This is a genomic window from Micromonospora sp. NPDC053740, from assembly GCF_040677775.1.
GTDB lineage: Bacteria > Actinomycetota > Actinomycetes > Mycobacteriales > Micromonosporaceae > Micromonospora > Micromonospora alfalfae.
Genome location: NZ_JBFASO010000007.1, coordinates 209,647 through 267,317, shown reverse-complemented (window position 1 = coordinate 267,317; position 57,671 = coordinate 209,647). Strand labels below are relative to the sequence as shown.

The following is a 57,671-nucleotide window of genomic DNA, read 5'->3' as shown; positions in this document are numbered from 1 at the left end:
AGCCCGAAGTGGGCGCGGGCGGCGTTACGCAGCGCGTACCGGTCGAGACCGGCGATGCTGCGGCGCAGCGGCACACCGACGACTGTGGCGTCCCGCAGCGACTCGGCCTGGCTCGGCTGGTTCGGGAAGCCGACGGCAACGTTCTTGGTGAACTTCATGCCCAGCTTGTTGGCCACGCCCGGTGGCACGTTCACCTCGTGGATCACCATGGGCAGTTCGCGGCGCCACGCGGCCAGGTAGGCCGGCACCGAGACGTACCCGCCGAAGCCGACGACCACGTCGGCGCGCACCTCGTCGATCACCTTGCCCGCGGCGCGCGCCGCGGTCCACATCCGGCCCGGTGTGCGGACCAGGTTCATGTTGACCGACCGGGGCAGCTGGTACGCCGGGATCTGCCGCAGGTCGTAGCCCTGCGGCGGGATCAGGTCGTTCTCCATGCCCCGTGGTGTGCCGAGGCAGGTGATCCGGACGCCCGGGTCGTGTCGGCGAAGGCAGTCGGCGAAGGCGAGCAGCGGGTAGACGTGCCCCCCGGTGCCACCTCCCGCGAGCACCACCGAACGCAGCGGACCCATCAGCGTCTCCTCTCGCTCGCCGTACCACCGCGGCTCCGGTCCTGTCGGACCCCGCGCGGCGCGGCCTGATCGTCATGGCGCCGCTCGCGGGACCGGGGTACGGACCCTCGGCCAGCGGGCGGCGTCGCCGGTCGGCGACGCCGGCCGGGAAGCGGCGGCAACGGGGCCCAGAGTAGTCGGACCCACCGGGCCGGCGGACGGGCATGCAGTGCTCTGGCCGCATCGGGTTCGGCGCGGGCGAAGGACGCCAGCATGCCGATGCCGGCCAACGTCACCACCAGGGCACTTCCGCCGTCGGAGATGAACGGCAGCGGCAGACCGGTGATCGGCAGCAGCCCCACCACCCCACCGATGTTGATCACGGCCTGGCTGACCAGCCAGGTGGTCACGGCGGTGGCGGCGAGCCGACGGAACGGGTCGTCGACCCGCCGGGCGATCCGAAAACCGGTGTACGCGAGGACCGCGAAGAGGCTGAGCACCACGACGCACCCGATCACGCCCAGCTCCTCGGCGATGATCGCGAAGATGAAGTCGTTGTGCGCCTCGGGGAGCCAGTCCCACTTCAGACTGCCCTTACCCAGCCCGACACCGAACCAGCCGCCGTGCTCGATGGCCAGCCGCCCCTGGTAGAACTGCAGACAGCCGTCAAGTTTGCAGGTCTCCGGGTCCGGTGGATTGAAGAACATGTCCAGCCGGGCGAAGCGGTAGTTGTCCTCGCCGCGCTCGCCGGAACCGGCGCCCAGCGAGGCCACCGCTACCAGCAGGCCGATCCCGACCAGCCCGGCCGCCGCCAGGGCGCCGAAGACCCTTATCCGCACCCCGGCGGCCCAGAGCAGACCCACGATCAGGGCCAGCAGGCAGAGCATCGTGCCGGTGTCGTTGTAGCCGACCAGGACGAAGAGCAGGCCGACCACCGGGAAGAGCGGGGTGGCCAGTTCGCGCCACCACCCGAGCGCGGCGCCCTTGCGGGCGACGATGTGCGCACCCCAGAGCACCATCGCGAACTTGGCCAGCTCGGATGGCTGAAGCTGGATCCCGCCGACGAAGAGCCAGTTGAGCCGCGCCTCGATCGGGCCGATCTGCCCTGTCTTCTGGTTCGTCAGCCGGGCGTAGGCGACCAGCAGGTTGAGCACCACCAGCAGGACGACCGAGGTGAAGAGCAGCGGGCGGCCCAGCGACCGGTAGGTGCTGGCCGGCAGGCGCTGGCAGACCCAGAACGCGCCGATGCCGATCACCGCGAAGATGGCCTGCTTGGTCACCGAGGCCGAGGCGTTGCCGTCCTCGGCGTAGTCCTTCACGCTGGTCGCCGAGAAGACCATCGTCAGCCCGATCAGCAGCAGCAGGCCGGAACAGGACAGCAGCAGGTAGTAGGAGGTCAGCGGCCGGTCCAGCAGGCCGCGCAGCGCGGCGAGCCCGCCGGCCGCGTCGATACCGCGCAGCGGTGCGGTGGACACCGCCTCCGGCTCGCGTCCCGCCGGCCCGGCCTCCCGCGCCGGCGGCCCGGGTTCGCGGGCCCCCGCGCCGGGCTCCGGGCCGCGCGCCCCGCCGGCCGACGGCGTACGCGTCGCGCTCGGCGACCGTCGCGGCCGTCCGACAGTCCCATCCTCGGTGCCGATTTCCTCCCCCACCCCGACATCATCACCGCTGACGGGCCCCCGCGCCCCACAACGCCCCACCGGGCGTGTCGAACCCTCCCCACCCCCGCCGCCGACACGCGTCGATCTTGCACTTTGAGTGGCGACCAAACGCCCACAAGTGGACGTTGCGCCAACCGAAAGTGCAAGATCGACGGGGCGAGGGGGCGGGGGGCGAGGCGGGGATCAGGTCATGTTGGCGAGGAACTCGCTGTAGAACAGGCCCAGGGCGATGGCCACGCCGATGCCGGCGATGATCCAGAAGCGCACCACGATGTTGACCTCGCTCCAGCCCGCCAACTCGAAGTGGTGCTGGAGCGGAGACATTCGGAACACCCGTTTACCGGTGGTCTTGAAGGAGATGATCTGGATCACCACGGACATCGTGATGATCACGAAGAGCCCGCCGATGATCGGCAGTAGCAGGATGGTGCGGGTGGACATCGCCATGCCGGCGATCAGACCGCCCAGCCCCAACGCACCGGTGTCGCCCATGAAGATCCGCGCCGGGGAGGTGTTCCACCAGAGGAAGCCCACACAGGCACCGGCCGCAGCCCCGGCGATCAGCGCGATCTCCAATGGGTCGCGGACCTCGTAGCAGTACGGCTGGGTGTAGTTCGGGTCGGCGCACCAGTGCCGGTACTGCCAGAACGCGATCAGCGCGTACGCGGCGAGCACCATCACCGACGCGCCGGTGGCCAGACCGTCCAGACCGTCGGTGAGGTTGACGCCGTTCGTCGCGGCCATCACCACGAAGATGAAGATGATCACCGCGCCGACCTTGCTGACCTCCAGGAAGTCGATGTCCCGGATGAAGCTCAGCGTGGTGCTGCCCACCGTCTCGGTGTTGGTCGCCAGGCCCGAACCGTTTGTCATCGTGCTCGGGAACCACAGCGCGATCACCCCGAAGACCGCACCGACCAGGATCTGCCCGAGCAACTTGCCGCGCTTGTTCAGCCCGGCGCTGTTGCGCTTGCGCACCTTCAGGAAGTCGTCGAGGAAACCCACAGCGCCGGAGAAGACCATCAGGCCCAGCAGCACCAGCGCGGTGATGGTCGGCTCCACCTGGGCGATCTGCTGGTCCGGCAGGGTGGTCAGGGCGAGGTGCCCGGCCACGTACGCGATCACAGTGGCCAGGATGAAGACCACGCCACCCATGGTGGGCGTGCCCTTCTTGCCCTGGTGCATGGCGGGGCCGTCGGACCGGATCGGCTGACCGGCCTTGAGCCGGGTGAAGACCTTGATCGCGATCGGGGTGCAGAAGAGCGAGACGAGGAACGCCACCCCGATGGCGACGATGACCGCCCTCATCGGGTCGACTCCCCACCGGCGTCGGCGCGCAGGGCGTCGGCCACTTCCCAGGTCCGGTACCGGGAGCCCTTGACCAGGACGACGTCACCCGGTCGTAGCTCGCTCCGCAGCACCTCGACGGCCGCCGCCTGATCGGTGAGCAGCACCGACTCTCCTCCCCAGTTTGCTACAGCTGTCGCGCCTTCGTGGATCGGCGCGGCCGGCTCGCCCACCACGAGCAGCCGGTCGACACCCAGCTCGGCCGCGAGTTGGCCGACCTCGGCGTGGCCGTCGTACTCGAACGGGCCCAGCTCGGCCATGTAACCAAGCACCGCGACGGTACGCCGCCCCTGGCCCATGCTGGCGAGCGCCCGCACCGCGACCGCCATCGAGGCCGGGTTGGCGTTGTACGAGTCGTCGATCACTGTCACCCCGTCGGGGCGGTCGAAGACGTCCATCCGTCGGGTCGAGACCAGCCCCAGCTCGCCGAGGGCCGTGGCCAGCTCGGCCAGCGGCATGCCCAGCTCCCGGGCGACCGCCGCCGCCGCGAGGGTGTTCCCGACCTGGTGGCGGCCGGCCAGCCGGAGCCGCACCGGGGCGCGACCCTCCGGGGTGACCAGTGTGTACGACGGGTGACCCCGCTCGTCGAGCGTGACGTCCTCGGCGCGCACGTCGGCGTCGGGCGCCTCGCCGTAGCGGACCACCCGGGCCTGTGTGCGGCCCGCCATCGCGTCCACCCGGGGGTCGTCGGCGTTCAGCACGGCCAGCCCGTCCGGCGGCAGCGCCTCGACCAGCTCGCCCTTGGCCAGGGCGATGGCGTCCTGCGAGCCGAACTCGCCGATGTGCGACGTGCCGACGTTGAGCACCACGGAGATCCGGGGCGGCACCAGCTCGCACAGGTACCGCACGTGCCCGACCCCGCGCGCGCCCTTCTCCATCACCAGGTAGCGGGTGTCCGAGTCAGCCCTCAGGGCGGTGTACGGGTGCCCCAGCTCGTTGTTGAACGAGCCGGGTGGTGCCACAGTGGCCCCGAGACGGGCGGTGAGCTGACCGATCAGGTCCTTCGTGGTGGTCTTGCCGGACGAGCCGGTCACACCGATCACGGTCAGCCCGGTCAGCCGGTCCACCGCCGCGCGGGCCAGTCGGCCCATCGCGGTCAGGGCGTCGTCGACAAGCACCATCGGCACCCCGGGCACCTCTCGGCTGCCGAGCACCGCCACCGCGCCGGCCTGGATCGCCGTCGCCGCGTAGTCGTGCCCGTCGACCTTCTCCCCCGGGAAGGCCACGAAGAGCGAACCGGGTCCCACCTTGCGCGAGTCGAACTCCACCGACCCGGTGACTGTGGCGGCCGGGTCGGCGGCCACCAGCCGCCCGTCGACCGCCGCGGCCACCTCGGCCAGGCTCAGCGTGATCACCGCTGACCCGCCAGGTCCCCGAAGCGGGCTCGCAACGCCTCGGCCAACTCGATGCTGTCGTCGAACGGAAGCACCTGACCCGCCACCTCCTGGCCGCGCTCATGGCCCTTGCCGAGCAGCGCGATCACGTCGCCCGGCTCGGCCAGCCGCACCGCCTCGTCGATCGCTGCGCGGCGGCCCGCCACCTCGATGATCCGAGCGGCAGTGCCGGCCCGGTACGCCCCGGCCAGCACCTCGGCGCGAATCTCCCCCGGATCCTCGGTGCGCGGGTTGTCGTCGGTCACCAGCACCACGTCGGCTCCCTCCGCCGCGGCGGCGCCCATCACCGGCCGCTTGCCCCGGTCCCGGTCCCCACCGGCGCCGATCACACAGATCAGTCGGCCGGCGCTCAGCTCGCGCAGCGCGGCGAGCGCGGCCACTATCGCGTCCGACTTGTGGGCGTAGTCGACCACCCCGCGCACCGGCGCGGCCACGTCGACCAGTTCCAGCCGGCCCGGGACGCCCCCGCAGGCAGCCACACCGGTCGCCGCGGTCACCGGGTCCACCCCGGCACCGACCAGTGCGGCGATGGCCAGCAGCGCGTTGGCCACGTTGTGCCGGCCGGGCAGCGCGACACCGGCGGACACCGTCACGCCGTTCGGGCCGTGCGCGGTGAACCGCTGCGCGTACCCCTCGCCGCCCACACCGTCGGCCCACCAGGTCGCGCCCTGCTCACCGGCCGCCGAGTAGGTGACAGTGGTCGGCTTGAGCAGCGGCGTCAACGCCGGGTCGTCGTGGTTGAGCACCTCGACCGCGCAGCGCCCGTCGAAGAGCTGGGCCTTCGCGGCGAAGTAGTCGTCGCTGTCGGCGTGGAAGTCGAGGTGGTCGGAGCCGAAGTTGGTGTAACCGCCGACGGCGAACCGCACACCGCCCACCCGGCCCATGGCCAGCGCGTGGCTGGAGACCTCCATGACCACTGCGGTGACCCCACGCTCGCGGGCGGTGGCCAACATGGCGTGCAGGTCGGTCGCCTCGGGGGTGGTGCGGACACTGTCGATCACCAGATCACCGAGCCGGGTCTCCACCGTCCCGACCAGCCCGGTGGTGTGCCCGGCGGCCCGCAGCCCCGACTCGATCAGGTACGCGGTGGACGTCTTACCCGCGGTGCCGGTCACTCCGATCACCGTGAGATCGGCTGTCGGATCGCCGTACACGGCCGAGGCCAGCTCGCCGAGCACGGCGCGCGGGTCGGGCACCACCAGGGCGGGCAGACCGGTTCCCGCCGCCAACTCCGCACCGGCCCTGTCGGTCAGCAGCGCCACGGCACCCGCCTCGACGGCGCCGGCGGCGAACTCCGCGCCGTGCCGACGGGCACCGGGCAGCGCCGCGTACAGGTCGCCGGGGCGAACCTCCTGGCTGGCATGGGTGACCCCGGTGACGACCACCGCGGCGGCGTCCGCCGGAAGGTCGACGGCGAGCCGGACGGCGAGATCACCGAGCCGGACTCCGGTCACGGTACGTGGACGTGGATTGCCGGGCACGGCGTCAGACCCTACCCGGTCGTCCGGTTCCGGCCGCACAGCCGCCCCGGTGGTTCGTCGGCACTCACCGATGATGTCCCGCCATTGCTGCTCAGCGCGGATAGACCACGAACTTGGGCGCGGATCCGCCGGTTGAGGGCGGCACCCGGTAGTGACGCAGAGTGAACTGCATCATGTCCCGGAACGCCGGATTGGCGATCGCCGCGCCTCCGCCGTTGGGCGCGTAGACGAAGACGGCGATCACGTAGCGCGGGTTCTCGGCGGGGGCCATCCCGATGAACGAGGACACCTCACCGGGCTGCTTCTTGCCGTTCACCAGCCGCCACCCGGTGCCGGTCTTGCCGGCGACCCGGTAACCGGGGACCGCGGCGGTCAGGCCGGTGGCGTGGTCGACGGTGGTGACCGCCTCCAGCATGGTGCGCAGGGCCGCGGCGTTCTGCGGGCTGAGCACCGACCGGGTCACCGGGGCCGCCGCGGGGGTGCGCTTGCCGTCCGGCCCGATCACCTCCTTGACCAGGTGCGGCTGCACGTACGTGCCGTTGTTGGCGATGGCGGCGTACGCGGCGGCCATCTGCAACGGGGTGGCGTCGACGCTGTGCCCGATGGGCACCGACCCCTGCGACGATTCGCTCCACTCGTCGGCCGGCAGCAGTCGCCCGCTGGCCTCCCCGGGCATCCCCTCGCCGGTGGGCTTGCCCAGCCCGAATCGCTTCTGGTAGTCGATCAGCCGGTCCGGCCCGAGTTTGTCGGCGATCGTGATCGTGCCGACGTTCGACGAGTAGGCGAGCATTCCCGGCACGCTCATCCGTTTGCCGTCGGCGGGGTGCGTGTCGGAGAACCAGGTGTCGCCCTTCTTGATGCTGTTGGCGATGGGCAGCGTGGTGTCCGGGGTGATCACCCCTTCCTGCAACGCCGCGCCGTAGGTGATGGCCTTGTGCACCGAGCCCGGGTCGACGACGAAGCTGGTCGCGGCGTCCTCCCGGGCGACCGGGTCGCTGGGCGTCGGCTTCGCCGCGTTGTAGGTGGGGTTGCTGGCCTGGGCCAGCACCGCGCCGGAGGGAATCTCGATGATCACGGCCGCGCCGGTGCCACCCGGCGCCTGGGCCATTCCGGCGCTGAGGATCTGCTGCGTCCGGAACTGCAGGTCGCCGTTGATGGTGAGGGCGAGCGAGCTGCCCGGCTTGGCGACAGTGGTCCGGCTGTAACCGCCCGGGATCGGTGCGTCGAGGTCGCCGAGGCCGGCCTCGTACACCCGCTTTCCGTCCTGACCGGCGAGCACGTCGTCGTAGCGGGCCTCCAGCCCTTCCAGCCCGTCCATGTCCTGGCTGGTGAAGCCGAGCAGGTTGGCCGCCAGGTCACCGCCGGGCACCTCGCGGCGCTCGTCGCGGTGCACGCCGACACCGGGCAGCTCCAGCGCCTGCACCCGCTTGGCGGTCGGGATCTCCACGCCCCGGGCGAGGTAGGCGAACGTGGAGTCCTTGCCGTTCTCCAACTTGCGGGGCTTCATCAACTCCATGAGCTTCGACACCGGAATGCCGAGCAGCGGGGAGAGCGCCTTGGCGATGCCGGGCGGGTCCTCCACCTTGGTCGGATCGGCGAACACGTACCGTGCCTCGACACTGCGGGCCAGCGGCGCGCCGGTGCTGTCGTAGATAGCACCCCGTGGCGCCGGCAGCTCGACGATGCGGAGACGGTCGGCGGTGCCGCCCCCGGCGTACGCCGGAGCGTCGACCGCCTGGAGGAAGATCAGCCGGATCCCGATGACAGCGAACAGGGTCAGCGCGAGCACGGTGCCCAGCCGCAGCCGCAGCCGCGAGTCGGCAAGCTTCGGTGGGCGTCGTGGCTTGCGGATCGGCCGCCGGGCCACCGGTCGGTCGGTGCGCCGCGGCGCGCGAGGCGTGGTGGTCCGGCGACGCGGCGGCGGCTCGTCGCCGGCCAGGCCACGGGGGGTACGCGACGCGACGGTGCGCACCACCTGACCGCGTCCGGCGGCCGGAGCGTCGCGCCGGCCGGCCCGGGCGGCGGCCCGGCCCCCGTCGAGCACCTGCAACGCCGGCCGGAAAGGGTCACCGGACCGGGTGCTGCTTCGCGGTGTACGCCGTTGCTCCGCACCCTGCCCGCGCGCCGGAGTGGCGCGTTCCTCGCGGACCGTCCGACCCCTCGGGGTGTACGCGCGGGCGCCGGAGATGCCCCCGACGCCTGGGTCGCCGGTGCGGGGCTCGCTGTCGGCGGGTCGAGGGTCACGTGCAGAACCGCGCCGGGACCCCGTAGGGTCCCGGCGCGGCTCGTCCGACCTTGGTGGCACCGGTCAGCCTCCCGCACCCTGGCTGGTCACCGACGGCTCGCCGGTCGCCGGCTGGGGCACGCCGATGGTCTTGCCGTCCGGCAGCCGGATGTAGCCGGGCTCGCCCGCGTCCACCAGGCCCAGCCGGCGCGCCTCGGCGGTCAGGTTGCCCGGCGCCTTGGACTCGGCGATCTGCTTGTCCAGTTGCTGCTTCTCCAGGTCCAGTCGAGCCTGCTGCTGCTGCAACCGCTCAAGCCGGAACGCGTTCTCATTGATCTTGGTGTTGACCGCCAGGATGCCCAGCACCCCGCCGACCACGAGCACCACGATCAGCGCCGCGAACGGAGCACGCGGCACCGAGATCGGCGGCGGCGGCGCCACCCGCAGCCGCGGCGGCCGGGCGCTGGTGGCGCTGGCGGTCTTCTCGACCGGTCGCAGCGCGGCGCTGCCCTGAGTCGGGAACTCGCGCGCCCCCCGGGCGCGAGTCTCCCCCTGCCGATTCGTTCGATCGATGCGTGGCGTACCGTTTCCGAGGCGCGGAGCCCGCTCCGCCGCGATCCGGCCCCCCGACCGCGGTGCGCGCTGCCCGCCGCCGGTGACGTCCCGGCGGTCGCGCTTGTCAATGCTCATGTCCCTCCCCCTCAACGTCCGTCCCTCTAGCCGTCCCGGTGCCCCTGACCCCCCACGGATCAGGCGGACCCCGTGCCCGGTTGGTGCATTCCCTTCACCCGTCGGCGAGACCGTTCGCGGTCGGTCCGCCAGTGCTCTGTCGCGTTCGGGTCGAGTCGCTCCGCGGCCCGCAGCCGCACCGAGGCGGCCCGCGGGTTCGCGGCGACCTCCGCCTCCCCCGGCAGTTCGGCGCCCCGGCTGAGCAGCCGGAACGTCGGACCGGACCCGGGAAGCTCGACCGGGAGGTCAATCGGGCCCTTACTGCGGACCCGGTCCGTGAGGGCCGCCTTGGTGAGCCTGTCCTCCAGCGAGTGGTAGGACAGGACCACCATGCGACCGCCCACTGTCAGTGCGTCGAGTGCGGATGGCAACGCTGTCTCCAGCGCTGCCAGCTCTCTGTTTACCTCGATCCGTAAAGCCTGAAACGTTCTCTTTGCCGGGTGCCCGCCCGTTCGTCGGGCTGGTGCAGGGATGGAGTCCCGAACCAGTTCCGCCAGCAGCGCGGACGAGGTGATCCGGGCCCGCTCCCGCTGCCGGATGATCGCCGAGGCGATCCGACCGGCGAACTTCTCCTCGCCGTAGACCCGCAGCACCCGGGCCAGGTCCGGATGCGCGTACGTGTTGACCACCTCTTCGGCGGTCACCCCCCGGGTCTGATCCATCCGCATGTCCAACGGCGCGTCCTGGGCGTACGCGAACCCTCGGTCGGGCGCGTCCAACTGCAACGACGAGACGCCCAGGTCGAACAGGATGCCGTCGATGGCCGGATAGCCCAGCCGGTCCAGCACGTCCGGCAACTCGTCGTAGACGGCGTGTTCCAGGTGCACCCGATCGGCGAACCGGGCCAGCCGGACCCGCGCGTGAGCGAGCGCCTCGGTGTCCCGGTCGAGCCCGATCAGGACCGTTTCTGGATGCGCCTCGAGCACCGCCTCCGCGTGCCCGGCCAGACCGAGCGTCGCGTCGACGTAGACCGTCCGGCCGCCTCGACCCAGCGCGGGGGCCAGCAGCTCGAGACACCGCTCGAGCAGCACCGGCACGTGCGTGCCGCGCAACTCCCCCATGATGACCCCCACTGGTTGAAACGTCCGTTCTTCTCGTGCGCCTGTCGTCGGACGGCGCTGCCGTCGTACCGCCAGATCCCCATCCGCTCCCGCCTGACACCGGACCGTCGCCCAATGACTGGATCGTGCGCCTGGCACCGGGGAAGTGATGCCAGGAACTCGAAAGCGGCTGGAGATCTCGCAGTACGTCGGGCGCCGTTACCGCCCTACAGACCGCCGGGCAGCACCCCCTCCTCGATGTCGGCGAAGTCGTCTTCGCTCTCGGCGAGGTAGGTCTCCCAGGCGACCTTGTCCCAGATCTCCACCCGCGTGCTCGCGCCGATCACCACCAACTCGCGGTCCAGCGCGGCATAGGCCCGCAGGTGAGCCGGAATGGTCACCCGACCCTGCTTGTCCGGAACCTCGTCGTGCGCGCTGGCGAAGAAGACCCGGCTGTAGGCCCGGGCCGCCTTGTGGGTCATCGGCTGTGCGCGCAACTGCTCCGCGATCCGCTGGAACTCAGGGGTCGGGAAGACGTAGAGGCAGCGCTCCTGCCCTTTAGTGACCACGACACCCCCCGCCAGCTCATCCCGGAACTTGGCCGGAAGGATCAACCGGCCCTTTTCGTCCAGGCGCGGAGTGTGGGTGCCGAGAAACATCGGCCCAACCCCCTCGCCCCTGAGCGGCGTTCGCGGCGCCGCTGACCCCCCGGGCCGGTGAGCCCTCCCGGCCTCACCATTGGTCCCCACTCTACTCCACTTCCCTCCACCCGCAACCAAATTCGCCCGCGTGGCGCGCCTGACCCGGGGACAAAACCGCACGTCACAAGGGGTGGAGCGGAGTGGAGGGCTTCGGCCGCCCCTCGGCGTGGTCCGCTTTCCGACATAGATCGACTCCGTCCGGGGGAGGCCGACCCGGCCGCCCGCGCAGCCACCACTGCCGAACGGTTCCCCGTCGGCGGCGATCTGGTGGGGTCGGCGGTCCGGTAACCTCGCTCGCGTGACGGACGCGAAAATGCCCCTACGGGCCAAGGTGGCCAGCTCCGTGTCACGGACCGCCGCGGCGCTCTCCCGGGCGGCCGGCCGTGGCGACGGTTCAGTGATCGGCGGGTGGATCGGCCTGAAGATCGATCCGGACCTGCTGGCCCACCTGTCGGCCGGGCGCGCGATCGCGCTCGTCTCCGGCACCAACGGCAAGACCACCACCACCCGACTGACCTCCGCCGCTGTCGGCGTGCTCGGCCGGGTCGCCACCAACTCGTTCGGCGCCAACATGCCCAGCGGGCACACCTCGGCGCTGGCCAAGGCCGGCAGCACCCCGTACGCGGTGCTGGAGGTCGACGAGCACTACCTCGCGCAGGTGCTGGAGGCGACCGAGCCGCACGTTGTCGCGCTGCTGAACCTCTCCCGCGACCAGCTCGACCGCGCCAAGGAGGTCGCCATGATGGCGCAGCTCTGGCGCGCGGCGCTGGTCCGGCACACCGACGTACGGGTGGTGGCCAACGCCGACGACCCGCTGGTCGTGTGGGCCGCCACCCCACCGGGTGACCCCGCCCGGGGCATCAACCCGCCGCACGTGACGTGGTTCAGTGCCGGCCAACGCTGGCACGACGACTCCTGGGTCTGCCCGGAGTGCGGCTCCACCATCCAGCGCTCCGGCGAGCAGTGGTGGTGCACCGGCTGCCCGCTACGCCGACCGGAGCCGCACTGGGTCGTCGAGGACGAGGGCGTGCTCGACCCCACCGGCGCCTGGCACAAGGTCTCCCTCCAACTGCCCGGCAAGGTCAACCTCGGCAACGCGGCGACCGCGCTGGCGGTGGCCGCCGAGTTCGGCGTCCGCCCGGTCGACGCGGTGTCCCGCCTCGGCATCGTCACCTCGGTGGCCGGCCGCTACGCACAGGTCGACAAGGACGGGCGCAACATCCGGCTGCTGCTGGCCAAGAACCCGGCCAGTTGGCTGGAGGCGTTCGACATGGCCGACGACGCGCCGACCCTGCTCTCCATCAACGCGCGCGATCCCGACGGTCTGGACACCTCCTGGCTCTACGACGTCGACTTCGCCCCGCTCCGAGGCCGGCAGGTGTTGATCACCGGCGACCGGGCATACGACCTGGCGGTGCGACTGGACGTCAACGACGTGCCGTTCCAGCACGTCCGCACGTTCGACGACGCACTCCGGTCGGTCCCGCCCGGCCGGCTGGAGGTCATCGCGAACTACACCGCGTTCCAGGACATCCGAGCGGAGTTGGACCGTGTCATCTGAGAGTCTGCGCATCGTCTGGATCTACCCCGACCTGCTCTCCACCTACGGAGACCGGGGCAACGCCCTGATCCTCGCCCGGCGGGCCCGTCAGCGCGGGATGCCGGTCGAGGTGCTGGAGGTCCGCTCCGACGAGCGGCTGCCCGCGACCGCCGACATCTACCTGGTCGGTGGCGGCGAGGACGGCCCGCAGGCGCTCGGCGCCCAGCGGCTGCTGGCCGACGGCGGCCTGCACCGCGCCGTCGCGCAGGGCTCGGTGGTGTTCGGCGTCTGCGCCGGCTACCAGCTCCTCGGCACCTCGTTCTTCGCCAAGGGTGTGCAGTGCCGCGGGCTGGAGCTGCTCGACCTGCGGTCCGACCGGGGCGAGAGCCGGGCCGTGGGCGAGCTGGCCGGTGAGATCGACCCCCGGCTCGGCCTGCCGCCGCTGACCGGTTTCGAGAACCACGGCGGTCGCACCCACCTCGGTCCGGAGGTCTCCCCGTTGGCCCGGGTCACCGCCGGGGTGGGCAACGACGGCGCCACCGAGGGCGCGTGGCGCGGCAAGCTGCTGGGCACCTACTCGCACGGGCCGGCGCTGGCGCGCAACCCGGCCCTGGCCGACCTGCTGCTGCGCTGGGCCACCGGGGCACACCAGCTCCCGCCGTTGGACGACACATGGTCGGACCGGCTCCGCAACGAGCGCCGCTCCGCGGTGGCCGCCGCCCGGGCATGATCCGTGCCGTCCGGCGGCTGCTCCGGCAGCCGTCGGCCGCCCGGTTCGCGCTGCTCCTGCTGCTGATCGGCGGGTGCGGGTTACTGCTGCTGCTGGTGCCCCGGCCGGATCCGGCGCAGTTGCCGCTGGTCGCCGACCGGCTGGGCGACCTCGCCCCGGTGGCGGCGATCCTCGGTGGTGCGCTGCTGCTTGTCGCGCTGGTGCCCCGGACCTTCATCACGCTCGCCGCAGGTGCGATCTTCGGCCCGCTGGAGGGCGCCACGTACGCCCTGGGCGCGGCGCTGGTGGCGGCGGCGATCGGGTTCACTGTCGGCCGGTTGCTCGGTCGGGAGTTTGTCGCCGAGCGGGTCCGCGGTCGCCTGGCCCGCCTCGACGGCTGGTTCGCCCGGCAGAGCGTGCTCGGTGTGGTCACCGTCCGGCTGCTGCCGATCGCCGGCTTCGGCCTGGTCAGCTACGGCTACGGCACGACCGGCGCCCGAGTGCTGCCGTTCCTGGCCGGCAGCGTGATCGCGTCCGCGCCGACCGCCTTCGGCTACGCGGCGATCGGCGCGGCGGTCAGCTCCCCCGGCCACGTCAACTGGTACGCCGCGGCCCCGGCCAGCCTCGGCCTGATCGCCAGCCTGGTGCTCATCCACCAGTGGTGGCGAGCAGAACGTCGCCGCCGTCGCACCATGCCCGTCTAACCCCACCCCCCACTCCCGCGATCTTGCAGTTTCTGTCCCCGCATCACCGGATACAAGGGACAAAAACCAAACCGAAACTGCAAGATCGCGGGGTGGGGGCGGAGCAAGGCGCGTGCGGGGGTTAGGCGACTACCGAGACCATCCGGCCCTTGACCACGATGACCTTGCGGGGCTCCTTGCCACCCAGGGTCGCCGCCACCGCGTCCAGTGCCGCCGCGCGGACGCTCTCCTCGGAGGCGTCGGCGGGGACCTCGACGCGGCCACGGACCTTGCCGTTCACCTGCACCGGGTACGTCACCGTGTCGGCCACCAGCAGCGCCGGGTCGGCGGTCGGGAAGTCCGCGTACGTCAGCGAGGTGTCGTGGCCCAGCTTGCGCCACAACTCCTCGGCCATGTGCGGGGCGAACGGCGCCACCATCAGCACCAGCGGCTCGGCCACCTCGCGGGGCGTGGCCGACAGTCGGGTCAGCCCGTTGGTCAGCTCGATCAGCTTGGCGATGGCGGTGTTGAACCGGATGCCGTCCATGTCGCCACGGACCCCGTCGATCACCTTGTGCAGCAGCCGGCGGGTCGCCTCGTCGGCCGGGTCCTCGGTGACTCGCAGGGCGCCCGTCTGCTCGTCGACGACGGCCCGCCACACCCGTTGCAGGAACCGGTACGAGCCGACCACCGCACGGGTCTCCCAGGGGCGGGAGACCTCCAGCGGGCCCATCGACATCTCGTACACCCGGAAGGTGTCCGCGCCGTAGGCGGCGCACATGTCGTCGGGGGTCACCACGTTCTTCAGCGACTTGCCCATCTTGCCGTACTCGCGGTTGACCGCCAGGTCACCCAGGTAGTAGGCGCCGTCGCGCTCGAAGACCTCCTCGGCCTGCACGTAGCTGCCGCGCGAGTCGGTGTACGCGTACGCCTGGATCATGCCCTGGTTGAACAGCTTGCGGAACGGCTCGAACGACGACACGTGCCCCAGGTCGAACAGCACCTTGTGCCAGAACCGCGCGTACAGCAGGTGCAGCACGGCGTGCTCGGCGCCACCGACGTACAGGTCGGTGCCCCCGCAGTCACCGTCGGCGCGCGGGCCCATCCAGTACCGCTCGTTCTCCGCGTCGACGAACCGCTCGCTGTTCGTCGGGTCCAGGTAGCGCAGCTCGTACCAGCAGGAGCCGGCCCACTGCGGCATCACGTTGGTTTCCCGGGTGTAGCGCTTCGGCCCGTCACCCAGGTCCAGTTCGACCTCGACCCAGTCGCGCCGCCGTGACAGCGGCGTCTCCGGGTTGCTGTTGGCGTCGTCGGCGTCGAACGTCTTCGGGGAGAAGTCGTCCACCTCCGGCAGCTCGACCGGCAGCATCTCCTCCGGCAGGGCGATGGCCGCGCCGGTCTCGTCGTAGACGATCGGGAACGGTTCGCCCCAGTAACGCTGCCGGGAGAACAGCCAGTCGCGCAGCCGGTAGGTCACCGCGCCGGTGCCGTGCCCGTTCGCCTCCAGCCAGGCGATGATCGCCGCCTTGGCGTCGGCGACCCCCAGCCCGTTCAGGTCCAGGCCGCGCTCGGGCGCGGCGCTGTTGATCGCCGGGCCGTCCCCTGTGTACGCCTTGCCGTCGAAGCCCTCGGCCGGCTGCACGGTACGGACGATGGGCAGCTCGAAGACCTCGGCGAACGCCCAGTCCCGCTCGTCCTGCGCCGGCACCGCCATGATCGCGCCGGTGCCGTAGCCGGCCAGCACGTAGTCGGCGATGAAGATCGGGATCTGCCCACCGGTGACCGGGTTGGTGGCGTACGCGCCGATGAAGACGCCGGTCTTCTCCTTCGTGTCGGACTGCCGCTCGACGTCGGTCTTGGCGGCTGCCGCCTTGCGGTACGCCTCGACCGCCTCCCGGGGGCTGGCGTGCCCGCCGGTCCAGGCGTTCCTCGTCCCGTCCGGCCAGCTGGCCGACGCCAGCGTGTCGACCAGCTCGTGCTCGGGCGCCAGCACCATGTAGGTGGCGCCGAAGACGGTGTCCGGGCGGGTCGTGAACACCCGCACCGGTGCCGCGCTGGTCGGGAAGTCCACGTGGGCACCGGTGGAGCGGCCGATCCAGTTGCGCTGCATCAGCTTGATCGGCTCGGGCCAGTCCAGGCTGTCCAGGTCGTCCAGCAGCCGGTCACCGTACGCGGTGATCCGCATCATCCACTGCTTCAGGTTGCGCTTGAAGACCGGGAAGTTGCCCCGCTCGGAACGGCCGTCGGCGGTGACCTCCTCGTTGGCCAGCACGGTGCCCAGACCCGGGCACCAGTTCACCGGCGCCTGCGAGACGTACGCCAGGCGGTGGTCGTCGACGACCTGGCGGCGCTCGGCGACGCTCAGCTCGGCCCAGGCGCGGCCGTCCGGGGTGGGCCGGTTGCCGCCCTCGAACTCGGCGATCAGCTCAGCGATCGGACGGGCCCGGCCGGCGTCGCTGTCGTACCAGGAGTTGAAGATCTGCAGGAAGATCCACTGGGTCCAGCGGTAGAAGTCGGTGTCGATGGTGGCCACCGAGCGGCGCTCGTCGTGCGCCAGCCCCAGCCGGCGCAGCTGCGCCTTGTACCGCTCGATGTTCGCGACGGTGGTGGTCCGGGGGTGGGTGCCGGTCTGCACCGCGTACTGCTCGGCGGGCAGGCCGAACGCGTCGAAGCCCATCGCGTGCAGCACGTTGCGACCGGCCATCCGCTGGTAGCGGGCGTAGCAGTCGGTGCCGATGTAGCCCAGCGGGTGGCCGACGTGCAGGCCCGCTCCGGACGGGTACGGAAACATGTCCAGCACGTACAGCTTCTCCGCGCCGGCGCGTGGGTGGGTCGGGTCGGCCAGCGGGCCGGTCGGGTTCGGTGCGTGGAAGGTGCCCTCGCGCGCCCAGATGTCCTGCCAACGAATCTCGATCTCGTCGGCCAGGGCCGCTGTGTACCGGAACGGGGGAATGTCGCCCGCCGGTGCGGCTGCCTCACTCATCGTCTCTCCTCGCTTCGCTTCGCTTCGTCTCGGCACCACCGGGCCGGGCCGGCGGCGGGCACAAAAAAGCCCCTCGCGCAGGAGGGGCCGCCGTGCTGTCGCTGGGTTCAGCGCATCAGCACGGCCCGGTAAGAAGCAGGAAGACTCCGGCCATGCCCCGCAGTGTACCTCTTCCATGGTTCGCCCTGCCGGCCCCCGGGCGCTGTCGAAGCCGTTCCCCCGAGTTGGCGAATATCGGTGCGTAACCGACGGACTACCTGCGGGGGTCGGCGATAACGACAAACATGGTTAGCCTGAGAGACTAGTGAGATTCCTGCGGCAAACGAGGCTCGACGTCGCGAACCCAACGGCGGGTCCAGGTGCTCTCTAGAGAGCTGCCGTGACGGCGACGAGGAGGAGGCCCGTGACACAACAGACCTGGGACGAGGTGGGCGGCCTGTTGCCGCACGACGAGTTCCGCGCCGCCAGCGAGGCCATCGTGGCCAACATCGAGCAGGTCATCGAGGGTAAGACCGCCACCGTGCGGCTCGCCCTGGCCGTCCTGCTCGCCGAGGGTCACCTCCTGATCGAAGACGTCCCGGGTGTCGGCAAGACCAAGCTTGCCAAGGCCCTCGCGCGGTCCATCGACTGCACGGTCCGACGGATCCAGTTCACCCCCGACCTGCTGCCCAGCGACGTCACCGGGGTCAGCGTCTACAACCAGGAGACGCACGACTTCGAGTTCCGCCCCGGCGCCGTGTTCGCCAACCTGGTGGTCGGCGACGAGATCAACCGGGCCTCGCCGAAGACCCAGTCGGCGTTGCTGGAGTGCATGGAGGAGCGGCAGGTCACCGTCGACGGGGTGACGTACCAGCTCCAGACCCCGTTCATGGTGATCGCCACCCAGAACCCGATCGAGATGGAGGGGACCTACCCGCTGCCCGAGGCGCAGCGCGACCGGTTCACCGCCCGCATCGCGATGGGTTACCCGGACTCCAACGCCGAGCTGGCCATGCTCGACGGGCACGGCGCCACCGACCCGCTGCACGAGCTGCGCGCGGTCTCCGACGCGGCCATCGTCCGGCAGTTGATCGCCACCGTCCGGCAGGTGCACGTGGCGGACGCGGTCAAGCAGTACGCGATCGACCTGGTCACCGCCACCCGCGAGGCCCCCGACCTGCGGCTCGGCGCGTCCCCCCGGGCGACCCTGCAACTGTTGCGCACCGCCCGGGCGGTCGCCGCCCTGGAGGGCCGCGACTATGTCCTCCCCGACGATCTGCAGGCCCTGGCGGTGCCGGTGCTGGCCCACCGGATCATCCCGACCGCCGACGCGCAGCTCGCCCGGCGCACCACCGACGCGATCGTCTCCGAGCTGGTGCACCGCCTGCCGCTGCCACACGACAGGCAGCGCAACCCGTACGACACCCGGCCACCCGCCACCGGCAACGGTCGCGCACCCTACGAGCCGCGGAGGCCATGACGTGCGTGCCGGGCTACGCGGGCTGACCACCCGCGGTCGGTCCTTCCTCGCCGCTGCGGTCGCGGCGGCGATCTCGGCCGGCATCCTCGGCGAGAAGGACCTGCTCCGGGTGGCTGTGCTGTTGGCCATCCTGCCGTTGCTGGCCGCCGCCTACGTCGGGCGGAGCCGCTACAAGCTGGCCTGCAACCGTTCGCTGGACCCGCACCGGGTTCCGGTCGGCGCCAACTCCCGGGTGGTGCTGCGCCTACAGAACCTCTCCCGGCTGCCGACCGGCACCCTGCTCCTGGAGGACCGGCTGCCCTACGCGCTGGGCAGCCGGCCCCGGGTGGTGTTGGAGCGGCTCGGCGCGCACCAGGCCAGCTCCGTGGCGTACACGGTGCGGGCCGACGTTCGGGGCCGCTACGACGTGGGCCCGCTGGTCGTCCGGATGACCGACCCGTTCGGCCTCTGTGAACTCACCCGCTCCTTCCCCAGCACCGATCACCTGACGGTCATCCCGCAGGTCACCCCGCTGCCGTCGGTCCGGCTCCCCGGGGAGTACGCGGGCAGCGGCGACAGCCGGGCACGCTCGGTGGCGGTGCACGGCGAGGACGACGCGGCGACCCGGGAGTACCGGCGCGGCGACGACCTGCGCCGGGTGCACTGGAAGTCCACCGCCCGCACCGGTGAGCTGATGGTGCGCCGCGAGGAGCAACCGTGGGAGAGCCGGGCCACAGTCGTCCTGGACACCAGGGCGTACGGCCACCGGGGCGAGGGGCCGACTGCCAGTTTCGAGTGGTCGGTGTCGGCCGCCGCGAGCATCGCCGTCCACCTGCGGCAGGCCGGTTACAAGTTGCGCCTGGTCACCGGCTCGGGCGCAGATGTGGACGCCTCGGAGGCCGGCGGGGACGGCGCGCTGCTCGACCACCTCGCGGAGGTCCGACTGGATCAGCGCGCCGAGGTCACCGGCCTCGTGCAGCGGGTCCGTCAACGCGCCGACGGCGGTCTGATCATCGGCCTGTTCGGCACTGTCAGCGTCGCCGAGGCGGAGCTGCTGGCCGGGCTGCGGGGCAACGGCGCCACCTGTGTCGGCTTCCTGCTGAACAGCTCCACCTGGCTCAGCCTGCCGGAGAAGGCGCGGGCCGAGGCGGAGCACGCCCACGCCGCCGCCGTCCTGGCCATGTTGCAGAGTGGCTGGCGGGTGGTCGGCGTCGACCACGGCGGCCGGCTGCCGGCGCTGTGGCCGCAGGTCGGTCGGGACGCCCAGGGGTTCGCCCTGCGGGCCGCGCTGGCCGAGACGGTCGCCGGCGGTGTGCGATGAACGGAAGGCTCCCCTCATGATCAGCAGTCGGAACATCGGCATGGTGGCGGCCGCTGCCACGCTGCTGGCCGCCGCGCCGCTGTCGGCCATCTTCCAGGGCTGGACGTGGTTGATCGAGTCCATCATCGCGGTCGCCGTGGTGGCCGGGGTGGCCGCGCTGACCCGCCTCGCCCGGGCACCGCTGTGGGGTCAGGTGCTGGGCATGCTGGCCGGCCTGATGCTCGCCCTGACCTGGTTGTTCCCCAGCGGCCAGGAGCTGCTCGCGATCCTGCCCACCCCGGGCACGTTCGCGTACTTCGGCGACCTGCTCGCCGGCTCCATGCAGGACATGCGCTCGTACGGGGTCGAGGTCCCGGACACTGACCCGCTGCTGTTCATCGCCGTGCTCGGCGTCGGCGGAGTCGCCGTGCTGGTGGACGTACTGGCCGTTGGGCTGCGCCGGCCCGCGCTGGCGGGGCTGCCGATGCTCGCCATCTACTCGGTGCCGGTCGCCGTCTACGTGGACAGCGTCCCCGCGGTGCCGTTCGTGGTGGGCGCCGCCGGTTACCTCTGGCTGCTGGTCACCGACAACGTCGACCGGGTCCGTCGCTTCGGGCGCCGGTTCACCGGTGATGGCCGCGACGTCGACGTGTGGGAGGCCTCTCCGCTGGCCTCCGCCGGCCGTCGGCTCGCGGCGGTCGGGGTGGCGCTGGCGGTGGTGCTGCCGCTGGCGGTGCCCGGCATGACCGGCGGGCTGCTCGACTCGCTCAGCCGAGGGCCGGGCAATGGCACCGGCAACGGGTCCGGTTCGGGCGGCACGTCGGGTCGGATCGACCTGTTCGCCTCGCTCGCCGGCCAACTCAACCAGTCCCAGGTAGCCGACCTGGTGAAGGTGAAGACGTCCGAGCAGAACCCGTTCTACCTGCGTTACGCGGTCGCCGACGAGCTTCGCCCCGCTGGTTTCCAGGCGCGCAACCCCAGCGGCCGGTCGGTCAACAGGGACCTGCCGAACCCGGCCGACCGGGCCGGTCCAGGCGTGCAGCAGACCACCTACCAGGCGACCGTCGAGGTCACCAAGAGCCTGAGCATGTCGCTGATGCCGGTGTACGCCGAGCCGACCCGCGCCGACGACCTCAGCGACAACTGGCTCTACGACACCAACCAGCAGGTCGTCTTCTCCAACCGGGAGAACTCCCGCGGTCGGAAGTACTCCTTCGACTACGTCCGCTCGACGTTCACGCCTGAGGCGTTGCGGGCCGCGAAGCCGCTGCCGACCGAACACCCCGTACGCCGACAGATGACCGCTACCCCCGGGCCGGTGCCCGAGGTGGAGGAGCTGGTCAAGGGGCTGATCCAGGGCAAGCGCACGGACTACGACCGGGTGCTGTCGATCTACCGGCACTTTTCGGCGGACAACGGCTTCAGCTACCGGTTGAGCACCGAGAGCGGCAGCAGCGGTCAGGACATCGTCAACTTCTTGACCAACAAGGTCGGCTACTGCCAGCAGTACGCCGCCGCGATGGCCTGGCTGGTCCGCTCGGCCGGCATTCCGGCCCGGGTGGCGTTCGGGTTCACCAACGGCAGCAAGCGCGACGGCGACACCTTCACGCTGACCAACCTCAACCTGCACGCCTGGACCGAGGTCTACTTCGACGGGGCTGGTTGGGTGCCGTTCGACGCCACCCCGGCGTACGGGGTGCCCGGCTCCACCCGGTCAGCCTGGGCACCGGACACTGACGCGCCGGAGGCGCCCAGCCCGAGCAGCGACGCCACGAGCGCCCCGACGGACCCGGGCACCTCGACGGAGCCGACCGGCCAGGACAACGCCGACCGGGACACCGACGAAGGGCTCTCCCTCGGCGGGGCGACGCCGAACGAGCAGCCACCGGTCTGGCCCTGGTGGGCAGCGGGCCTGGTGGCCCTGCTGGTGCTGCTCGCGGTGCCCGCCCTGCGCCGGATGACCCTGCGCCGCCGACGCAGTGGCCGCGCGGCGAGCGGGGCGATGGCCTCCGCGAGGGTCGACGGCGGCACGGAGCCGGGGGCACGTCCGGTGATGGTCAGCGCGGACGCCAACCAGGCCCGCGCGGACGCGCACGCCGCCTGGGCGGAACTGCTCGACACGCTTGTGGACTTCCGGGTCCCGGTCGATCCGACCGAGACGCCCAGGGCGACAGCGGACCGGCTTGTCCGGGACTCCCTCGACGATGACGACGCGATCGGGTCCGCGCGGCTGCTCGGCCGGGCGGAGGAGCGGGCCCGCTACGCGCGGGATCCGCTGACCGGTGAGCGGTTGCTGCCGGCGCTACGCGCGGTCCGTGCGGCGCTCGCGACACGGGCGGACCGGCGGACCCGCCTCCTCGCCGCCGTGCTGCCGCCCTCGGTGCTGCTGCGCTGGCGCACCGCCATGGCCGACAGGTCCAGCCGGATGGTGGCGCTGACCGGTCAGGCCCGGTACCGACTGCTGCGGTGGAACCCTCGTCGGCTGCTGGCCGACCGGGCCGCACGCTGACCGAAACCCAACGCACCCACCCCCGCACCAACGCTCCGGCGCACCCGCCGCCGCTCACCATCACTTGATGATCAGTAGTTGCAGAGCTTCTGGCAGCTGCTGCTCATCGAGTGATCATGGGTGCGCCAGGGTGGGTGCGCCGGGGTGAGTGCGCCGGGGTGGGTGCGCCGGTCCGGCGCAGCGGCACCGTGTCGGGGTGAGGCGTAGCCGAGTAGGGCGTAGGCCGCGCGGGCCGCGCGGGCCGCGCGGGGCGTAGGCCGCTCGGGCCGAGCGAGGCGTAGGCCGGGGCGACGGCGGGTCTGCGCAGTGGCGGCGACGTCGGGTCTGCGCAGTGGCGGCGACGGCGGGTCTGCGCAGTGGCGGCGACGTCGGGTCTGCGCAGTGGCGGCGACGTCGGGTCTGCGCAGTGGCGGCGACGTCGGGTCTGCGCAGTGGCGGCGACGTCGGGTCTGCGCAGTGGCGCGGTGAAGTCGCGGTCTCCGGTGGCCAGGTGCCCCCGATCACGCGGAACTCGAGTCGATCATGCCGCTGGTCGGGGCGACGTCGTTCCGCGCGGATTCGACCGGGCGGCGCAGCGGCTCAACGACTACCGGGACCGCCCAAGGTCGTGCTCGATCCAGGAAAGAGGCCCCTCCCCTCGCACACGATGCCACTACTTCCAGGATCGAGCACGATCATGCGGGAGCGGGCGCGGGAGAAGACCACGGACCGAGCACGATCACGCGGGAGCGGGCGCGGGAGCGGGCGCGGGCGCGGGCGCGGGCGCGGGCGCGGGCGCGGGCGCGGGCGCGGGCGCGGGCGCGGGCGCGGGAGAAGACCCCAGACCAAGCACGATCACGCGGAAGAAGGCGCGGGAGAAGACCCCAGACCAAGCACGATCACGCGGAAGAAGGCGCGGGAGAAGACCCCAGACCAAGCACGATCACGCGGGAGAAGGCGCAGCGAAGAGGACGCGAACCGGGTAAGGGCGCGCGGATACGACGGAGGTCGCCGGGGGCTGTGCCCGGCGACCGCTCGTCGCGGCGTACGGCCCGCCTCAGCGGCGGGACCGGCTCAGCGGTGCCCCTCCGGGCGCTGCCGCCACCTGTCCTCCATGCGGTCCAGGATTGACGACCGGCGACCGGATCGGCCACCGCGGGGACGACGACGACTCGTCGTGCCGCCCACCACGTGCAGGTCGGGTGACTGCGCCCGCCGGTGCGACTGCACCGCGAACGCGGCCGACGCCAGCATGACGACGAAGCCCGCCACCGCCAGCGGTGGAGTCTTGATCACCGCGCCATAGACCAGTAGAGCCAAGCCAGCGATGATGACGCCGGCGGCGACGAGCAGGCGACGCCGCGCATGGAAGCGCGGATCGCTGGCGCGCACGGCCGAGGCGAATTTGGGGTCCTCGGCAAGCGACCGCTCGATCTGCTCGAACAGCCGCTGCTCGTGCTCCGAGAGCGGCACGGCACTCCTCCCCGGTCACGTTGGTCGGGCCCACTCGGGCCGACAGACCGTGGCAGCCAACCGGCTGCTTACCCGCAAGTCTACGAGGGGGGTCGCGCGTCGGAAAGCGGGACGACCTATGGGCGGGGTGGATTTTCGTTTCGACGGGGATCACGGTCGCCCATCAGACTGGCCGGACCTATGACGGACCGCCCGAAACGGGCAGCGGCGGCGTCCGCGGCAGCTTCCGCTTCGCGCCAGCCACGCTCGGGCGCGCCGAGGGTGAGTTGCCGGGGAGCGCCCTGCGACGGGGCGAGTCCTTCCACCCGGACACCGACGAGTCGGATCCGCTCGCCGGGGTCCAACGCGGTGTAGAGCGCCCAGACCGTGTCGAACATCTCGCGGGCGGTGTCGGTGGGAACGTCGAGGGTGCGAGATCTGCTGACGGTGCGGAAGTCGGCCAGCCGGACCTTGAGTGAGACGGTGCGCCCGACCTGCTCGGAGCCGCGCAACCGGACACCGACCTTCGCGCTGAGCGCCAGCAACGCGCGGCGGATCTCCAACGGGTCGGCCACGTCGACGTCGAAGGTCACCTCGGCGCCGATCGACTTGTCGACGTGCTCGGGGCTGACCCCGCGCGGGTCGCGCCCCCAGGCCAACTCGTGCAGGTGCGACGCCGAGGCGGCACCGACGGCTCGGCGGAGCATGCCCACCGGCGCCTCGGCGAGGTCGCCGACTGTGCTCAGGCCGAGCCGGCGTAGCGCCTCGGCGGCGCGCTCCCCCACCCCCCACAGGGCGTCCACCGGCAGCGGGTGCAGGAAGTCGAGCACCTGCCCCGGGGGCACGACCAGCAGGCCGTCCGGCTTGGCCCGGGTGGAGCCCAGCTTGGCCACGAACTTGGTCGGCGCCACCCCGACCGAGCAGGTCAACGCCTGCTCGTCGGCGACTCGGCGACGGATCAGCCGGGCGATGGTGGCCGGAGAGCCGAAGAGCCGACGGGCACCGGTCACGTCGAGGAACGCCTCGTCGAGGGAGAGCGGCTCCACCAGCGGCGTGACGTCTCGGAAGATCTGCATGACGGCCCGGGAGGCGGCCGTGTAGGCGGAAAAATCCGGTGGCAGGTAGACCGCGTGGGGGCAGCGGGCCCTCGCCTGACTGGTCGGCATCGCGCTGCGGACGCCGTACCGGCGGGCCTCGTAGCTTGCCGAGCTGACCACCCCGCGCGGGCCGACACCGCCGACGATCACCGGCCGGCCGCGCAGCTCGGGGCGACGACGCACCTCGACGGCGGCGAAGAAGGCGTCCATGTCGACGTGCAGGATCGGGCTGGCGGAGTCGTCGGCGTCCGGCCCGAAGCGCGGATCGTCGCCCCGGGGCAACGACTGGCTGCGGCCCATCCCGGCAGGTTAACCCGGAGGTACGACACCACCATCGGCCAGCGGGCCGAACCGTCAGCGGGTCAGCCCCGGACGACCAACAGCGGCACTGTCAGCTCCGCCGCGGTGTCCGACCCGTGGTAGGCCACCAACTTCGACGCCATCGGCCGCTCGGTGCGACTGGCCATGACCGCGTACGTGTCGTTGCAGATCGCCACCACGTCGCCGATCCGGCCCAGGTGCTCCTCGGCCACCGGCCCGAACCAGCCGGTGGCCACCAGCTCGTCGCGGGTGCGTACCCGGGCCGTGGCGCCCAGCACCTCCGACCAGGCGGCCCGCACGTCGTCGACAGCGCCCGGCTCGACGTGCAGGTAACGCACCCGGGCCTCGCCGGCCACCAGCCGCACGCCGGCGCGCAGTCGCGGATCGGTGTCCAGGTCGAAGCGGTGCGCGGCAGGGATGTCGAGCTGCCCGTGGTCGGCGGTCACCAGCAGCGCGGCGTCCGGCGGCAGCCCGTCGACCAGTCGGGTCACCAGGGCGTCCACCTCGGTCGCGGCGACCCGCCAGGGCGCCGAGTCGACGCCGCTGATGTGGCCGTGCCGGTCCAGGTCGGCGTGGTAGCCGGAGACCAGTGTGGGCCCGGCCCCGGCGGCCAGCGCGGCCAACATGGCGGTGGCCACCGCGTCCCCGCCGGCGGCGCCCCGGAAGTCGCCGCCCCGGTTGGCTGCCACCGTCAACCCGCTGCCGCCGAACTCTGGCCGACTCACCACGCTCGTCGTCACCCCGGCAGCGCGGGCCCGCTCCAACTGGGTGGGCACCGGCTGCCAGCGCAGCGGCGACGGATCGGCGGCCCAGTCGGTGTGGGTGAGCACCCGATCGGTGCCGGGCACCCGCACTGTGAAGCCGAGCACGCCGTGCGCGCCCGGCGCGGCACCGGTGCCCAGCGACACCAGGCTGGTCGGAGTGGTGGACGGGAAACCGGCGATGAGCGGCCGGGCCACAGTCGCGGCGAGCCCGGCGATGGTCGGCGCGTACGGGGCCGCGGTCGGCAGCTGGTACCAGCCGAGCCCGTCGACGAGCAGCACGGCGATCCGGCGTACCCCGGCCAGCGCGGGCCGGAGCCCCAGCGGGTCGGTCGAGCCGGGCACCCCGAGCACCGCCAGCGCGCTGGGCAGCACGTCGGCGAGGCGACCCCCGCCGTGGCCCGGCCCGAGGATCTCCAGCGGCGCCGGCCGGCCACCGGCCTCGGCGGTCATGCCGGCCGGCGGGCGAACAGGTGCAGTTGGGCGGCCAGGTCCCGGTACGGCGGTTGGGCGGCCAGCGCACGTTCCAGCTCGACCACTGCGGCGGACTGCCCATCGGCGACAGCGGCAGGCAGCAGGTCGGCCAGCACGCGTACCCCGTGGATCTCCTCGACCACCAGCCCGGCGGCGCCGAGCAGCGCGGCGGCGCCGGGGGCGTCGTAGCGTCGGCGCAGCGTGTCGCGCGGGCCAGCGGTGCCGGCCGGATCGGCGGCCAGGGTGGTCGCGACGTCCAGGTGCCCGTTCATCGCACGGCCCAGCACGGCGGCGGCCCGGCCGGCCACCAGCACACTGGCCGCGCCACCCGGGCGCAGCGCGGTGGCCAGCGCGGTCACCACCGGCGTCGGGTCGTCGACCACCTCCAGGACTGCGTGGCAGAGCACCAGGTCGACGCCGGCCGGCTCGACCAGCCCGGCGAGGGCGTCACCGTCGCCCTGCACGGCGACGATCCGGTCGGCCACCCCGGCCTCGGCGGCGCGGCGGGTGAGCGCGGCGAGCGCGTCGGGGCTGGCGTCGACGACTGTGACCCGATGCCCGGCGCGGGCCAGCGGAACGGCGAAACCGCCGGTGCCGCCGCCCACGTCCAGCACTGTGAGCTCGGCGTCGCCGCGCCGGTCCAGCTCGGCGCGGAGCACCGACCAGATCACGGCGGTGCGGGGTGTCAGCGGCGGCTCGGCGAACCGGCCTGGGGTCTGCTCCACCCGGCCGAGCCTAGTCACCCGGCCCGGTGGTGGTGCGGGCGTGTGGCGGGGGGCGCCCACCACACGCCCGATCGGTGCGTGGCGCGGCGGCCGGTCAGGCCTCGGTGCCCTCGGCCTCGTCCTCCGCCCGGGACCGGCGCTCGTTGGCCACCGGACCGTTTGTCACCTCGTACTCGCGGGGGTCGGCGAGGTGCGACGGCACCCAGCCGGTGCCCAGTCGGGTCCGCCGGGCGTTGGCGATTCCACCGGTGTACGCGTGATTTCCCGTCACTGTCGTTCCCCCTCACGGATCACGGGCCGCTCTGCCCGCTCGGGACGAGTCTCCCGCTCGACGGCTCGGGAAACCGTAATGTGGATCACTGAATCAGCGGAAGTCACGGGAGGCCGGACTCACCGGTGGCTCGATGGCGTCCAGCCGGTCGGCGATCAGGTTGGTCACTCCCTCGTTTCGCTGCAACCGCCCCCGGACCACCAGCGCGGCGCTGGTCCGCGCCACCCGCCGGTAGCGCTGCCACAGCCCCGGCGAACAGGTGACGTTGAGCATCCCCGTCTCGTCCTCCAGGTTGAGGAAGGTGACCCCGCCCGCCGTCGCCGGGCGTTGCCGGTGGGTGACGATGCCACCGACCCGGATCCGCTGCCCCGGATCCACCCTGCCGAGCCGGGCGATCGGCACCGCGCCGAGCACGTCGAGCTGACCCCTGATGAACCGGGCGGGATGGCTCTCCGGTGACAGCCCGGTGGCCCACACGTCGGCGACCAGCCGATCCACCGCCTCCATCCCGGGCAGCGTGGGTGCCGCCGCGCCGGTCACAGTGCCGGGCAGCCGACCCGGTCGGTCCTGGGCCGCCGCGCCGGCGGCCCACAGCGCCTGCCGCCGGGTCAGCCCGAAACAGGCGAAGGCGTCCGCAGTGGCCAACGCCTCCAGTTGCGCGGCGGTGAGACCGACCCGCCGGGCCACATCCGGCATGTCCCGGTACGGCCCGCCGACGGCCCGTTCGGCCTCGATCCGTTCGGCCACGTCGACGCCGAGGGTCCGCACACTGGACAGGCCGAGCCGGACGGCGGGGCCGCCCAGCCCCCACGCGTGCGGCGGCTCCCCCGGCCCGCTGCCCCACCGGGTCTCCGGGGTGGACTCCAGCACCGCCAGGGCCCCGCTGGCGTTGATGTCCGGACGACGGACCTCCACCCCGTGCCGGCGGGCGTCGTCGACCAGGGTCTGCGGCGAGTAGAAACCCATCGGCTGGGCGTTGAGCAGCGCGGCCAGGAACGGCGCGGGGTGGTAACGCTTGAGCCAGGAACTGGCGTAGACCAGGTAGGCGAAGCTCATCGCGTGGCTCTCCGGGAAGCCGTAGCTGGCGAACGCGGTGAGCTTGCGGTAGACGTCGTCGGCCAGCTCACCGGTGATGCCCCGCTCGGCCATCCCGGCATAGAGCCGGTCGGCGATCCGGGTCATCCGCTCGACCGACCGTTTCGCGCCCATCGCCCGGCGCAACTGGTCGGCCTCGGCCGCGTCGAAGCCGGCCAGGTCGATGGCGAGCTGCATCAACTGCTCCTGGAACAACGGCACACCAAGGGTCTTCTCCAGGGCGTTGCGCATCAGCGGGTGCGCGAAGGTCACCGGCTCCTGACCGTTCTTGCGGCGGATGAACGGGTGCACCGAACCGCCCTGGATCGGACCGGGGCGGATCAGCGCCACCTCGACCACCAGGTCGTAGAACTCGCGGGGCTTGAGTCGGGGCAGGGTGGCCATCTGGGCCCGGCTCTCCACCTGGAACACCCCGACCGAGTCGGCCCGGCAGAGCATGTCGTAGACCTCCGGGTCGTCCAGGGTCATGTCACCCAGGTCGAGCCGGGACCCGATCATGTCGTAGCCGTAGTGCAGGGCGGAGAGCATGCCCAGGCCGAGCAGGTCGAACTTGACCAGGCCCACAGCGGCGCAGTCGTCCTTGTCCCATTGCAGGACGCTGCGCCCGGGCATCCGCCCCCACTCCACCGGGCAGACCTCGATCACCGGCCGGTCGCAGATCACCATGCCGCCGGAGTGGATGCCCAGGTGCCGTGGGAACGTCTGCAACTCGTTCGCGTACTCCACCACCTGCTCGGGGATGTTCTCGACATCGACAGTGGCGACCGAGCCCCACCTGTCGATCTGCTTGCTCCAGGCGTCCTGCTGCCCCGGCGAGTAGCCGAACGCCTTGGCCACGTCCCGCACTGCCGACCGGGGCCGGTAGGAGATGACGTTGGCGACCTGGGCGGCGTGCTCCCGGCCGTAACGGGTGTAGACGTGCTGGATCACCTCCTCCCGGCGGTCGGACTCGATGTCCACGTCGATGTCGGGTGGGCCGTCCCGTTCCGGGGCGAGGAACCGCTCGAAGAGCAGTTGGTGCCGGACTGCGTCCACATTGGTGATCCGCAACGCGTAGCAGACCGCCGAGTTGGCCGCCGAACCCCGACCCTGGCAGTAGATGTCCTGGTCACGGCAGAACGTGACGATGTCGTAGACCACCAGGAAGTAGCCGGGGAACCCCAGTTCCTCGATCATGTTCAGTTCGTGGTCGAGTTGCGCGTACGCCGTCGGGTGCGCCTGCGGCGGCCCGTAGCGCTCGTGCGCCCCGTCAGCTGTCAGCTTCCGCAGCCAACTCATCTCGGTGTGCCCCGGCGGCACCGGGTACGCCGGTAGCTGCGGCGCGACGAGCTGAAGGTCGAAGGCCAACTCGGCGCCGAACTCGGCGGCCCGCGCCACCGCACCCGGGTACGCGGCGAACCGGGCCGCCATCTCCGCGCCGCTGCGCAGGTGGGCGGTGGCCGCCGCGGGCAACCAGCCGTCGATCTCGTCCAGGCTGCGTCGGGCCCGGACCGCGGCGACGGTGGTGGCCAGCCGACGCCGGCCGGGGCTGGCGTAGTGCACGTTGTTGCTGGCCACCGTCGGCAACCCGGCCGCGGCGGCCAGCTCGGCGAGCGCGTCGTTACGGTCGGCGTCGATGGGGTGGCCGTGGTCGGTCAGCTCCACTGCCACCGTCTCCGCGCCGAAGAGCGCTGTCAGCCGGTCCAACTCGCGGGCCGCCGCGTCCACCCCGTCGGTGAGCAGCGCCCCCGGCACATGCCCCTTGCGGCAGCCGGTCAGCACCAGCACATGGTCACGCAGCTCGGCGGCGACCTCCTCCAGGTCCCCGTAATCCGGGCGGCCCTTCTCCCCGCCGCGTAGCTGGGCGCGGGCGATGGTGGTGGCCAGCCGGGCGTACCCCTCGTGGCCGTGCGCGAGCACCAGCAGGTGCGCGCCGTGCGGGTCAGGCTCGCCGTTCTGCGGGCCGGGCAGGCCGAGGGACAGCTCCGCGCCGAAGATGGTCGGCAGGCCCAGCGTCCGAGCCGCCTCGGCGAAGCGGACCACCCCGTAGAAGCCGTCGTGGTCGGTGACGGCGAGCGCGGTGAGCCCCAGCCGGGCCGCTTCCTCGGCCAGCTCCTCCGGGTGGCTGGCGCCGTCGAGGAAGCTGAAGTTCGTGTGCGCGTGCAGCTCCGCGTAGGGCACCACGCCGTCGGGGCGGGTCAGCTCCGGTGGCTCGTACTGCTGGCGCTTACGGCTCCAGGCCGGGGAGTCACCGCCGTCGGCGTCCACGGCGAGCGGGTCCACCACGTGCAGGTGCCGCTCCTCACGCGACCGACCGCCGCCCGACCGGCCGCCGCCGCTGGCCCGCCCGGAGAGCACCCGCTCCAGCTCCGACCAGGGCATCTTCGGGTTGTGAAAGCTCATCGAGCCGCCCTCGTCGGGGCATCCGCCGCAAACCTGGGGAGCACCGGCTCAGTCATAGATCGCCTCCACCAACCACTGCCCGGCCTCGACGGCCAGCAGCAGGGCGGCACCGTCGGCCAGGCTGACCTGGAACCGGGCCCGTCGACGGGCCTCGACCGGCGCCCACCACCGCTCGTCCACGGGCCACGGGCCGGCCCAGCCCACGATCTCCGCCGGCTGGCCGGTGCCGACCACCAGCCGAGCCGGTGGGGCGCTCACCGCCAACCGCGCGCTGATCACCACCGGCTCGCCGGCGGCGTCGTGCACCGTCGCCGCGAGCGGGTTGGGCAGCACCACCGCCGGCGCGGGCGCCGGCAGCCGGCCTGGCCACGGCGGAGCCCCGCCTCCACCCCGGCCGGTGCCCGGGTCGGCGCCGGCATCGGCCGGCGGGCCAGGGCGGGCGGGGACGCGTTCGTCGCCCCACGGCACCAGTCGCACCTGGTCGGCCGGGGAGCGCCCACCACCGAGCACCGCGGTGACCACCGCTTCCGGGCCGAGGATGCCCTGCACCCGGCTCAACGCCCGGTGCGCGCGTTCCCGCTCCTCGCCGGTCTCCCCCCAGAGGCCGGCCTGCAGACCGGCCTGGGCGATCACCCCGTCCGGTATCAGTCGCAGCCGGATGATGCCGGCCGTCGGTCGGGCCGGCCGGGCACCGGCGCGGCCGTTGCTGCCGGAGAGCCACCCGTCGAGCTGCCAGCGCACCCGGTCGGCGATGGCCGAGGCGGTGAGCAGGCCATCGTGCCGCCATACCCGGTGCAGCTCCTGCCCGTGCTCGGTGACCGCCTCGATGCCGAGCCGGGTGCAGGCCAGCCCGTGCCCGGCCAGCCGTTCGTGCAACCGCTCGGCCAGCGCCCGGGCCACGAACGCCGCCGCGTCGACCCTGTCGATCGGCTCGTCGTGCTCGGCGGTCACCGTCAGGTCGGCCGGCGGCTGCCGGACGGCGAGTGGGCGGTGGTCCCGCCCGGCGGCCAGCCGGTGGGCCAGCGCACCGTCGAACCCGAACCGGGCCAGCACGTCGCCGGCCGGCAGGGCGGCGAAGTCGCCGAGGGTGCGTACGCCCAGCCGACGCAGCAGGTCGGCCAGCGCCGACCGGCCGAGCGCCTCGACCGGCAACCCGGCCAGGAACTCTGGTGTCCCACCCGGTGCCACCACCCGGCCGGCGCGAGCGGCCAACCCGGCCGCGAACACCCCGTCGGCGATGCCGACCTGGCTCTCCACCAGGCACGACTGCGCCACGTGCTCGATGATCCGCTCAGCGGCCGCCTCCTCACCGCCGAGGTAGCGGCCCGGCCCCCGGGCGGCCACCGCGCAGGCCCCCGGACGGACCACCTCGACGCCGGCGACCAACTCCTCCACCGCGGCGACCACCGGCTCGAACGCCCGGGCGTCCCGACCGGGGTCGTACTCCACGACGGTGAGCTGCGGGCAGCGCCCCTGCGCCTCCCGCTTGCGCAGCCCTCGACGCACCCCCTCGGCGCGAGCCCGCTCGGAGCAGGCGACCACCCGATTGGCGTGCAGCACGGCGACCGGGCCGGTCGCCGGCACCCCGTCGACGATCTCGGCGGCGAGCACCGGCCAGTCCGGGCACCACAGCAGCAGCGTGCGTGCCGGGGCGCCGGTCATCCCCGACCGACCAGCGCGAGTGGCGCGGCCGATCGGCCCACGGGCGACGGCAGCGTACGAGGGATCACCCGGGTCAGCTCGTCACCGGGGAGCCAGACCTTGATCTCCTTGGGCCGGGCGGCTGCCCCGCGCCCGCGCGCCGAGACGGTGATCTCCCGGCGGCGCAACCGCCCCCGGCCCAGCCCGAGCCCCTCCCAGACTCCCCGGACCACCTGCAGCGTCACATCCGCGCCGTCCCACCGGCCGTACGGGACGAGCACGCTGCCGCGCTGCCGGGCCCGGGCCGCCAACCGGGTGGCGACCGAGGCGGAGACCGAGGCCGGCACTGTGGTGACCACGACGTCCACCCCGTCGATCAGCGCGGCGACCACTGTGGCCCACTCGGGGCCGGGGTTCGGCACCAGGGCCAGCCGGTCCAGGGCGATGCCCAACTCAGCCGCCGCGCCCGCGCCGAACGTCGGCACCCCGACCACGGCGCACCACGAGCCGGCCCGGGACGCCTCGGCGAGCAGGGCCAGCATCAGCGAGGTGCCACCGCTGCGGCGGGGCTGGCCGGCGGCGACCGCGATGGTGCTGCCCCGGCGCAGACCCCGGTTGGGCAGCAGACCGGTCAGCTCGGGCACCACCGGCAGCACTCGGTGGCCACCGACCGGGTCGGGCGCGCTCGCCGGGCGCACCAGATCGGCCAGCGCGGCGGAACCGACCACCATGCGGCCCGCCATTGGACCAACTCCCCCGTCGTTGCTGTGGATCAGATCAGGACCGGCACGCCGTGCCACCGGCCGCCCGGCTCCCCCCGCAGGGCGGCCGGTGGCACGGCGGGATCAGGCGGCGAGGCCGTCCAGGGCCGGTTGGTGGGCCACGCCGAGCGCGGTTTCCACCACCGTGACGAACTGTTCGGCAGCGCGGAGCAGATCGTCGGCCTCCCGGGCGCTGACCACCCGGGGGATGCCGGCCTCGGCGGCGGCACGCTTGCTGGCCCCCGCGGCGAAGAACCGGGACCACTCGTCGAGCTCGGGAGCGACGGCGCAGAGGAGGACCCAGACGCTGGTGATCCGGTTGCGTCGACTCGGCGCGGGTCGGGCCCGGGCGGCGAGCAGAGCCGCCGCCGCGCGCAGGGCGGCCAGGTGGGCAGCTGCGTAGCGCAGGCCGTCAGGTCGGGTCTGGCCGGCCTCGACCAGCCCACGGCGGGCCAACGTGAGGAGTTGGGCGGGGGTGCGGTGCGGCAGCACGTGCGCCGGCACCGTCGGTGCCTGAGCCGGGTTGGTCGGCATGGATGTCTCTCCTCCACGTGGCCGAGACGTCACTGCGGTGGCTGATGCCACCGACGAGACGCCGAGGTCGGGGTGGTGCGGAGGAAGACGCACCGGGTGTGGCCGGCCGGGTGTGGATGCTTCCCCACACCACACCCGGCCGGCGGACCGGCGGGTGCGTCGCCCGCCGCCCGGGGGTCGTGGGCGGTGGGCGACGCTCCTGCCTGTTGGGACCAGGCTCGCGACTGCCCGGAAACCCAGGTGCGGCCCGCGGAGCCGCACCGCCCGGAGGTGGCGCCGCGAAACGCCGCGCTCCGGCTGGTTGGAACGGACGTTCGAGGCAATCGAACACTCGTTCTAACTGCTGCTGACAGTACACCTCCCCTCCGACGAAAATGCAACGTGTGACGCGCCGAGCGTGCCGGCCGACTGAACCGGCCACCAACGGACCGGGAAGAATGGCGGGATGCAGCCACACCCGAACGTACGGGCGGTGCAGGACGCGCTCACCGCCGCCGGCACGCTCGACGGCGCCGGTGAGCCCAGCATGGTCCGTCTGCTGCCCGACGCGGTACACACCGCCGCGGCGGCCGCCGAGGCGCTCGACGTCGAGGTCGGCCAGATCGCCAACTCACTGATCTTCGACGCGGACGACACGCCGTTGCTCGTCCTCACCTCCGGCGCACACCGGGTCGACACCGCCGGTCTGGCGGCATCGATCGGCGTCACCCGACTGCGCCGGGCCACCCCGGAGTTCGTCCGGGCCCACACCGGGCAGCCGATCGGCGGGGTCGCCCCACTCGGGCACCCCCACCCGCTGCGCACCCTGGTGGACACGGCGCTGGCGGCGTACCCGGAGATCTGGGCCGCGGGTGGCGTACCCCAGGCGGTCTTCCCGACCACCTACACCGAGCTGTTGCGGGTCACCGCCGGCACCCCGGCCGAGGTGGCGTGAGCGAGCGAAGCAGCAGTGCCGCTCCGGAACTGGTCACGCTGCACGTGTGGCGGACCTCCCGTGGCACGCTGCCCCGGGCGCTGACCCGGATGGCGATGGACCCCCGCCGGTTGCGGGCCCTCCCCGGCGTCCGGTTCGGCAAACTGCTGGGCACCGGAACCGGCACCGACTTCGGGCCACGGGACGCCGACCTGACCCGGTGGGCGGCGCTGACCGTCTGGGACTCTCCCGCCGCGGCGGCCGGCTTCGACGACTCGCCGGTCGGACGGGCCTGGGCGCGCATCGCCCACGCCCAGGCGCGAATCGACCTAAGCCCGTTGACCAGCCGGGGCGAGTGGTCCGGCCAGCAACCGTTCGGCGACCCGTCGGGCGGCCGGGTCACCGGCCCGGTGCTGGCACTGACCCGGGCCCGGCTGCGGGCCCGCCGGGCGGCCACCTTCTGGCGGGCGATCCCGCCGGTGGCCGCCGCCCTGCGCGACGCGCCCGGCCTGCTGGCCCGGTTCGGGGTCGGAGAGGCCCCGCTGGGTTGGCAGGGCACGGTGAGCGTGTGGCGCGACCCGACGGACCTGGTGGCGTTCGCGTACCGTCACCCGGAGCATCGGGCGGCGATCATGCGAACCCCCACCGCGGGCTGGTACGCCGAGGAGCTGTTCGCCCGGTTCGAGGTACGCGACGTGGTCGGCGACCGGTCGGTGCTCGGGTGGGTCGCCGACGGCGGCCCGGAAACGGTGAAGGGTGGACGGGCATGAGGTTGGTGCGCTGGACGCCGGACGATCTCGTCCGGCGGCTGGACGACGTGGTGGCCGTCTACGGCGAGGCGATGGGATACCGCACCGATCTGCTGGAAGCCCGGCGCGGTTACATCGCCACCCACGTCCGCCGGCCGGGCTTCCGGGCGGTCGCCAGCCTGACCAGCGAGGGTCACCTCGCCGGCTTCGGCTACGGCTACCTGGGCGCTTCCGGCCAGTGGTGGCACGACCAGGTGCACCGCGCACTGGACGCCCCGACCCGCACGCGCTGGCTCACCCACTGCTTCGAGGTGGTCGAGTTGCACGTCCGGCCACCGGCGCAGGGGCACGGCCTGGGCACCGGTCAGCTACGCGCGCTGCTCGGCATGGCGGAGGGCGACACCGTGCTGCTGTCCACCCCGGAGGCCGACGAGCAGACCTCGCGGGCCTGGCGGTTGTACCGACGGTTCGGCTTCGTCGACGTGCTGCGCGACTTCCACTTCCCCGGCGACGAGCGACCGTTCGGCGTACTCGGTCGGGATCTGCCGCTCGAGCCACCGGCGTCATGACCCGGCGGATCTCCTGGACGCTGCTCGCCGTCCTGGTGCTCGCCCAGATCTGCTACCCGCTCACCACCGGCGCCACCCGGGCGGGGCTCACAGTGGCCACCGTCGTCCTCGGTTGGCTGCTCTCGGTCGGCCACGCGCTGCTCAGCCGGGGCCCACGGGTGGCGGCGGCGCTGGTCGCGGTGGCCACCGGCGGCGGGTTCGCGATCGAGGCGATCGGGGTGGCCACCGGCGTGCCGTTCGGCAGCTACGACTACTCCGGAGAGCTGGGCCCCAAGCTGGCCGGCGTGCCGCTGATCATTCCGTTGGCCTGGACCTGGATGGCCTGGCCGGCCTGGCTGGCAGCGGTCCGACTGACCGGCGGCAGGGACGCAACGGCGGGCGGCAGCGGGCCGACAGTCAGCGGCAGCGGGCCCGCTGTGGGTCGATGGGTGGGGCGGATCGCGCTGGCCACCGTGGGGCTGGCCGCCTGGGACCTCTTCCTCGACCCGCAGATGGTGGCCGAGGGCTACTGGGTCTGGCGCGACGCCACCCCGGCCCTGCCCGGCCTGGCCGGCATTCCGGTCAGCAACTACCTGGGCTGGCTGCTGTTCGCGGTGCTGATGATGAGCGCGCTGCGCCCGCTGGCCGGGCCGGCCACCGCGCACACCGATCGGCGGGACCACCCGATGGTCGCGCTGTACCTGTGGACGTACTTCTCCAGCATCCTGGCCCACGCCGTCTTCCTCGACCTGCCCGCCTCGGCGCTCTGGGGCGCCGCCGGCATGTCGGTGACCGCCGTACCCCTGACGGTGACCCTCCTGCGTGCCCGCCGGGGCGGTGACTCCGGTCGGGAGGCCCACCAGCCACACCGCCCCGGCGTCGACGCGACCCGATGACCGTCCTGCTCGCCCTGCTCATCGCCGTCGCCGCGTTGACCGGGCACACCTGGCTCAACGCCACCCGGTGGCTGCGCCGACCCACCGACCGGCCCGACGACGTCGACGAGCCGGTCACAGTGCTGCTGCCGCTGCGCGACGAGGCCACCCGGGTCACGCCCTGCCTGCGCGCCCTACTGGCCCAGCGGGGCGTACCAGGGCTACGCGTCGTGGTCCTCGACGACGGGTCCACCGACGGCACCGCCGACGTGGTCCGCGCGGTGGCCGGCGACGACCCCCGGGTCACGCTGCTCACCGGGGTCGCCCCACCGCCGGGCTGGCTGGGCAAGCCGCACGCCTGCTGGCAGTTGGCCACCCGGGCCGACCCGGACGCCACCGCGCTGGTCTTCGTCGACGCCGACGTGGTGCTCGCCCCGCACGCCGTGGCCGCCGCCGTCACCGAGTTGCGCGCCGCCCGGGTGACGCTGCTGTCGCCGTACCCCCGGATCGTGGTGGCGACGGCCGGCGACCGGTTGGTGCAGCCGCTGTTGCAGTGGCTCTGGCTGACCTTCCTGCCGCTGCGCGCGATGGAACGCTCGTCGCGGCCGTCGTTGGCCGCGGCGGGCGGGCAGTTCCTGGTGGTGGACCGGGCCGGCTACACCGCCGCCGGCGGGCACGCCGCGGTCGCCGACAAGATCCTGGAGGACGTCGAGCTGGCCCGGGCGGTCAAGCGGGCCGGTGGGCGGATCGCCCTGGCCGACGGCTCCCGGCTGGCCACCTGCCGGATGTACGACAACTGGCCGCAACTGCGCGACGGGTACTCGAAGTCGCTCTGGGCGTCGTTCGGGCACCAGGGCGCGGCGGCAGCCGTGGTGGCGGCGCTGCTGCTGCTCTACACCGCCCCACCGCTGATCGCGCTGACGGGTGCGGCGGCCGGCGCACCGAGGGTGGCCGCCGTGGGCCTGGCCGCGTACGTGCTCGGGGTGGCCGGGCGGGTGCTCACCGCCCGCGCGACCGGTGGCCGGTGGTGGCCCGACGCGCTCGCACACCCCGTGTCGGTCGTGGTCCTCGGTTGGCTGACCCTGCGGTCGTACCATCTGCGAAAGCGACGCCGCCTGACCTGGCGGGGCCGCCCGGTCAGCTAGGGAGGACGCGGCATGGCGCGGATCGTGGTCGTCGGCGCCGGGGTGGGTGGCCTCGCCACCGCCGCCCGGCTGGCCGCTACCGGGCATCAGGTGACCGTCTTCGAGCGGGCCGACACGGTCGGCGGCAAACTCGGCCGGTACGCGCACGACACCCCGGCCGGGTCGTTCCACTTCGACACCGGGCCGAGCCTGCTCACCCTGCCCGAGGTCTTCCACGACCTGTTCGAGGCGACCGGGGCGAAGCTCGACGAATACCTGGACCTGGTCCCGCTGGACCCGATCGTCCGACACATCTTTCCCGACGGTGGCCCGACCCTGGACTCGTGCGCCGACCCGGCGGAGTTCACCGCCCGGATCGGGGCCGCGTTCGGTGACCGGGCGGCCGCCGACTGGCAGCGGCTGTGGCGCCGAGCGGCGCGGGTGTGGCAGGCCTCCTCACGGGACATCCTGCGTCGTACCGTCGACTCCCCCCGCGACCTCGCGTCGCTGGCCTGGCGCGTCGGCGACCTGGCCGCCATCGCCCCGGGCCGCAGTCTGCGCGGCCTGGGCCGCCGGCACCTGTCCGACCCGCGGCTGCGGATGATGCTGGACCGGTACGCCACCTACACCGGCGCCGACCCACGTCGGGCACCGGCGGCGCTGGTCGCAGTCCCCTACGCCGAGCTGGCCTTCGGTGGCTGGTACCTGCGCGGCGGGCTGGGCACGCTCGCCGACGCGCTGCTGACCCGCTGCCTGGACCTCGGCGTGGTCGTGCAGACCGACGCCACTGTCACACGGATCGACGCCACCGGCGGCCGGGTGCACGGGGTACGCCTCGCCGGCGTCACCACCCCGGTGCCCGCCGACGTGGTGGTGGCCAACGTGGACGCGCTCACCGTCTACCGTGACCTGCTGCCGCACCCGCGTCGGCTGGCCGCGCTGACCGACCGCAGCCTCGCCGGCTTCGTGCTGCTGCTCGGCGTCTCCGGCAGCACCGGGCTGGCCCACCACAATGTCTTCTTCCCGGACGACTACGACGCCGAGTTCGACGCGGTATTCGGTGACCCCGGGCGCGGTGTACGGGCCCGGCCGGCGGCCGACCCGGCGGTGTTCGTCACAGTGGCCGACGACCCGATGGTCCGCCCAGCCGGACACGAGGCGTGGTTCGTGCTGGTCAACGCCGCCCGGCAGGGCACCGCCGCGGGCGCTGTCGACTGGCGACGCCCGGGGCTGGCCGACGCGTACGCCGACCGGATCCTGGACGTGTTGGCGCGGCGCGGCGTGGACGTGCGTGACCGGTTGCTGTTCCGCGAGATCCGTACCCCGGCCGACCTGGACGTGGCGACCGGCGCGCCAGGTGGCTCGATCTACGGCACCGCCGGTGGGCTGCTCCGCCCGGCGAACCGAGGGCCGGCGAACGGGCTGTGGCTCGTGGGTGGTTCCACCCACCCGGGCGGCGGGTTGCCGATGGTGACCCTCTCCGCGCAGATCGTCGCCGACGAGATCGGCCCCGCCTGGTAGACCCGGCCTACTCCAGCCGGCGCCTGTCCCGGTCAGCGCCTTTCAGCCGGTGTCTGCGGCCGCTGGCTCACTCAGTCGGCGTCGAGCAGGGCGCGGCGGATGCTGGAGAGCAGTTGCCCCAGGCCGAAACCGGCCAGCAGCACCCAGACCGCTGTCGCCATGGTGATGGTGCCGGCGGCCAGGTCCGGCTCGATCAGCCCGGCCAGCCCGGCGACCAGCAAACCGGCCAGCGCCACCGAGACCCGGGTGGGGCGTTCCCCCACTGTCACCGCGCCGATCTCCCGCATGCCGGCGGCGACCGCCCGCGCCCGGACGTACTCGTGCAACCAGGACAGCGCGCCGCCCGCGACGACCAGCCCACCCGGCGCGCCCACCAGCCAGAACGCCAGCAGCCACGCCACCTCACCGAGCCGGTCGGCGACCGAGTCGTAGACGTAGCCGAGCCGGGTGGTGCGGCCGGTGGCGACCGCCACCGCACCGTCCACGCTGTCCGCCACGGCGGCGAGCAGCACGAACAGCGCGCCGAGGAACGGCCCGTCCCCCGGCCGGCCCACCAGCAACGGTACGCAGAAGCAGAGCAGCACCCCGGCCACTGTGACAGCGGTGGGGCTGACCCGCAGTCGACCCAGCACATATCCGACGTGGTACGCGAATCGCAGCCAGGCGCGCACCACCGGCGCGGCGACCCGAGGGTCGAACCCGCCGTGCAACCGCGCCCACGCCGTGGCGTACTGATCCCAGTTCAGCTGTGTGCCCACCACGGATCAACCGTCGTGCCGGGCAACAGGTGTCGCAGGCGCATCGTTCACACGCGGGCGCCGGCCTTCAGGTTCTGCCAGACCTCGCGGGTCGCGGTGGACCGGTTGAGGGTGATGAAGTGGATCCCCGGCACGCCCTCGTCCAGCAGCCGGCGGCACATCTCGCTGGCCTGCTCGATGCCGAGCCGGCGGACGGCGTCCGGGTCGTCGGCGACGCGTTCGAAGCGGGCCGCCAACGCCGGTGGGAACGGCGCACCGGACAGCTGCACGGATCGCTCGATCGTGCTGAACTGGGTCACCGGCATCACGCCGGCCAGGATCGGGGTGTCACAGCCGGCGGCGGCCACCCGGTCACGTAGCCGCAGGTAGTCGTCGGCGTCGAAGAACATCTGGGTGACCGCGAACTCCGCGCCGGCCCGACACTTACGGACGAACTGGGCAGTGTCGCTGGCCACATCGGGCGAGCGGGGGTGCTTGTACGGGAAGGCCGCCACGCCGACGCTGAAGTCGCCGGCGTCACGCACCAGCCGGACCAGGTCCTCGGCGTAGTCCACGCCCTCGGGGTGACGGATCCACTCACCGCCCGGGTTGCCCGGGGGGTCGCCACGAACAGCCAGCACGTTGCGCACCCCCACCCCGGCGAGCCGGCCGACCACGTGCCGCAGCTCGGCGACAGAGTGGTTGACCGCGGTGAGGTGGGCCATCGGCAGCAGGGTGGTCTCGGTGGCGATCCGCTCGGTCACCGCCACTGTGGTGTCCCGGGTCGAGCCGCCGGCGCCGTACGTGATCGACACGAACGACGGGCGCAGCGACTCCAGCTCGCGGATGGCCTGCCAGAGCAGCTGCTCCCCCGCCTCGGTCTTGGGCGGGAAGAACTCGAACGAGAAGGTCGGCTGGTGCTCACGGATGAGCTCCCCGATCGCCGGCTGCGGATTGGGGAGTGTCGAGGGAAGACCGAGCGCCACGACCCGACTCTAGCGGTCGATGGCACCAGGACCCAGGCCCTTCCCACCCAGCGGCCGGTGCCGCCCGGTCCGGTGGGCGGCACCGGCCGGTCTGCCGTGAGCCGGTGGGCGGCTTCGCCCGGGTCCGCCGTGAGCCCGGTGGACGACGTCGCCCGGGTCCGCCGTGAGCCGGTGGACGGTGTCGCACCGCGCCTCGACCGACGGCGGAAAGGCGTCGTACCTCCGCTGTAGGAAGGGACGGTGCGGGAGGGGCGGCGGGGGTGGCCCCTGATCCCGCGCGGGGGTCAGCAACCGAGCGGTGACGCCGGTCCCGTCCGGTCGGGCGGGTAGGTCGTCACCGCACCGACGCCCGCCAGGAGGACACATGATCCCGCCCGCATCGCCGCGCCCCGTGCAGCTCGGGCCGCTGCTGGCCCGGCGCCGACTGGCCCGTGGCTGGAGCCAGCAGCGAGCCGCCGCCGAGTTGTGTGCCGCCGCCGGGGTGCCGACGCTGAGTCGGCACGAGGTTTCCCGGTGGGAGCGACAGCGTCGCGTGCCGGGCGGGTTCTGGCTCGGCTGGCTCGCCGTCGTCCTGGACGTGCCGCTGGTGGTGCTCGCGGAGGCCGCCGCGGCGACCCGTCGAGCCGGCTCGACGCGGGCCACCGGGCCGGGCCGCGCCGCGGCGGCCGGCGCGCGACCGGCCGGGCGGGCGGGTCCCGGGCGCACCGGCGGGACTACGCGTGGCGGTGGAGCACGAGCACGGACGACCAGCTAGCGTCGGGGCGTGACCCACGCTGCTCCCGTGTCTCCCGTCGACCGCGCCGGCCTGCGGCAGCGGGTCGACAAGGCTCTCACCGAGTTCCTGGCCGGCCAACGGGTCCGGCTCGCCGCAGTGGACGAGGCGTTGGGTCCGGTGGCCGAGGCGATCGAGGCGTTCGTGCTCGGCGGCGGCAAGCGACTGCGTCCCGCATTCGCGTACTGGGGGTTCCGAGGGGCCGGCGGGCTGGACGGCGACCAGGTGCTGACCGCCCTGGCCGCGCTGGAGTTCGTCCAGGCCAGCGCCCTGATCCACGACGACCTGATGGACCGTTCCGACACCCGTCGCGGCGAGCCCGCGGTGCACCGACGCTTCGCCACCCGGCATCGGGAGGCTGGCTGGGGCGGCGACCCGGACGGTTTCGGCGACGCCGCGGCCATCCTGCTCGGTGACCTGTGTCTGGTCTGGTCCGACGAGCTGCTGCACTCCGCCGGCCTGGACCTGTGGTCGTTGGCCCGGGCCCGGCCGGTCTTCGACGAGATGCGCACCGAGGTCACCGTCGGGCAGTACCTCGACGTGCTCACCCAGGTCACCGGGGACACCTCGGTGGAACGGGCCAGCAAGGTCGCCCGGTACAAGTCCGCCAAGTACACAGTTGAGCGCCCGATGCTGCTCGGCGCCGCGCTGGCCGACGCGCCGGAGGACGTGCGGACGGCCTACTCGGCGTACGGGCTGCCGCTGGGCGAGGCGTTCCAGCTCCGCGACGACGTGCTGGGGGTCTTCGGCGACCCGGCGCTGACCGGCAAACCGGCCGGGGACGACCTACGCGAGGGCAAGCGCACCTATCTGGTGGCGGCGACGGTGGAGGCCACCGACGACGCGGGTCGTGAGCTGCTGCTCGGCCGGCTCGGCGACCCGGAGCTGGACGAGGACGGCGTGGCCCGGCTCCGCGAGGTGATCTCGGGAAGTGGGGCGCTGGCCCGTACCGAACAGCGGATCACCACACTCACCGACGCCGCCCTGGCCGCCCTGACCGCCGTCGACCTCGACACCGAGGCCCGCCAAGCCCTGGTCGACCTGGCCATAGCCGCAACCCGCCGGTCCGACTAACCCCACCCGGCCCCCGCCTCCAGGCTTGGTCATGAGGTTGGCGGCCTTCGCCTCGGCGTGCCGCGCCACCAACCTCATGATCAACGCGGGGGTACGGAGTTAGAAGCCCTGGGCCTGGGCTCGGCGTTTCACCTCGCGGGCCTGATCGCCGGAGAGTGCGGCGGCTGGGGTGGCACCGGGGAGGGTGTCGTCCGGCTCGTAGAGCCAGCGCAGGACGGCCTCGTCGTCGTAGCCGTTGTCGGCGAGCAGGTTGAGCACGCCGGGCAGGTGCTTGAGCACGGTCTGGTTGGCAACCAGGTCCGCTGGGATCCGGCGGACGCCGTCGCGGCGGACCGCCAACAGCTCCCGGTCACGGATCATCTGGTGCACCTTGCTGATCGACACGTCGAGGCGTTCGGCGACGTCGGGCAGGGTCAACCAGTCGGCCGGGTCGGTGGGGCCGGCGAGCTCCAGGCCGGGAGCGGCCTGGTCGGGTACGGGTTCGGTCACCCGACAACCCTGCCACGCCGCCGCCGCGACGAGCCACCGGCACCCCGGGCGGCCCTTCTGCGTCCTCTTCCCTGACTGTCGCTGACCAGCGAACAAGGGGCGGGAAACGCGTCGGGAGGGACCAGTTCGGTGTACGGCTGTAGCATCCTGTTCATCCTTCACCCTCTGGACACATAGACTGCCTGCCGATGGACACTCAGGTCGCCGACACGTTGCTGGGCTCGCTGATCGACGGGCGCTACCGCATTCGCGGTCGCGTGGCCCGTGGTGGCATGGCGACCGTGTACACCGCCACCGACGAACGCCTCGAGCGCACCGTCGCTGTCAAGATCATTCACCCGACCCAGGCGAGCGAGGCCCGGGCCCGGATCGCCAACTTCGTGGCCCGGTTCACCGACGAGGCGAAGACCATCGCCCGGCTGACCCACCCGAACGTGGTGGCGGTCTACGACCAGGGCACGCACGCCGGCCTCCCGTACCTGGTGATGGAGTACGTCCGTGGCCGCACGCTGCGTGACGTGCTGGCCGAGCGTCGCCGGCTCAACCCGGACGAGGCGCTGGCCATCGCCGAGCAGATGCTCGCCGCGATCGCCGCCGCGCACCGGGCCGGTCTCGTGCACCGCGACGTCAAACCGGAGAACGTGCTGGTCGCGGAAGCGCCTACCGGTGGCGTCGCCAACCTGGTCGACAGCGTGGTGAAGGTGGCCGACTTCGGGCTGGCCCGGGCGGTCGAGGCGAGCGCCGACGAGGAGCAGGGCAACCAGCTGATGGCCACCGTGGCGTACGTCGCCCCGGAACTGGTCACCGAGGGCCGCGCCGATCCGCGCACCGACGTCTACTCGGCCGGCATCGTGCTGTTCGAGATGCTCACCGGCCGGGTGCCGTACGACGGGGACCGCCCGGTGGACGTCGCCTGGCAGCACGTCGACCGGGACGTGCCGGCGCCCTCGACGCTGGTGCCGGGCCTGCCGTCGGTCCTCGACGACCTGGTGCAGCGGGCCACCCGCCGCGACCCGGGAGCGCGGCCCGCCGACGCTGGCGCGTTGTTGGCCGAGGTGCAGGTGGCCCGGGATCGTCTGGGCGACGCCAACAGCCACACCGCAGTACTCCGCCCGGTCAGTGACGCACCGTCGCTCTCCCAGCCGACCATGATGGTGGCGACGCTCCAGCCGGCCAACCGCCCGTCGTGGGCACGACTGCCCGAGGGCGCCAGCAGCCAGGGGCCGGGGCGGCGTCGCGCCGCCCCGGAGCCGGCGGAGGGCCTGGGCGCCCGGCTCGCCGTGCTGCGCAGCACGGTGCTGAGCAACCCCCGTGGCCGGCTGGCCGTCGCGGCGGTCGTCGTGACGCTGGGCCTGGTGGCCGCGCTCGGGGGTTGGTGGTTCGGCGTCGGCCGCTACACGGACGCTCCGCAGCTGGTGAGCCTGAGCAAGGCCGAGGCGCAGGCGAAGGCCGACCGCGCCGGGCTTCTCGTCAAGTACGCTGAGCCGCGCTTCGACGAGAAAGCCCCGAAGGACAGCGTGCTGGAGCAGAACCCGGCGTCCGCTGCCGAGATCGTCAAGGGTGGCACGATCACCCTGACCCTCTCCCTCGGTCCGGAGCGTTTCCCCGTACCGGATGTGATCGGCAAGGAGTTCGAGCTCGCCGAGGCGGACCTGGTCAACGTGAAGCTGGTGGTGGCCAAGGGCACCCCCCGCTACGACGACAGCCTGCCGGCCGGGGTCGTGGTGGAAAGCTCCCCCAAGGTGGGCACCGAGGTCAAACCCGGAGCGAAGGTCACCCTCATTCTGAGCCGGGGCAGGGCGCCGGTGACGGTGCCGAACCTGGTCGGCAAGAGCCTGACCGACGCCCGGACGACCCTGGCCCAGCTCAACCTGGTGCTGAAGGAGAACTACAAGGACTCCGACAAGCCGAGGGACGAGATCCTCGGCCAGAGCCCCGCCGATGGCGCCGGCGTGGAGAAGGGCACCGAGGTCAAGCTGGACGTCAGCAAGGGCCCGCCGCTGGTCGTCATGCCGCGGGTGATCGACCTGCCGTGCCAGCAGGCCAAGCAGGCGCTGGAGGGCCAGGGCTACCCGGTGACGATGGCGATCAACCCGAACGCCGTGGTCCGGATCCAGATCCCGGGCGAAAATTCGCAGGTGGCGCCCGGCACCCCGGTCACACTGACGTGCTTCTGATGCCGCCGACCTCCGCGCGGCCGGTGGGCACGCACACTCCGACCTCGGGTGGGCTGGCGAAGGCTGCCCTGCCGTACGCCGACGCGACCGGTGCGCAGGTGGTGCAGGTCTACGTCTCCAACTCGCGAGGCTGGGCGCTGCCCAACGGCGACCCGGTACAGGACGCGCTGTTCCGCGACGGTTGCGCCGAGCGGGGCATTCCCGCGTTCATCCACGCCGCGCTGCTGGTCAACCTCGGCTCGCCCACCCCGGCCACCGTCGAGAAGTCGGGTCAGACGCTGGCCCACGCGCTTCGTCGGGGCGTGGCGATCGGCGCGCGCGGGGTGGTGTTCCACGCGGGCAGTTCGGTGGACGAGGGGCACGCCGAGGCGGCGATGGGACAGGTCCGCGAGGTGTTGCTGCCGCTGCTCGACTGGGCTGCTGACGCTGGTGGGCCGATGTTGCTTGTCGAGCCGAGCGCCGGCGGTGGCCGGTCACTGGCCTCCCGGGTCGAGCAACTCGGCCCCTACCTGGACGCGGTGGACGGGCATCCCATGCTCGGGGTCTGCTTCGACACCTGCCACGCCTGGGCGGCCGGCCACGACCTGGCGGCCGAGGGCGGCATGACGTCGACGCTGGACACCCTGGTGGCCACTGTCGGCGCGGACCGGCTGCGGCTGATCCACGCCAACGATTCGAAGGACCTGTGCGGCTCCACCCGGGATCGGCACGAGAACATCGGCAAGGGCAGCATCGGCGAGCCCGCCTTCGCCGAGCTGATGGCGCACCCGGCGACCGCTGGCGTCCCGATCGTGGTGGAAACCCCCAGCGAGAAGCACGTGGGCCACGCCGCCGACATCGCCACCCTCACCCGCCTGTCCCACCCGTAACCCACCCACCCCTCCCTACCAACTCCCCGCCCGGCGTCCCCGGCCCACCGGGTGATCATGAAGTTATTGTCATGACACGCCGATCCGAGTGGCAATAACTTCATGATCACCGGGGGTGGGGTGGGGTGGGGTGGGGTGGGTTTTAGGCTGCGGCGAGGATGCGGGGTAGGGCTGCCAGGGCGCGGTCGATGTCCGCGTCGCTGAGGCCCAGGTGGGTGACCAGGCGGGCGGTACGGGGGCCGAGCACCGAGATCAGTACGCCCTCGGCCCGCGCCGCGGCGGCCAGGGCCCGCGCGTCCAGGGTGTGCTTGGTGAGGTCCAGCGCGACCAGGTTGGTACGGACCGTGGTGGCCAGCACACCGAACGGCGCTACCGCCTCGGCGAGCCGGGCCGCCTTCGCGTGGTCGTCGGCCAACCGGTCGATGTGCTGCGCGAGCGCGTACCGACCGGCGGCGGCGAGAATGCCGGCCTGGCGCATGCCCCCGCCCATCCGCTTGCGGATCAGCCGGGCACGTTCGATCTTCTCCGCGCTGCCGAGCACCAGCGAACCGACCGGCGCGCCGAGGCCCTTGGAGAGGCACACCGACAGCGTGTCGAAGAGCCGGCCGTACTCGATCAGCGGCACCCGGTCGGCGACGTGCGCGTGCCAGATCCGGGCGCCGTCACAGTGCAGCGCGACGCCCGCCTCGTCAGCGACCCCGCGCAGATCCCGCAGGGTCGCCAGCGGAATCACTCCGCCGCCGCCGCGGTTGTGGGTCTGCTCGACGGCGATCGCGCGGGTGGGGACGGCGAAGTAACCGTCCGGCCGGATCATCCCGGCCACCACCTCCGGGTCGATGTCCGCGCCCACCGCAGGCCAGGTCCGGGAGGAGATCCCGCCGTACGCGGCCGCGGCGCCGATCTCGTACGTGACCACGTGCGCGTCGGCGTCGCAGAGCAACTCGTCGCCGGGCGACACCAGCAGTTGCAGGGCGATCTGGTTCGCCATCGAACCACTCGGGGCGAACAGCGCCGCCTCGTGCCCGAACAACGCGGCTACCTCGGCCTCCAGCGCGTTGACGCTCGGGTCCTCGCCGTAGACGTCGTCACCGACCTCAGCGGCGGCCATCGCCTCCCGCATCCCGGCGGTGGGTCGGGTCACCGTGTCGGACCGCAGGTCCACGAACAGATCAGGCACTGTCATCCCTTTCAACTGCCAACTGGCAAACTGCGGGCTCGCACGCTCAGCCCCGCGTCAGCCATGGTCATCCTCTGACTTGCCGGCTGCGGGCTCACACGCTCAGCCCCGCAGCATTTCCGCTACGAGGAACGCCAACTCCAACGACTGCTGGGTGTTCAGACGCGGGTCGCAGGCGGTCTCGTACCGGTCGGGCAGGTCGAGATCCTCGATCCCCTGGGCGCCGCCGAGGCACTCGGTGACGTCCGCGCCGGTCAACTCGACGTGCAGGCCGCCGGGGTGGGTGTCCAGCCCCCGGTGCACCTCGAAGTAGCCGAGCACCTCGTCGACGATGCGGTCGAAGTGCCGGGTCTTGTAGCCGTTCGACGACTCGTGCGTGTTGCCGTGCATCGGGTCGCACTGCCAGACCACCTTGGCCCCGGCGGCTGTGACCTTGGCGACGATCGGCGGCAGCGCGTCGCGTACCCGGTGGTTGCCCATCCGGCTGATCAGGGTGAGCCGCCCGGGGATGTTGTCCGGGTTGAGCTTCTCGCACAACTCGATCGCCTCGTCCGGGGAGGTCGTCGGGCCGAGCTTGACCCCGATCGGGTTGGCGATCCGGGAGATGAAGTCGATGTGCGCCCCGCTGATCTGCCGGGTGCGCTCGCCGATCCACAGGAAGTGCCCGGAGAGCCCGTACGCCCGACGGTCGGAGACCCGGGTGAGCGCCCGGTCGTACTCCAGGGCCAGGGCCTCATGGGAGCAGTAGAGCGTGACGGTGCGCAACGCCTCGTCGTCGGTCATGCCGCAGGCCCGGATGAAGGCCAGCGCCCGGTCGATCTCCCGGGCGATCGCCTCGTAACGCTCCCCCGCCGGGGAGTTCTTCACGAAGCCCTTGTTCCAGTCGTGCACGGCGTGCAGGTCGGCGAGCCCGCCGGCGAGGTACGCCCGGAGCATGTTCATCGCCGCCGCAGAGTTCGCGTACGCGCGGATCATGCGCTGCGGGTCGGCGACCCGGGCGGTCGGGTCGGCCTCCAGCGAGTTGATCATGTCGCCGCGGTACGCGGGCAGGCCGCGGGCGTCGGTCGGCAGCGAGCGGGGCTTCGTGTACTGCCCGGCCACCCGGGCGACCTTGACCACCGGCAGCGACGCCCCGTAGGTGAGCACGATCGCCATCTGGAGCAGGGTGCGGGCGTTGGCCAGCAGGTGGCTCTCGGTGTTGTCCACGAACGTCTCGGCGCAGTCACCACCCTGCAGCAGGAACGCCTTGCCCTCGCAGACCAGGGCGAGCTTCTGTCGGAGTTGGTCCACCTCGTAGGGCGCGACGACCGACGGCACCGTGTCGAGGACCTTGCAGACCGCGGCCACGGCAGCCGGGTCGGACCACGGCGGAACCTGCTCGCGGGGCAGCTCCCGCCATCGGTCCAGACCGAGCGCGGCGTCCTCGGCGGAATCGACTGTCGGTCGGCTGGTCTGCAGGCCCGGGCTGCCCACAGCGGGATGGCTCAACTGATGCCACTCATGGCGCATGTCAGAAAGCGTACGGCGACGGTAGCGGTGGCCGGGCGGCGAGGGGGACGGTTCCGGCAGATGGGAGATCAATCTGCCGGACGCCGGTCAGGACGCGGGGGTGGGGGCGACGCCGGTCGGCGTCGGGGCGACGGGCCCACCCGGCGCTTCGCCGGCGATGCACCAGTCGCTTCCGTCCCGGGTGACGGTGAAGATCAAGGGCCGGATGACGGTGCGCTTGCCGACCGCGACCGAGACCGAGACGCGGACCTCCTGCCCGAGCGGACCGGACCGAATGTCCGTGATGGCCGCCTCCGGCACCTGGAAGTGGTCGGCGAAGTCGCCGTTGGGGCCGGTGGCGCCCAGGTCGAAGCCGTCGTGCAGCAGAGCGCAGAGCTGGCTGCGGCCGGCGTCGACGTCCTTGGCGGCCATCGCGTCGAGGTACGCCTGCACGCGCTCGCGGGAGCGGGTGGTGGCCTCCTCGGCGGGGGCTCGGGCCGGCTTGGCGGCGGACTTCTCGTCCTTGTCGCCGATCCCGCAGCCGACCAGGGCAACCGGTAGCAGCATCAGCCCGGCGGCGGTCGCCGCCAGCCTGCGGTGTGTCGGGCGCATGATCACCTCCGTTGGCGGTGAGATCGAGACGTGCCGAGCCGCGAGTCTGCCACATCCGGCTGACCGAGCCCAACGGCGGCGGCCCGGCCGACGCTGGGCGTCGACCGGGCCGCTGTGTCACGGGCGGGAAGGGACGGTGCGGGCCCCTTCCCGCCGTGTGGGTGGTGCGTCGGCCCTCGGCTCAGCCGAGACCGCCCTTGATGGCGCCGATGAGCTCGCCGTTGCTCGTGTCACCGGAGAGCTCCCAGAAGAACGCGCCACCGAGGCCCTGGTTGTTCGCGTACGTCATCTTGCCGTTGATGGTCGACGGGGTGTCGTAGCTCCACCAGTTGCTGCCGCACTTGGCGTACGCGGTGCCGGCGATCGTGCCGGTGGCCGGGCAGGTGTTCTTGAGGACCTTGTAGTCCTCGATGCCAGCCTCGTAGGTGCCCGGCGCCGCACCGGTGGCGCTGCCACCCGGAGCGGCCTGGGTGACACCGGTCCAGCCCCGACCGTAGAAGCCGATGCCGAGCAGCAGCTTGTTGGCCGGGACGCCCTTGCTCTTGAGCTTCTGGATCGCCGCGTCGGAGTTGAAGCCCTGCTGCGGGATGCCGGTGTACGAGGTGAGCGGTGAGTGCGGTGCCGTCGGACCCTGGGCGGCGAAGGCGCCGAAGTAGTCGTAGGTCATCGGCATCAGCCAGTTGAGGTTGCCGATGGCGCCGGCGTAGTCGGTGGCGTCGATCTTGCCGCCGTTGCTGCCGTCCGCGGTGATGGCGGCGGTGACCAGGGCGCTGGACCCGAACTTCGACCGCAACGCGCTGATCACGTTCTTGAACGCGTTCGGGCCACTGCTGTCACAGCTCAGACCGCAGGCGTTGGGGTACTCCCAGTCGACGTCGATGCCGTCGAAGACGTCCGCCCAGCGCGGGTCCTCGACCAGGTTGTAGCAGCTCTCGGCGAACGCGGCCGGGTTCTGCGCGGCCTGGGTGAAGCCGCCGGACCAGGTCCAGCCACCGAACGACCAGATCACCTTGAGGTGCGGGTTCAGCTGCTTGAGCTTGCGCAGCTGGTTGAAGCTGCCGCGCAGCGGCTGGTCCCACGTGTCGGCGACGCCGTCCACGCTCTCCGCCGCGGTGTACGCCTTCTCGTAGTCGGCGTAGCTGTCACCGATGGCGCAACGGCCACCGGTGGTGTTGCCGAAGGCGTACAGGATGTGGGTCAGCTTGGCGGCCGAGCCGCTGGTCTGGATGTTCTTGACGTGGTAGTTGCGCCCGTAGACGCCCCACTCGGCGAAGTAACCGACGATCTTCTTGCCGCCCGGGTTCGGCGGGTTGGTGGTCGGCGGTGGCGTGGTGGGCGGAGGGGTGGTGGGCGGCGTCGTCGTCGGTGGGGTGGTGGTCGGCGGAGTGGTGGTCGGCGGGGTCGTCCCGCCGCCGCACGCGGCACCGTTGATGGTGCAGTTCAGCGGTGCCTTGTAGGCGCCGCTGCCGTTGTAGCCCCAGCTGAACGAGGCGCCGGGGGCGATGCCGCCGGCCCAGCTCTTCTTGACCGCGACGTAGTGGTTGCCGCTGCTGGTGACGTCGGCGTCCCACGCGCTGCTGATGGTGGTGCCCGACGGCAGGTCGAACTCGATGCGCCAGGTGGTGACGGTGGCGCTGGAGCCGTTGGTGACCGTCACCCTCGTCTCGTGACCGGTCCCCCAGTCCTGCGCCTTGGTGAAGGTGGTGGTGACCGTGCCGGCGCCGAACGCGGTGGTCACCGGCACCGCTGCGACGGTCACGGCGACCACGGCACCGGCCCAGAGGGCCCGGCGGAGCGATCTTTTCATGAGGCGTCTCCCGAACTGTTAGGAAACTTTCCAAAAGAGATGGTGAGACGGTACTCACGGCGTCATCAGTTCGTCAAGATGCGCATGTTTCGATTTCTCCTGGTGCACGGAGTGCTCACGCTGCGCCCACCCCGGGTCGACAGCCGACCGGCGCGTAGCCTCGGCCCATGACCGTCTTCGACATCCCGATCGACGCCCTCAACGGCGGCCCCGCCGACCTGGCCCGCCACCGTGGCAAGGCGTTGCTGGTCGTCAACGTCGCCTCCCGCTGCGGCCTCACCCCGCAGTACGCCGGCCTCCAGACGCTCGCCGACTCCTACGCCGACCAGGGCCTCGTGGTGCTCGGCGTGCCGTGCAACCAGTTCGCCGGACAGGAGCCGGGCAGCGCCGCCGAGATCAGCGACTTCTGCCAGGTCAACTACGGGGTCACCTTCCCGCTGACCGAGAAGGTCGACGTCAACGGGCCCGACCGGCACCCGCTCTACGCCGCGCTCGTGGACACCCCGGACGCCGACGGGCACACCGGTGACGTGCGCTGGAACTTCGAGAAGTTCCTGGTGGCCCCGGACGGCTCGGTCGCCGCCCGCTTCGCCCCCACTGTCACGCCCGACTCCGACGACCTGCGCGCCGCCATCGAAAAGGCCCTCCCCACCCCCTGACACCCCGGGGCGCTCCACGGTGCCGCCTCGATCCCGCTCGAACATGGATGTAGTGGCCTCCCGTCTCTCGGACGCCACTACATCCAGGATCCAGCGTGATCTCGCCGGGTCGACTCCGCGAAACGACAGGCGGTCCGCCCCGCTCGTCACCGGAGAGTGGCACGTCAGCGGGAAGCCGGTCGGCGACCAGCACGAGCAGTACGTTGTGCAGGACTGGCCTGCGCCGCCACCCAGGCACCCGCCGGGACGGCGTAGGTCGCGACCAGCCTGAGAAGTCGCCCGGCGGCGAGCAAACCGAATAACCCACCAGGCTGGTCGGGAATGCGTCGCGGGTGGACGGAGTTGGGAACAAGCATGACAACTGTGGGACTGATCGGCAGTGGCAACATCGGCGGCACCGTGGCCCGGCTGGCCGTCGACGCCGGCTACGACGTGGTGCTGAGCAACTCGCGGGGCCCGGAGACCCTCACCGACCTGGTGGAGACCCTGGGCGAGCACGCCAGCGCCGGCACCACGCAGGACGCGGCGCAGGTCGGCGACCTGGTGGTGGTCAGCGTGCCGCTGAAGGCGTACCGCGCGGTGCCCGTGGAACCGCTGGCCGGCAAGGTCGTCATCGACACCAACAACTACTACCCGCAGCGCGATGGCGCCTTCCCGGAGCTGGACTCCGGTGAGATCACCAGCAGCGAGTTGCTCCAGCGACACCTGCCGGGCTCGCGAGTGGTCAAGGTATTCAACAACATCTACTTCAAGGGCCTGGCCGCGCTCCCCCGGCCGACCGGCGCGGCCGACCGCAGCGCCCTCGCGATCGCCGGTGACGACGCCGCCGCAAAGGCCGAAGTGACGGCCTTCCTGGACCAGATCGGCTACGACGCGGTCGACGTCGGCCCGCTGGCCGAGGGGTGGCGCTACCAGCCGGACACCCCGGCGTACGGCACGCTCTACTCCGCGAGCCCGACCGACTGGGAGCACCCGGCCCAGGGCGACGCCGCGAAGCTGCGCGCCGCCCTGGCCGCCGCCACCCGCTGAGCAAGGCCAACCGCCGCCCTCCCCGCGACCGCCTGTCGGGTGGTCGTGCGGAGGGCGGCGGCGAGTTCGTCGTCGTAGCTGGCGATCGGCTGCCCGTCCGCGACGAGCCGACCGTGGGCCATCGTCGCCGACCGGAACGAGAACGTACGCGAACCCGGGTACGCGGCGAGCAGCGGAATGACCCGGGGTGCTCCACCGCCTTGGCGGGGAGTACCAGGGGTTGCCGAACGCGACGCTGAGCAACGCGAAGGCCGGCAGGACCACCAGTCCCGCGCAGGCGACCCGGGCCAGCACCCGCCAGCGGGACCGTCGAAACCACGTGTCCCCTGCATCGACCTTCGTCACTACGCCTGCTCAGTAGCCACACGTGAGCAAACGCAAACGCCCCACTTCTGCCCTCGGAAGAACTGGTGTCGCGGGTGGGGTGTCGATTCGTAGCCTCGGCGAATGGGGACGACGAACACACCGGCGTACGACGCCCACGCGGACTGGTACGAGAGCTTCATCTCCGGCGGCGGCGACTATCTGCGGCGGGTGCACGCGACGGTGTCGGACCTGCTCGGCGCGGGCGAGGGCCCCTGCCTCGACATCTGCTGCGGTACCGGCGCGCACGCGTCGGTGCCGGCGGGTCTGGGTTGGACGCCGGTGGGCGTGGACCTGTCCGGCGGGCAGTTGCGGCACGCGCGAGGGCGGTTGCCGGTGCTCCGGGGTGACGCGGGTGCCCTGCCGGTCGCCGACGCGTCGCTGCCGGCCGCGATGTGCGTGCTGGCCAGCACCGACCTGCCCGACTACCCGGCCGTGCTGCGCGAGGTCGCCCGGGTGCTGCGTCCCGGCGGGCGTTTCGTGCACGTGGGTGTGCACCAGTGTTTCGTGGGCGCGTTCGCCGACTGGAGTCAGCATCCGCGTGTCGTCGTCGACGCGCGGTACGCCGACCGGTCGCGCAGCTTCGACAGTTGGAACGCCAGCGGCGTGCGCGTACGGGTGGGTGCCTGGCATCTCCCCCTCGCCGATCTGATCAACGCGACCGTTGTCGCCGGCCTGCGGCTGGTCCGGGTCGTCGAGGCGGGCCCGGGCGGAGTCCCCGACCTGTTCGGCCTCCTCGCCCTCCGCGATCGGTAACGGCAGCCGACAAAACATCGCTGTGGCAACTTGCGCCACAGTCCTGTTCACGGGACCCTGTTCTCTGGGTTGCTGCCCGCTCACCGAACGTGCTCCCCCGGAGGCGACATGCACACGCTCCGTACCGTTCCCCGCCGGCTGCTGGCCGGTTCCGGCGCGCTCCTGCTCGGCACCGCCCTCGCCACCGCCGCCATTCCGGTTCCGGCGAACGCCGCGACCGGAGCGGACACCGTCGGATACGTCCGGCTCGCGCACCTCTCCCCGGACACCCCGGCGGTGGACGTCTACCTTGCCGCGCCGGGCGCGGCCAAGCCGCAGGTCTTCCCCGGCGTCGGTTACGGCGTGGTCTCCGACTATCTCGAACTCGCGCCGGGCCGGTACGCGGTGGCCATGCGCGAGGCCGGCGCCCCCGCCAGCGACCCCCCGGTGCTCACCACCGAGGTCGCGGTGACCAGCGGGAACGCCTTCACTGTGGCAGGTGTGGGCCGGCACGCCGACCTCGGCCTGCGGGTGCTCAACGACGACCTCAGCGCCCCCACCGACGGCCGCGCCAAGGTGCGGGTCGTCCAGGCGTCGGTGCGGACCCCGGTGCTCGACGTGGCCGCCGCCGACGGCCCGATGATCGCCGACGGGGTGCAGTTCGCGACCACTACCGACTACCAGCAGGTCGAGCCGGGCAGTTGGCGGCTGAAGCTGACGGGTGCCGGCGGGCCGAGCACCGACGCCGAGGTGCGGCTCACCGGTGGCGCGGTCTACTCGCTGCTGGTGCTCGACGCGAAACAGGGCGGGCTCACCGCCGAACTGCGCCGCGACGCCGAGGGCGGCACCGTCGTCCCGGCCGGCGGGGTGGACACCGGTGCCGGTGGCGCCGCCGGGGCCGGGCTCGACGCGTACCCGGTGGTGGCCGGCGGTCTGGCCGTGGCGGCCGGCGGAGTGGCTCTGCTGCTCTGGCGTCGGCGGCGGCGCACCACCTGGTGAACGCCGGGCCGGACCCGTCGATCCGGCGCCACCGTGAGCGCCGGATACCGCTGGCCGCGCTGGTAGCGGCCGGCGCGGCGGTCTGCCTGGCCGCCGCCACCGGGGTCGGGCTGGCCACCACCGGCCCACCACCGCCGGTGGCGAGCTGGCACCCCGGCTGCGGCGACGACTGCCCGTCGGTGGCCGCCGCGCCCACGCCACACGGTCCACCCACGCGGGTACGCGTACCGCGCATCGACGTCGACTCACCGCTCACGGTGCTGGGTCTGGACAGCGCCGGTGTGCTGATTCCGCCTACCGACTTCCACACCGCTGGCTGGTACGGCGGCGGCCCGGCCCCGGGCGACACCGGTCCGGCCGTACTCGCCGGGCACCTGGACTCACGACGCGGGCCGGCGGTCTTCGCCCGGCTCGGCGAGCTACGGCCCGGCGACGTGGTGGAGGTGTGGCGTGGCGGGCAGCGGTTGCCGTTCCGGGTGACCGGGTCGCTGCGTACCCGAAAGGACCAGTTTCCGACCGCAGTGGTCTACGGCCCGACACCCGGCGCGGAGCTGCGTCTGGTCACCTGCGGGGGCGACTTCGACCGGCGGCGGGGCCACTACGTCGACAACGTGGTGGTGTTCGCTGTGACCGAGGCCCCCGACCCGGTCCTGCCGACGTCCGCGGCCGGCTGAGCCGCGCACCCGGCCGGCATGGGCCAGCGCCGCGAGGTCCCGGCCCGCCGCGTGATCAACTCGGGTTTAAGGAAGTCGCGGTGTCCGGCGTGCCCGGACGCCGCGACTTTCAGGATCCCGAGTGGATCAAGCCCTCAACCCGGCGGCCTCGCTCCGCCTCGGCGCGGGCCAGCACGGCAGGCCGCGCGGGCCCCGGCGCCAGGGCCTGGGGTCAGAGAGGGCGGCGGCCGGCGAAGCCGCACTCTGCGCGGTGGTACCAGCGCACGTCGGAGTCGCCCTCCAACCAGCACCAGAGCACGGCGCGGCCGGCCCGCTCACCGGGAAAGTCCAGTAGCACCGGAGCGATGCCCTTGACCTGGATGTCGTGCTGGTGCAGCTCGTCGACGACGGCGTGCAGCCGAGCTTCCAGTGCCTTGTCCTCGGCCAGCCCGCCGAGCGCGCTCACGCCGTGGTCGGCCAGGTCGGCGCGCAACTCGGCCAGGTCGGCCCGGACCCGGATCAACTCGTCTACGCGCGGTTGCAGGGTGGCCACCAGGTGCCGGGCCTGGGCGAGTGTGAACACCGGGCCAGTATGCGGCACGTACGGCCCCGTGGCCCGCCCCGACCGCTCAGTCGGCCTGTGCCGCCAACTCGCGGGCGCGATCCCGGGCGGCCTCCAACGCGGCGAGCAGCGCCGCGCGTACGCCGTGCTTCTCCAGCTCACGAATCGCGGAGATGGTGGTGCCGGCCGGCGACGTGACCGCCTCGCGCAGCTTGACCGGGTGCTCGCCGGAGTCGCGCAGCATCACCGCCGACCCGATCGCGGTCTGCACGATCAACTCGTGCGCCACCTGACGGGGCAGCCCGAGCAGGATCCCCGCGTCGATCATGGCTTCGACCAGCAGGTAGAAGTAGGCCGGGCCGGAGCCGGAGAGCGCGGTGACCGCGTCCTGCTGCGATTCGGGCACCCGGATCGTCTGGCCGAGCGGCTTGAACATCTCCTCGGCCAGCGTGAGGTGCGCCCCGGTGGCGTGCGCGCCGGCGGAGATCGCGGTCATCGCCTCGTCGACCAGCGCCGGGGTGTTGGTCATCACCCGCACCACAGGGGTGCCCTCGGGCAACCGGCGGCTGAAGAAGCTGGTGGGCAGACCCGCACACAGCGAGATGACGAGCTTGTCGGCCGGCACCTTGGGGCCGATCTCGTCGAGGAGCGCGGCGGCGTCCTGCGGCTTGACCGAGACCGCGAGCACCGCCGCCTCGTCCACGGCGGTCAGGTTGTCGACCACCCGTACGCCGTACCGGGCGGTCAACTCCTGGGCGCGAGCGGGTCGGCGGGCGGTGGCCAGCAGCCGGTCCACCGGCCATCCCGAGCGCAGCAGCCCGGAGAGCATCAGCTCACCGATCTTGCCCGCGCCGATCACCGCGACCGTGTGCACTCCGGCTGACATGTCGGCCCGTACCCCCTCGCATTGGGTCGCGGGGGGGGGGGGCCCCGGGCCCCCGCCCCCCCCCCCGAGGAGCAGCAGGGAAAAAAA

48 protein-coding genes and 1 pseudogene (1 of these 49 running past the window's edge) are annotated in these 57,671 nt (G+C 72.6%); 21 read left to right on the top strand and 28 right to left on the bottom strand.

Annotation, left to right across the window (positions count from 1 at the left end; translation table 11 throughout):
• From murG to mraZ, 9 genes and pseudogenes are all read right to left on the bottom strand, one after another.
• Positions 1-572, bottom strand: the 5' portion of a protein-coding gene (gene murG, locus AB0K35_RS20290) for an undecaprenyldiphospho-muramoylpentapeptide beta-N-acetylglucosaminyltransferase (protein ID WP_238667384.1). 535 nt of this gene lie to the left of the window's left edge; only the first 572 of its 1,107 coding nucleotides appear in the window; its start codon is at positions 570-572; the stop codon falls past the left edge of the window.
• Positions 572-2,026: a putative peptidoglycan glycosyltransferase FtsW gene (locus AB0K35_RS20285; protein WP_363886952.1), complete on the bottom strand. Its 1,455-nt coding sequence runs from the start codon at positions 2,024-2,026 to the stop codon at positions 572-574. Before AB0K35_RS20285 ends, murG begins: the two co-directional genes overlap by 1 nt.
• A 366-nt stretch (positions 2,027-2,392) precedes the next feature.
• Positions 2,393-3,517, bottom strand: a complete 1,125-nt coding sequence (gene mraY / locus AB0K35_RS20280) for a phospho-N-acetylmuramoyl-pentapeptide-transferase (protein WP_030334519.1) — start codon at positions 3,515-3,517, stop codon at positions 2,393-2,395.
• The gene (gene murF / locus AB0K35_RS20275) at positions 3,514-4,911 is read right to left on the bottom strand and encodes a UDP-N-acetylmuramoyl-tripeptide--D-alanyl-D-alanine ligase (protein WP_363886817.1); all 1,398 of its coding nucleotides are present in this window, start codon (positions 4,909-4,911) and stop codon (positions 3,514-3,516) included. The genes mraY and murF overlap by 4 nt, the downstream gene beginning before the upstream one ends.
• Positions 4,908-6,470: a UDP-N-acetylmuramoyl-L-alanyl-D-glutamate--2,6-diaminopimelate ligase gene (locus AB0K35_RS20270; protein WP_363886814.1), complete on the bottom strand. Its 1,563-nt coding sequence runs from the start codon at positions 6,468-6,470 to the stop codon at positions 4,908-4,910. Before AB0K35_RS20270 ends, murF begins: the two co-directional genes overlap by 4 nt.
• Before the next feature lie 52 nt (positions 6,471-6,522).
• The gene (locus AB0K35_RS20265) at positions 6,523-8,736 is read right to left on the bottom strand and encodes a penicillin-binding protein 2 (protein ID WP_363886812.1); all 2,214 of its coding nucleotides are present in this window, start codon (positions 8,734-8,736) and stop codon (positions 6,523-6,525) included.
• Positions 8,737-8,739: 3 nt separating this feature from the next.
• The gene (locus tag AB0K35_RS20260; RefSeq protein WP_238667388.1) at positions 8,740-9,345 is read right to left on the bottom strand and encodes a hypothetical protein; all 606 of its coding nucleotides are present in this window, start codon (positions 9,343-9,345) and stop codon (positions 8,740-8,742) included.
• Positions 9,335-10,445 (bottom strand): annotated as a pseudogene (gene rsmH, locus AB0K35_RS20255) (16S rRNA (cytosine(1402)-N(4))-methyltransferase RsmH). Before rsmH ends, AB0K35_RS20260 begins: the two are co-directional and overlap by 11 nt.
• 206 nt (positions 10,446-10,651) lie before the next feature.
• Positions 10,652-11,083, bottom strand: a complete 432-nt coding sequence (gene mraZ, locus AB0K35_RS20250) for a division/cell wall cluster transcriptional repressor MraZ (protein ID WP_030488958.1) — start codon at positions 11,081-11,083, stop codon at positions 10,652-10,654.
• Between the two features lie 355 nt (positions 11,084-11,438).
• Between mraZ and AB0K35_RS20245 the strand changes: the two genes are divergently transcribed.
• The 3 genes from AB0K35_RS20245 to AB0K35_RS20235 are packed head-to-tail and all read left to right on the top strand — an operon-like array spanning position 11,439 to position 14,078.
• Positions 11,439-12,686: a MurT ligase domain-containing protein gene (locus AB0K35_RS20245; RefSeq protein WP_091407686.1), complete on the top strand. Its 1,248-nt coding sequence runs from the start codon at positions 11,439-11,441 to the stop codon at positions 12,684-12,686.
• Positions 12,676-13,395: a glutamine amidotransferase gene (locus AB0K35_RS20240; protein ID WP_091407683.1), complete on the top strand. Its 720-nt coding sequence runs from the start codon at positions 12,676-12,678 to the stop codon at positions 13,393-13,395. Before AB0K35_RS20245 ends, AB0K35_RS20240 begins: the two co-directional genes overlap by 11 nt.
• Positions 13,392-14,078: a VTT domain-containing protein gene (locus tag AB0K35_RS20235; protein ID WP_238667389.1), complete on the top strand. Its 687-nt coding sequence runs from the start codon at positions 13,392-13,394 to the stop codon at positions 14,076-14,078. The genes AB0K35_RS20240 and AB0K35_RS20235 overlap by 4 nt, the downstream gene beginning before the upstream one ends.
• 121 nt (positions 14,079-14,199) lie before the next feature.
• Here the strand turns inward: AB0K35_RS20235 and leuS are convergent, their stop codons facing one another.
• Entirely contained in the window at positions 14,200-17,040 is a 2,841-nt protein-coding gene (gene leuS / locus AB0K35_RS20230; RefSeq protein ID WP_363886809.1) for a leucine--tRNA ligase, read from the bottom strand.
• A gap of 403 nt (positions 17,041-17,443) precedes the next feature.
• Here leuS and AB0K35_RS20225 point away from each other — a divergent pair, with 403 nt between their 5' ends.
• From AB0K35_RS20225 to AB0K35_RS20215, 3 genes are read left to right on the top strand one after another with little or no spacing between them, the layout of a single operon-like run.
• Positions 17,444-18,499, top strand: coding sequence for a MoxR family ATPase (locus tag AB0K35_RS20225; RefSeq protein WP_091407670.1), 1,056 nt, complete (start codon positions 17,444-17,446; stop codon positions 18,497-18,499).
• A gap of 1 nt (position 18,500) precedes the next feature.
• Complete coding sequence (locus AB0K35_RS20220) at positions 18,501-19,799, top strand: DUF58 domain-containing protein (protein WP_363886806.1); 1,299 nt, start codon at positions 18,501-18,503, stop codon at positions 19,797-19,799.
• 16 nt (positions 19,800-19,815) lie between these two features.
• Positions 19,816-22,287 carry a DUF3488 and transglutaminase-like domain-containing protein gene (locus AB0K35_RS20215; RefSeq protein ID WP_238667391.1) on the top strand — a complete coding sequence of 824 codons (2,472 nt, stop codon included), beginning with the start codon at positions 19,816-19,818 and terminating at the stop codon, positions 22,285-22,287.
• Positions 22,288-23,340: 1,053 nt separating this feature from the next.
• Here the strand turns inward: AB0K35_RS20215 and AB0K35_RS20210 are convergent.
• From AB0K35_RS20210 to AB0K35_RS20170, 9 genes are all read right to left on the bottom strand, one after another.
• Complete coding sequence (locus tag AB0K35_RS20210) at positions 23,341-23,739, bottom strand: DUF3040 domain-containing protein (RefSeq protein WP_030334542.1); 399 nt, start codon at positions 23,737-23,739, stop codon at positions 23,341-23,343.
• Between the two features lie 116 nt (positions 23,740-23,855).
• Positions 23,856-25,115 carry a DNA polymerase IV gene (locus AB0K35_RS20205; RefSeq protein ID WP_238667392.1) on the bottom strand — a complete coding sequence of 420 codons (1,260 nt, stop codon included), beginning with the start codon at positions 25,113-25,115 and terminating at the stop codon, positions 23,856-23,858.
• A 62-nt stretch (positions 25,116-25,177) separates the two neighbouring features.
• Complete coding sequence (locus AB0K35_RS20200; protein WP_363886803.1) at positions 25,178-26,350, bottom strand: nucleotide pyrophosphatase/phosphodiesterase family protein; 1,173 nt, start codon at positions 26,348-26,350, stop codon at positions 25,178-25,180.
• Positions 26,347-27,114 (bottom strand): methyltransferase domain-containing protein, encoded by a 768-nt coding sequence (locus AB0K35_RS20195; protein ID WP_357362897.1) that lies wholly within the window; start codon positions 27,112-27,114, stop codon positions 26,347-26,349. The genes AB0K35_RS20200 and AB0K35_RS20195 overlap by 4 nt, the downstream gene beginning before the upstream one ends.
• 76 nt (positions 27,115-27,190) lie before the next feature.
• Positions 27,191-27,367 carry a hypothetical protein gene (locus AB0K35_RS20190; protein ID WP_167492956.1) on the bottom strand — a complete coding sequence of 59 codons (177 nt, stop codon included), beginning with the start codon at positions 27,365-27,367 and terminating at the stop codon, positions 27,191-27,193.
• A gap of 93 nt (positions 27,368-27,460) precedes the next feature.
• Positions 27,461-30,844 (bottom strand): error-prone DNA polymerase, encoded by a 3,384-nt coding sequence (locus tag AB0K35_RS20185; RefSeq protein WP_363886800.1) that lies wholly within the window; start codon positions 30,842-30,844, stop codon positions 27,461-27,463.
• A gap of 48 nt (positions 30,845-30,892) precedes the next feature.
• Positions 30,893-32,506, bottom strand: a complete 1,614-nt coding sequence (locus AB0K35_RS20180; protein WP_238667396.1) for a DNA polymerase Y family protein — start codon at positions 32,504-32,506, stop codon at positions 30,893-30,895.
• Complete coding sequence (locus AB0K35_RS20175; protein ID WP_196918923.1) at positions 32,503-33,228, bottom strand: hypothetical protein; 726 nt, start codon at positions 33,226-33,228, stop codon at positions 32,503-32,505. Before AB0K35_RS20175 ends, AB0K35_RS20180 begins: the two co-directional genes overlap by 4 nt.
• A 102-nt stretch (positions 33,229-33,330) precedes the next feature.
• Positions 33,331-33,780, bottom strand: coding sequence for an SAV_6107 family HEPN domain-containing protein (locus tag AB0K35_RS20170; RefSeq protein WP_007463070.1), 450 nt, complete (start codon positions 33,778-33,780; stop codon positions 33,331-33,333).
• A gap of 445 nt (positions 33,781-34,225) precedes the next feature.
• Between AB0K35_RS20170 and AB0K35_RS20165 the strand changes: the two genes are divergently transcribed.
• Genes AB0K35_RS20165 through crtI form a run of 6 tightly spaced genes read left to right on the top strand, consistent with a single transcriptional unit; the run spans position 34,226 to position 39,510 of the window.
• Positions 34,226-34,714, top strand: a complete 489-nt coding sequence (locus AB0K35_RS20165) for a YbaK/EbsC family protein (protein WP_357362902.1) — start codon at positions 34,226-34,228, stop codon at positions 34,712-34,714.
• Positions 34,711-35,463 (top strand): monooxygenase, encoded by a 753-nt coding sequence (locus AB0K35_RS20160; RefSeq protein WP_238667398.1) that lies wholly within the window; start codon positions 34,711-34,713, stop codon positions 35,461-35,463. The genes AB0K35_RS20165 and AB0K35_RS20160 overlap by 4 nt, the downstream gene beginning before the upstream one ends.
• Positions 35,460-36,011, top strand: coding sequence for a GNAT family N-acetyltransferase (locus AB0K35_RS20155; RefSeq protein ID WP_124817698.1), 552 nt, complete (start codon positions 35,460-35,462; stop codon positions 36,009-36,011). The genes AB0K35_RS20160 and AB0K35_RS20155 overlap by 4 nt, the downstream gene beginning before the upstream one ends.
• Positions 36,008-36,886: a carotenoid biosynthesis protein gene (locus tag AB0K35_RS20150; RefSeq protein ID WP_363886797.1), complete on the top strand. Its 879-nt coding sequence runs from the start codon at positions 36,008-36,010 to the stop codon at positions 36,884-36,886. The genes AB0K35_RS20155 and AB0K35_RS20150 overlap by 4 nt, the downstream gene beginning before the upstream one ends.
• The gene (locus tag AB0K35_RS20145; protein WP_357362909.1) at positions 36,883-38,010 is read left to right on the top strand and encodes a glycosyltransferase; all 1,128 of its coding nucleotides are present in this window, start codon (positions 36,883-36,885) and stop codon (positions 38,008-38,010) included. Before AB0K35_RS20150 ends, AB0K35_RS20145 begins: the two co-directional genes overlap by 4 nt.
• 12 nt (positions 38,011-38,022) lie before the next feature.
• The gene (crtI, locus tag AB0K35_RS20140; RefSeq protein WP_238667401.1) at positions 38,023-39,510 is read left to right on the top strand and encodes a phytoene desaturase family protein; all 1,488 of its coding nucleotides are present in this window, start codon (positions 38,023-38,025) and stop codon (positions 39,508-39,510) included.
• Between the two features lie 71 nt (positions 39,511-39,581).
• On the opposite strand, the gene AB0K35_RS20135 is transcribed toward crtI, so the two are convergent.
• Positions 39,582-40,271 (bottom strand): CDP-alcohol phosphatidyltransferase family protein, encoded by a 690-nt coding sequence (locus AB0K35_RS20135; RefSeq protein ID WP_112582773.1) that lies wholly within the window; start codon positions 40,269-40,271, stop codon positions 39,582-39,584.
• A 44-nt stretch (positions 40,272-40,315) separates the two neighbouring features.
• The gene (gene metF / locus AB0K35_RS20130; RefSeq protein ID WP_112623915.1) at positions 40,316-41,233 is read right to left on the bottom strand and encodes a methylenetetrahydrofolate reductase [NAD(P)H]; all 918 of its coding nucleotides are present in this window, start codon (positions 41,231-41,233) and stop codon (positions 40,316-40,318) included.
• A 364-nt stretch (positions 41,234-41,597) separates the two neighbouring features.
• Between metF and AB0K35_RS20125 the strand changes: the two genes are divergently transcribed.
• Positions 41,598-41,987: a helix-turn-helix domain-containing protein gene (locus tag AB0K35_RS20125; RefSeq protein ID WP_363886794.1), complete on the top strand. Its 390-nt coding sequence runs from the start codon at positions 41,598-41,600 to the stop codon at positions 41,985-41,987.
• A gap of 9 nt (positions 41,988-41,996) precedes the next feature.
• Positions 41,997-43,079 carry a polyprenyl synthetase family protein gene (locus tag AB0K35_RS20120; protein ID WP_238667403.1) on the top strand — a complete coding sequence of 361 codons (1,083 nt, stop codon included), beginning with the start codon at positions 41,997-41,999 and terminating at the stop codon, positions 43,077-43,079.
• 99 nt (positions 43,080-43,178) lie between these two features.
• On the opposite strand, the gene AB0K35_RS20115 is transcribed toward AB0K35_RS20120, so the two are convergent.
• Positions 43,179-43,568: an Rv2175c family DNA-binding protein gene (locus AB0K35_RS20115; RefSeq protein WP_091408069.1), complete on the bottom strand. Its 390-nt coding sequence runs from the start codon at positions 43,566-43,568 to the stop codon at positions 43,179-43,181.
• Positions 43,569-43,756: 188 nt separating this feature from the next.
• Between AB0K35_RS20115 and pknB the strand changes: the two genes are divergently transcribed.
• Positions 43,757-45,745 carry a Stk1 family PASTA domain-containing Ser/Thr kinase gene (gene pknB / locus AB0K35_RS20110; protein WP_238667404.1) on the top strand — a complete coding sequence of 663 codons (1,989 nt, stop codon included), beginning with the start codon at positions 43,757-43,759 and terminating at the stop codon, positions 45,743-45,745.
• Entirely contained in the window at positions 45,745-46,614 is an 870-nt protein-coding gene (locus AB0K35_RS20105; protein WP_363886792.1) for a deoxyribonuclease IV, read from the top strand. Before pknB ends, AB0K35_RS20105 begins: the two co-directional genes overlap by 1 nt.
• A 142-nt stretch (positions 46,615-46,756) precedes the next feature.
• Here the strand turns inward: AB0K35_RS20105 and AB0K35_RS20100 are convergent, their stop codons facing one another.
• The 4 genes from AB0K35_RS20100 to AB0K35_RS20085 form a co-directional block, all read right to left on the bottom strand.
• On the bottom strand, positions 46,757-47,791 hold the full coding sequence (locus tag AB0K35_RS20100; RefSeq protein ID WP_238667406.1) for a GntG family PLP-dependent aldolase: 1,035 nt from the start codon (positions 47,789-47,791) through the stop codon (positions 46,757-46,759).
• Positions 47,792-47,893: 102 nt separating this feature from the next.
• Positions 47,894-49,300: a class II 3-deoxy-7-phosphoheptulonate synthase gene (locus AB0K35_RS20095; RefSeq protein WP_363886789.1), complete on the bottom strand. Its 1,407-nt coding sequence runs from the start codon at positions 49,298-49,300 to the stop codon at positions 47,894-47,896.
• A gap of 87 nt (positions 49,301-49,387) precedes the next feature.
• Entirely contained in the window at positions 49,388-49,891 is a 504-nt protein-coding gene (locus tag AB0K35_RS20090) for a nuclear transport factor 2 family protein (RefSeq protein ID WP_238667407.1), read from the bottom strand.
• Between the two features lie 181 nt (positions 49,892-50,072).
• Positions 50,073-51,698, bottom strand: coding sequence for a glycosyl hydrolase family 18 protein (locus tag AB0K35_RS20085; RefSeq protein WP_354942554.1), 1,626 nt, complete (start codon positions 51,696-51,698; stop codon positions 50,073-50,075).
• 167 nt (positions 51,699-51,865) lie between these two features.
• On the opposite strand from AB0K35_RS20085, the gene AB0K35_RS20080 reads away from it, so the two are divergent.
• From AB0K35_RS20080 to AB0K35_RS20060, 5 genes are all read left to right on the top strand, one after another.
• Entirely contained in the window at positions 51,866-52,357 is a 492-nt protein-coding gene (locus tag AB0K35_RS20080) for a glutathione peroxidase (protein WP_363886786.1), read from the top strand.
• 354 nt (positions 52,358-52,711) lie between these two features.
• The gene (locus tag AB0K35_RS20075; protein WP_238667410.1) at positions 52,712-53,386 is read left to right on the top strand and encodes an NADPH-dependent F420 reductase; all 675 of its coding nucleotides are present in this window, start codon (positions 52,712-52,714) and stop codon (positions 53,384-53,386) included.
• 447 nt (positions 53,387-53,833) lie between these two features.
• Complete coding sequence (locus AB0K35_RS20070) at positions 53,834-54,505, top strand: methyltransferase domain-containing protein (RefSeq protein WP_363886783.1); 672 nt, start codon at positions 53,834-53,836, stop codon at positions 54,503-54,505.
• A gap of 108 nt (positions 54,506-54,613) precedes the next feature.
• Positions 54,614-55,483, top strand: coding sequence for a DUF4397 domain-containing protein (locus AB0K35_RS20065; RefSeq protein ID WP_238667412.1), 870 nt, complete (start codon positions 54,614-54,616; stop codon positions 55,481-55,483).
• Positions 55,480-56,157, top strand: coding sequence for a class F sortase (locus AB0K35_RS20060; RefSeq protein ID WP_238667413.1), 678 nt, complete (start codon positions 55,480-55,482; stop codon positions 56,155-56,157). Before AB0K35_RS20065 ends, AB0K35_RS20060 begins: the two co-directional genes overlap by 4 nt.
• A gap of 211 nt (positions 56,158-56,368) precedes the next feature.
• Here AB0K35_RS20060 and AB0K35_RS20055 read toward each other — a convergent pair whose 3' ends face one another.
• The gene (locus AB0K35_RS20055; protein ID WP_238667414.1) at positions 56,369-56,719 is read right to left on the bottom strand and encodes a DUF2203 domain-containing protein; all 351 of its coding nucleotides are present in this window, start codon (positions 56,717-56,719) and stop codon (positions 56,369-56,371) included.
• Positions 56,720-56,765: 46 nt separating this feature from the next.
• Positions 56,766-57,584, bottom strand: a complete 819-nt coding sequence (gene proC, locus AB0K35_RS20050) for a pyrroline-5-carboxylate reductase (RefSeq protein ID WP_238667415.1) — start codon at positions 57,582-57,584, stop codon at positions 56,766-56,768.
• Between the last annotated feature and the right edge of the window lie 87 nt (positions 57,585-57,671).

Excerpts from the sequence above, each read along its gene's own strand:
- mraY (WP_030334519.1), bottom strand. The coding sequence starts at position 3,517 with ATGAGGGCGGTCATCGTCGCCATCGGGGTGGCGTTCCTCGTCTCGCTC.
- AB0K35_RS20260 (WP_238667388.1), bottom strand. The coding sequence starts at position 9,345 with ATGAGCATTGACAAGCGCGACCGCCGGGACGTCACCGGCGGCGGGCAG.
- mraZ (WP_030488958.1), bottom strand. The coding sequence starts at position 11,083 with ATGTTTCTCGGCACCCACACTCCGCGCCTGGACGAAAAGGGCCGGTTG.
- AB0K35_RS20245 (WP_091407686.1), top strand. The coding sequence starts at position 11,439 with ATGCCCCTACGGGCCAAGGTGGCCAGCTCCGTGTCACGGACCGCCGCG.
- AB0K35_RS20235 (WP_238667389.1), top strand. The coding sequence starts at position 13,392 with ATGATCCGTGCCGTCCGGCGGCTGCTCCGGCAGCCGTCGGCCGCCCGG.
- leuS (WP_363886809.1), bottom strand. The coding sequence starts at position 17,040 with ATGAGTGAGGCAGCCGCACCGGCGGGCGACATTCCCCCGTTCCGGTAC.
- AB0K35_RS20215 (WP_238667391.1), top strand. The coding sequence starts at position 19,816 with ATGATCAGCAGTCGGAACATCGGCATGGTGGCGGCCGCTGCCACGCTG.
- AB0K35_RS20205 (WP_238667392.1), bottom strand. The coding sequence starts at position 25,115 with ATGGGCCGCAGCCAGTCGTTGCCCCGGGGCGACGATCCGCGCTTCGGG.
- AB0K35_RS20200 (WP_363886803.1), bottom strand. The coding sequence starts at position 26,350 with ATGACCGCCGAGGCCGGTGGCCGGCCGGCGCCGCTGGAGATCCTCGGG.
- AB0K35_RS20185 (WP_363886800.1), bottom strand. The coding sequence starts at position 30,844 with ATGAGCTTTCACAACCCGAAGATGCCCTGGTCGGAGCTGGAGCGGGTG.
- AB0K35_RS20180 (WP_238667396.1), bottom strand. The coding sequence starts at position 32,506 with ATGACCGGCGCCCCGGCACGCACGCTGCTGCTGTGGTGCCCGGACTGG.
- AB0K35_RS20175 (WP_196918923.1), bottom strand. The coding sequence starts at position 33,228 with ATGGCGGGCCGCATGGTGGTCGGTTCCGCCGCGCTGGCCGATCTGGTG.
- AB0K35_RS20170 (WP_007463070.1), bottom strand. The coding sequence starts at position 33,780 with ATGCCGACCAACCCGGCTCAGGCACCGACGGTGCCGGCGCACGTGCTG.
- AB0K35_RS20165 (WP_357362902.1), top strand. The coding sequence starts at position 34,226 with ATGCAGCCACACCCGAACGTACGGGCGGTGCAGGACGCGCTCACCGCC.
- AB0K35_RS20155 (WP_124817698.1), top strand. The coding sequence starts at position 35,460 with ATGAGGTTGGTGCGCTGGACGCCGGACGATCTCGTCCGGCGGCTGGAC.
- AB0K35_RS20150 (WP_363886797.1), top strand. The coding sequence starts at position 36,008 with ATGACCCGGCGGATCTCCTGGACGCTGCTCGCCGTCCTGGTGCTCGCC.
- AB0K35_RS20145 (WP_357362909.1), top strand. The coding sequence starts at position 36,883 with ATGACCGTCCTGCTCGCCCTGCTCATCGCCGTCGCCGCGTTGACCGGG.
- crtI (WP_238667401.1), top strand. The coding sequence starts at position 38,023 with ATGGCGCGGATCGTGGTCGTCGGCGCCGGGGTGGGTGGCCTCGCCACC.
- AB0K35_RS20125 (WP_363886794.1), top strand. The coding sequence starts at position 41,598 with ATGATCCCGCCCGCATCGCCGCGCCCCGTGCAGCTCGGGCCGCTGCTG.
- pknB (WP_238667404.1), top strand. The coding sequence starts at position 43,757 with ATGGACACTCAGGTCGCCGACACGTTGCTGGGCTCGCTGATCGACGGG.
- AB0K35_RS20105 (WP_363886792.1), top strand. The coding sequence starts at position 45,745 with ATGCCGCCGACCTCCGCGCGGCCGGTGGGCACGCACACTCCGACCTCG.
- AB0K35_RS20095 (WP_363886789.1), bottom strand. The coding sequence starts at position 49,300 with ATGCGCCATGAGTGGCATCAGTTGAGCCATCCCGCTGTGGGCAGCCCG.
- AB0K35_RS20090 (WP_238667407.1), bottom strand. The coding sequence starts at position 49,891 with ATGCGCCCGACACACCGCAGGCTGGCGGCGACCGCCGCCGGGCTGATG.
- AB0K35_RS20085 (WP_354942554.1), bottom strand. The coding sequence starts at position 51,698 with ATGAAAAGATCGCTCCGCCGGGCCCTCTGGGCCGGTGCCGTGGTCGCC.
- AB0K35_RS20080 (WP_363886786.1), top strand. The coding sequence starts at position 51,866 with ATGACCGTCTTCGACATCCCGATCGACGCCCTCAACGGCGGCCCCGCC.
- AB0K35_RS20075 (WP_238667410.1), top strand. The coding sequence starts at position 52,712 with ATGACAACTGTGGGACTGATCGGCAGTGGCAACATCGGCGGCACCGTG.
- AB0K35_RS20070 (WP_363886783.1), top strand. The coding sequence starts at position 53,834 with ATGGGGACGACGAACACACCGGCGTACGACGCCCACGCGGACTGGTAC.
- AB0K35_RS20065 (WP_238667412.1), top strand. The coding sequence starts at position 54,614 with ATGCACACGCTCCGTACCGTTCCCCGCCGGCTGCTGGCCGGTTCCGGC.
- proC (WP_238667415.1), bottom strand. The coding sequence starts at position 57,584 with ATGTCAGCCGGAGTGCACACGGTCGCGGTGATCGGCGCGGGCAAGATC.